Annotated in this window: 66 protein-coding genes (1 of these 66 cut by a window edge); 49 read left to right on the top strand and 17 right to left on the bottom strand. The window is 35.6% G+C overall.

The window, feature by feature from the left end:
• From ACTJJ9_RS11620 to ACTJJ9_RS11585, 8 genes are all read left to right on the top strand, one after another.
• Positions 1-140, top strand: partial view of an extracellular solute-binding protein gene (locus tag ACTJJ9_RS11620; RefSeq protein ID WP_145580558.1) — the final stretch only. It extends 1,117 nt beyond the left edge of the window; only the last 140 of its 1,257 coding nucleotides appear in the window; the start codon falls outside the window, past its left edge; the stop codon is at positions 138-140.
• Between the two features lie 112 nt (positions 141-252).
• Positions 253-1,179, top strand: coding sequence for a carbohydrate ABC transporter permease (locus tag ACTJJ9_RS11615; RefSeq protein WP_145580557.1), 927 nt, complete (start codon positions 253-255; stop codon positions 1,177-1,179).
• A gap of 2 nt (positions 1,180-1,181) precedes the next feature.
• Positions 1,182-2,027 (top strand): carbohydrate ABC transporter permease, encoded by an 846-nt coding sequence (locus ACTJJ9_RS11610; protein ID WP_307190837.1) that lies wholly within the window; start codon positions 1,182-1,184, stop codon positions 2,025-2,027.
• Positions 2,028-2,070: 43 nt separating this feature from the next.
• The gene (locus ACTJJ9_RS11605) at positions 2,071-2,487 is read left to right on the top strand and encodes a hypothetical protein (RefSeq protein WP_145580556.1); all 417 of its coding nucleotides are present in this window, start codon (positions 2,071-2,073) and stop codon (positions 2,485-2,487) included.
• Between the two features lie 70 nt (positions 2,488-2,557).
• Entirely contained in the window at positions 2,558-6,664 is a 4,107-nt protein-coding gene (locus ACTJJ9_RS11600) for a carbohydrate-binding protein (RefSeq protein ID WP_145580555.1), read from the top strand.
• A gap of 396 nt (positions 6,665-7,060) precedes the next feature.
• On the top strand, positions 7,061-7,813 hold the full coding sequence (locus ACTJJ9_RS11595; RefSeq protein ID WP_186324098.1) for a GNAT family N-acetyltransferase: 753 nt from the start codon (positions 7,061-7,063) through the stop codon (positions 7,811-7,813).
• Between the two features lie 298 nt (positions 7,814-8,111).
• The gene (locus ACTJJ9_RS11590) at positions 8,112-8,312 is read left to right on the top strand and encodes a hypothetical protein (protein WP_186324097.1); all 201 of its coding nucleotides are present in this window, start codon (positions 8,112-8,114) and stop codon (positions 8,310-8,312) included.
• Between the two features lie 238 nt (positions 8,313-8,550).
• Positions 8,551-9,411 (top strand): radical SAM protein, encoded by an 861-nt coding sequence (locus ACTJJ9_RS11585; RefSeq protein ID WP_145580553.1) that lies wholly within the window; start codon positions 8,551-8,553, stop codon positions 9,409-9,411.
• An 85-nt stretch (positions 9,412-9,496) separates the two neighbouring features.
• Here the strand turns inward: ACTJJ9_RS11585 and ACTJJ9_RS11580 are convergent, their stop codons facing one another.
• A complete protein-coding gene (locus tag ACTJJ9_RS11580) occupies positions 9,497-10,888 on the bottom strand; it encodes an aminotransferase-like domain-containing protein (protein WP_145580552.1) in 1,392 nt (463 codons plus the stop codon).
• A 234-nt stretch (positions 10,889-11,122) separates the two neighbouring features.
• Here ACTJJ9_RS11580 and azlC point away from each other — a divergent pair, with 234 nt between their 5' ends.
• From azlC to ACTJJ9_RS11535, 9 genes are all read left to right on the top strand, one after another.
• Positions 11,123-11,836 (top strand): azaleucine resistance protein AzlC, encoded by a 714-nt coding sequence (gene azlC, locus ACTJJ9_RS11575; protein ID WP_095301198.1) that lies wholly within the window; start codon positions 11,123-11,125, stop codon positions 11,834-11,836.
• Positions 11,833-12,165, top strand: coding sequence for a branched-chain amino acid transporter permease (locus ACTJJ9_RS11570; RefSeq protein WP_145580551.1), 333 nt, complete (start codon positions 11,833-11,835; stop codon positions 12,163-12,165). The genes azlC and ACTJJ9_RS11570 overlap by 4 nt, the downstream gene beginning before the upstream one ends.
• A gap of 488 nt (positions 12,166-12,653) precedes the next feature.
• Entirely contained in the window at positions 12,654-12,860 is a 207-nt protein-coding gene (locus ACTJJ9_RS11565; protein WP_095301196.1) for a helix-turn-helix transcriptional regulator, read from the top strand.
• A 2-nt stretch (positions 12,861-12,862) separates the two neighbouring features.
• Positions 12,863-13,327, top strand: coding sequence for a hypothetical protein (locus ACTJJ9_RS11560; RefSeq protein WP_255451770.1), 465 nt, complete (start codon positions 12,863-12,865; stop codon positions 13,325-13,327).
• A gap of 608 nt (positions 13,328-13,935) precedes the next feature.
• Positions 13,936-14,808, top strand: coding sequence for an alpha/beta fold hydrolase (locus tag ACTJJ9_RS11555; RefSeq protein ID WP_145580549.1), 873 nt, complete (start codon positions 13,936-13,938; stop codon positions 14,806-14,808).
• Positions 14,809-15,082: 274 nt separating this feature from the next.
• Entirely contained in the window at positions 15,083-15,445 is a 363-nt protein-coding gene (locus ACTJJ9_RS11550) for a hypothetical protein (RefSeq protein WP_095301218.1), read from the top strand.
• 672 nt (positions 15,446-16,117) lie between these two features.
• Positions 16,118-16,636, top strand: coding sequence for a GNAT family N-acetyltransferase (locus ACTJJ9_RS11545; RefSeq protein ID WP_145580578.1), 519 nt, complete (start codon positions 16,118-16,120; stop codon positions 16,634-16,636).
• A gap of 21 nt (positions 16,637-16,657) precedes the next feature.
• Complete coding sequence (locus ACTJJ9_RS11540) at positions 16,658-17,266, top strand: FMN-binding negative transcriptional regulator (RefSeq protein WP_145580548.1); 609 nt, start codon at positions 16,658-16,660, stop codon at positions 17,264-17,266.
• A 139-nt stretch (positions 17,267-17,405) separates the two neighbouring features.
• A complete protein-coding gene (locus ACTJJ9_RS11535) occupies positions 17,406-17,705 on the top strand; it encodes a DUF3784 domain-containing protein (protein ID WP_145580547.1) in 300 nt (99 codons plus the stop codon).
• Positions 17,706-18,071: 366 nt separating this feature from the next.
• On the opposite strand, the gene hxlB is transcribed toward ACTJJ9_RS11535, so the two are convergent.
• Together hxlB and hxlA are read right to left on the bottom strand one after the other, a co-directional pair.
• Positions 18,072-18,629 carry a 6-phospho-3-hexuloisomerase gene (gene hxlB, locus ACTJJ9_RS11530; RefSeq protein ID WP_145580546.1) on the bottom strand — a complete coding sequence of 186 codons (558 nt, stop codon included), beginning with the start codon at positions 18,627-18,629 and terminating at the stop codon, positions 18,072-18,074.
• Positions 18,630-18,640: 11 nt separating this feature from the next.
• A complete protein-coding gene (hxlA, locus tag ACTJJ9_RS11525) occupies positions 18,641-19,282 on the bottom strand; it encodes a 3-hexulose-6-phosphate synthase (protein ID WP_145580545.1) in 642 nt (213 codons plus the stop codon).
• Positions 19,283-19,430: 148 nt separating this feature from the next.
• Here hxlA and ACTJJ9_RS11520 point away from each other — a divergent pair, with 148 nt between their 5' ends.
• Together ACTJJ9_RS11520 and ACTJJ9_RS11515 are read left to right on the top strand one after the other, a co-directional pair.
• Positions 19,431-19,796, top strand: coding sequence for a winged helix-turn-helix transcriptional regulator (locus tag ACTJJ9_RS11520; RefSeq protein ID WP_145580544.1), 366 nt, complete (start codon positions 19,431-19,433; stop codon positions 19,794-19,796).
• A gap of 112 nt (positions 19,797-19,908) precedes the next feature.
• Positions 19,909-20,304 carry a hypothetical protein gene (locus ACTJJ9_RS11515; RefSeq protein WP_145580543.1) on the top strand — a complete coding sequence of 132 codons (396 nt, stop codon included), beginning with the start codon at positions 19,909-19,911 and terminating at the stop codon, positions 20,302-20,304.
• Positions 20,305-20,609: 305 nt separating this feature from the next.
• Here ACTJJ9_RS11515 and ACTJJ9_RS11510 read toward each other — a convergent pair whose 3' ends face one another.
• Entirely contained in the window at positions 20,610-21,524 is a 915-nt protein-coding gene (locus tag ACTJJ9_RS11510; protein WP_145580542.1) for an NADP-dependent oxidoreductase, read from the bottom strand.
• Positions 21,525-21,778: 254 nt separating this feature from the next.
• Entirely contained in the window at positions 21,779-22,117 is a 339-nt protein-coding gene (locus ACTJJ9_RS11505; RefSeq protein ID WP_145580541.1) for a VOC family protein, read from the bottom strand.
• Positions 22,118-22,334: 217 nt separating this feature from the next.
• On the opposite strand from ACTJJ9_RS11505, the gene ACTJJ9_RS11500 reads away from it, so the two are divergent.
• Positions 22,335-23,216, top strand: coding sequence for a LysR family transcriptional regulator (locus tag ACTJJ9_RS11500; protein ID WP_145580540.1), 882 nt, complete (start codon positions 22,335-22,337; stop codon positions 23,214-23,216).
• A 345-nt stretch (positions 23,217-23,561) separates the two neighbouring features.
• Here ACTJJ9_RS11500 and ACTJJ9_RS11495 read toward each other — a convergent pair whose 3' ends face one another.
• The gene (locus ACTJJ9_RS11495; protein ID WP_145580539.1) at positions 23,562-24,524 is read right to left on the bottom strand and encodes an HTH domain-containing protein; all 963 of its coding nucleotides are present in this window, start codon (positions 24,522-24,524) and stop codon (positions 23,562-23,564) included.
• A gap of 109 nt (positions 24,525-24,633) precedes the next feature.
• On the opposite strand from ACTJJ9_RS11495, the gene ACTJJ9_RS11490 reads away from it, so the two are divergent.
• A complete protein-coding gene (locus tag ACTJJ9_RS11490) occupies positions 24,634-25,119 on the top strand; it encodes a GyrI-like domain-containing protein (protein ID WP_145580538.1) in 486 nt (161 codons plus the stop codon).
• 22 nt (positions 25,120-25,141) lie between these two features.
• Positions 25,142-25,606, top strand: coding sequence for a phage tail protein (locus tag ACTJJ9_RS11485; RefSeq protein ID WP_145580537.1), 465 nt, complete (start codon positions 25,142-25,144; stop codon positions 25,604-25,606).
• Between the two features lie 252 nt (positions 25,607-25,858).
• Here the strand turns inward: ACTJJ9_RS11485 and ACTJJ9_RS11480 are convergent, their stop codons facing one another.
• Positions 25,859-26,776, bottom strand: a complete 918-nt coding sequence (locus ACTJJ9_RS11480; RefSeq protein ID WP_095301180.1) for an AraC family transcriptional regulator — start codon at positions 26,774-26,776, stop codon at positions 25,859-25,861.
• Between the two features lie 183 nt (positions 26,777-26,959).
• Here ACTJJ9_RS11480 and ACTJJ9_RS11475 point away from each other — a divergent pair, with 183 nt between their 5' ends.
• From ACTJJ9_RS11475 to ACTJJ9_RS11445, 7 genes are all read left to right on the top strand, one after another.
• A complete protein-coding gene (locus ACTJJ9_RS11475; protein ID WP_145580536.1) occupies positions 26,960-27,238 on the top strand; it encodes an HPr family phosphocarrier protein in 279 nt (92 codons plus the stop codon).
• Positions 27,239-27,270: 32 nt separating this feature from the next.
• Complete coding sequence (locus tag ACTJJ9_RS11470) at positions 27,271-28,251, top strand: aldo/keto reductase (RefSeq protein WP_145580535.1); 981 nt, start codon at positions 27,271-27,273, stop codon at positions 28,249-28,251.
• Between the two features lie 212 nt (positions 28,252-28,463).
• Positions 28,464-28,595, top strand: coding sequence for an anti-repressor SinI family protein (locus ACTJJ9_RS11465; RefSeq protein WP_145580534.1), 132 nt, complete (start codon positions 28,464-28,466; stop codon positions 28,593-28,595).
• A gap of 271 nt (positions 28,596-28,866) precedes the next feature.
• Entirely contained in the window at positions 28,867-29,184 is a 318-nt protein-coding gene (locus ACTJJ9_RS11460) for a PadR family transcriptional regulator (RefSeq protein ID WP_145580533.1), read from the top strand.
• Positions 29,181-29,906: a DUF2812 domain-containing protein gene (locus ACTJJ9_RS11455; RefSeq protein WP_145580532.1), complete on the top strand. Its 726-nt coding sequence runs from the start codon at positions 29,181-29,183 to the stop codon at positions 29,904-29,906. Before ACTJJ9_RS11460 ends, ACTJJ9_RS11455 begins: the two co-directional genes overlap by 4 nt.
• A 267-nt stretch (positions 29,907-30,173) precedes the next feature.
• Complete coding sequence (locus ACTJJ9_RS11450; RefSeq protein ID WP_440768666.1) at positions 30,174-30,614, top strand: VOC family protein; 441 nt, start codon at positions 30,174-30,176, stop codon at positions 30,612-30,614.
• Between the two features lie 56 nt (positions 30,615-30,670).
• Positions 30,671-31,282, top strand: a complete 612-nt coding sequence (locus tag ACTJJ9_RS11445; RefSeq protein WP_145580530.1) for a TetR/AcrR family transcriptional regulator — start codon at positions 30,671-30,673, stop codon at positions 31,280-31,282.
• Positions 31,283-31,495: 213 nt separating this feature from the next.
• Here the strand turns inward: ACTJJ9_RS11445 and ACTJJ9_RS11440 are convergent, their stop codons facing one another.
• The 3 genes from ACTJJ9_RS11440 to ACTJJ9_RS11430 all read right to left on the bottom strand — a co-directional run bounded on the left by ACTJJ9_RS11440 (position 31,496) and on the right by ACTJJ9_RS11430 (position 32,816).
• On the bottom strand, positions 31,496-31,978 hold the full coding sequence (locus ACTJJ9_RS11440) for a DMT family transporter (protein WP_145580529.1): 483 nt from the start codon (positions 31,976-31,978) through the stop codon (positions 31,496-31,498).
• 12 nt (positions 31,979-31,990) lie between these two features.
• Entirely contained in the window at positions 31,991-32,419 is a 429-nt protein-coding gene (locus ACTJJ9_RS11435; protein WP_145580528.1) for a DMT family transporter, read from the bottom strand.
• Positions 32,420-32,501: 82 nt separating this feature from the next.
• On the bottom strand, positions 32,502-32,816 hold the full coding sequence (locus tag ACTJJ9_RS11430) for an ArsR/SmtB family transcription factor (RefSeq protein WP_145580577.1): 315 nt from the start codon (positions 32,814-32,816) through the stop codon (positions 32,502-32,504).
• Between the two features lie 590 nt (positions 32,817-33,406).
• On the opposite strand from ACTJJ9_RS11430, the gene ACTJJ9_RS11425 reads away from it, so the two are divergent.
• From ACTJJ9_RS11425 to ACTJJ9_RS11415, 3 genes are all read left to right on the top strand, one after another.
• A complete protein-coding gene (locus ACTJJ9_RS11425) occupies positions 33,407-33,685 on the top strand; it encodes a metalloregulator ArsR/SmtB family transcription factor (protein ID WP_145580576.1) in 279 nt (92 codons plus the stop codon).
• A 91-nt stretch (positions 33,686-33,776) separates the two neighbouring features.
• The gene (locus ACTJJ9_RS11420; RefSeq protein ID WP_145580575.1) at positions 33,777-34,160 is read left to right on the top strand and encodes a VOC family protein; all 384 of its coding nucleotides are present in this window, start codon (positions 33,777-33,779) and stop codon (positions 34,158-34,160) included.
• Positions 34,161-34,466: 306 nt separating this feature from the next.
• On the top strand, positions 34,467-34,955 hold the full coding sequence (locus tag ACTJJ9_RS11415) for an alpha/beta fold hydrolase (RefSeq protein WP_440768665.1): 489 nt from the start codon (positions 34,467-34,469) through the stop codon (positions 34,953-34,955).
• Between the two features lie 437 nt (positions 34,956-35,392).
• Here ACTJJ9_RS11415 and ACTJJ9_RS11410 read toward each other — a convergent pair whose 3' ends face one another.
• Both ACTJJ9_RS11410 and ACTJJ9_RS11405 read right to left on the bottom strand, forming a co-directional pair.
• A complete protein-coding gene (locus tag ACTJJ9_RS11410; protein WP_145580527.1) occupies positions 35,393-36,025 on the bottom strand; it encodes a type 1 glutamine amidotransferase family protein in 633 nt (210 codons plus the stop codon).
• A gap of 75 nt (positions 36,026-36,100) precedes the next feature.
• Entirely contained in the window at positions 36,101-37,063 is a 963-nt protein-coding gene (locus tag ACTJJ9_RS11405; RefSeq protein WP_145580526.1) for a helix-turn-helix transcriptional regulator, read from the bottom strand.
• A gap of 252 nt (positions 37,064-37,315) precedes the next feature.
• On the opposite strand from ACTJJ9_RS11405, the gene ACTJJ9_RS11400 reads away from it, so the two are divergent.
• The gene (locus ACTJJ9_RS11400; protein ID WP_145580525.1) at positions 37,316-37,864 is read left to right on the top strand and encodes an NUDIX hydrolase; all 549 of its coding nucleotides are present in this window, start codon (positions 37,316-37,318) and stop codon (positions 37,862-37,864) included.
• 365 nt (positions 37,865-38,229) lie between these two features.
• The gene (locus tag ACTJJ9_RS11395; protein ID WP_186324096.1) at positions 38,230-39,057 is read left to right on the top strand and encodes a histidine phosphatase family protein; all 828 of its coding nucleotides are present in this window, start codon (positions 38,230-38,232) and stop codon (positions 39,055-39,057) included.
• Between the two features lie 195 nt (positions 39,058-39,252).
• Here ACTJJ9_RS11395 and catA read toward each other — a convergent pair whose 3' ends face one another.
• Positions 39,253-39,903, bottom strand: a complete 651-nt coding sequence (catA, locus tag ACTJJ9_RS11390) for a type A chloramphenicol O-acetyltransferase (protein ID WP_145580523.1) — start codon at positions 39,901-39,903, stop codon at positions 39,253-39,255.
• A 239-nt stretch (positions 39,904-40,142) separates the two neighbouring features.
• Here catA and ACTJJ9_RS11385 point away from each other — a divergent pair, with 239 nt between their 5' ends.
• Together ACTJJ9_RS11385 and ACTJJ9_RS11380 are read left to right on the top strand one after the other, a co-directional pair.
• Positions 40,143-41,531: an aminotransferase-like domain-containing protein gene (locus tag ACTJJ9_RS11385; protein WP_145580522.1), complete on the top strand. Its 1,389-nt coding sequence runs from the start codon at positions 40,143-40,145 to the stop codon at positions 41,529-41,531.
• 106 nt (positions 41,532-41,637) lie between these two features.
• The gene (locus tag ACTJJ9_RS11380; protein WP_145580521.1) at positions 41,638-42,945 is read left to right on the top strand and encodes an MFS transporter; all 1,308 of its coding nucleotides are present in this window, start codon (positions 41,638-41,640) and stop codon (positions 42,943-42,945) included.
• 175 nt (positions 42,946-43,120) lie between these two features.
• Here ACTJJ9_RS11380 and trmL read toward each other — a convergent pair whose 3' ends face one another.
• The gene (gene trmL, locus ACTJJ9_RS11375; protein ID WP_145580520.1) at positions 43,121-43,591 is read right to left on the bottom strand and encodes a tRNA (uridine(34)/cytosine(34)/5-carboxymethylaminomethyluridine(34)-2'-O)-methyltransferase TrmL; all 471 of its coding nucleotides are present in this window, start codon (positions 43,589-43,591) and stop codon (positions 43,121-43,123) included.
• Positions 43,592-43,943: 352 nt separating this feature from the next.
• On the opposite strand from trmL, the gene ACTJJ9_RS11370 reads away from it, so the two are divergent.
• The gene (locus tag ACTJJ9_RS11370; protein WP_145580519.1) at positions 43,944-44,825 is read left to right on the top strand and encodes a LysR family transcriptional regulator; all 882 of its coding nucleotides are present in this window, start codon (positions 43,944-43,946) and stop codon (positions 44,823-44,825) included.
• A gap of 132 nt (positions 44,826-44,957) precedes the next feature.
• Positions 44,958-46,022 carry a branched-chain amino acid aminotransferase gene (locus tag ACTJJ9_RS11365; protein WP_145580518.1) on the top strand — a complete coding sequence of 355 codons (1,065 nt, stop codon included), beginning with the start codon at positions 44,958-44,960 and terminating at the stop codon, positions 46,020-46,022.
• Between the two features lie 103 nt (positions 46,023-46,125).
• Here the strand turns inward: ACTJJ9_RS11365 and ACTJJ9_RS11360 are convergent, their stop codons facing one another.
• From ACTJJ9_RS11360 to ACTJJ9_RS11350, 3 genes are read right to left on the bottom strand one after another with little or no spacing between them, the layout of a single operon-like run.
• Positions 46,126-47,040 carry an iron-hydroxamate ABC transporter substrate-binding protein gene (locus tag ACTJJ9_RS11360; protein ID WP_095301161.1) on the bottom strand — a complete coding sequence of 305 codons (915 nt, stop codon included), beginning with the start codon at positions 47,038-47,040 and terminating at the stop codon, positions 46,126-46,128.
• A 24-nt stretch (positions 47,041-47,064) separates the two neighbouring features.
• Positions 47,065-48,081: a FecCD family ABC transporter permease gene (locus ACTJJ9_RS11355; protein ID WP_095301160.1), complete on the bottom strand. Its 1,017-nt coding sequence runs from the start codon at positions 48,079-48,081 to the stop codon at positions 47,065-47,067.
• Positions 48,082-49,116: a FecCD family ABC transporter permease gene (locus tag ACTJJ9_RS11350; RefSeq protein WP_095301159.1), complete on the bottom strand. Its 1,035-nt coding sequence runs from the start codon at positions 49,114-49,116 to the stop codon at positions 48,082-48,084.
• Between the two features lie 327 nt (positions 49,117-49,443).
• Here ACTJJ9_RS11350 and ACTJJ9_RS11345 point away from each other — a divergent pair, with 327 nt between their 5' ends.
• From ACTJJ9_RS11345 to ACTJJ9_RS11295, 11 genes are all read left to right on the top strand, one after another.
• Positions 49,444-49,677 carry a DUF3953 domain-containing protein gene (locus ACTJJ9_RS11345; RefSeq protein WP_170944387.1) on the top strand — a complete coding sequence of 78 codons (234 nt, stop codon included), beginning with the start codon at positions 49,444-49,446 and terminating at the stop codon, positions 49,675-49,677.
• Between the two features lie 160 nt (positions 49,678-49,837).
• Complete coding sequence (locus ACTJJ9_RS11340) at positions 49,838-50,101, top strand: DUF4190 domain-containing protein (RefSeq protein WP_095301157.1); 264 nt, start codon at positions 49,838-49,840, stop codon at positions 50,099-50,101.
• A 35-nt stretch (positions 50,102-50,136) separates the two neighbouring features.
• A complete protein-coding gene (locus tag ACTJJ9_RS11335; protein WP_145580517.1) occupies positions 50,137-50,646 on the top strand; it encodes a hypothetical protein in 510 nt (169 codons plus the stop codon).
• An 87-nt stretch (positions 50,647-50,733) separates the two neighbouring features.
• Positions 50,734-51,216 carry a hypothetical protein gene (locus ACTJJ9_RS11330; RefSeq protein WP_145580516.1) on the top strand — a complete coding sequence of 161 codons (483 nt, stop codon included), beginning with the start codon at positions 50,734-50,736 and terminating at the stop codon, positions 51,214-51,216.
• 310 nt (positions 51,217-51,526) lie between these two features.
• A complete protein-coding gene (locus ACTJJ9_RS11325) occupies positions 51,527-51,826 on the top strand; it encodes a nucleoside triphosphate pyrophosphohydrolase (protein ID WP_145580515.1) in 300 nt (99 codons plus the stop codon).
• A gap of 83 nt (positions 51,827-51,909) precedes the next feature.
• Positions 51,910-52,374: a hypothetical protein gene (locus ACTJJ9_RS11320; protein ID WP_145580514.1), complete on the top strand. Its 465-nt coding sequence runs from the start codon at positions 51,910-51,912 to the stop codon at positions 52,372-52,374.
• A gap of 137 nt (positions 52,375-52,511) precedes the next feature.
• Positions 52,512-52,643, top strand: a complete 132-nt coding sequence (locus tag ACTJJ9_RS11315) for a hypothetical protein (RefSeq protein WP_255451769.1) — start codon at positions 52,512-52,514, stop codon at positions 52,641-52,643.
• 166 nt (positions 52,644-52,809) lie between these two features.
• Complete coding sequence (locus tag ACTJJ9_RS11310; RefSeq protein WP_440768664.1) at positions 52,810-53,448, top strand: DUF1349 domain-containing protein; 639 nt, start codon at positions 52,810-52,812, stop codon at positions 53,446-53,448.
• 22 nt (positions 53,449-53,470) lie between these two features.
• Positions 53,471-53,833, top strand: coding sequence for a YrdB family protein (locus ACTJJ9_RS11305; protein WP_145580512.1), 363 nt, complete (start codon positions 53,471-53,473; stop codon positions 53,831-53,833).
• A gap of 110 nt (positions 53,834-53,943) precedes the next feature.
• On the top strand, positions 53,944-54,405 hold the full coding sequence (locus ACTJJ9_RS11300) for a hypothetical protein (protein WP_095303597.1): 462 nt from the start codon (positions 53,944-53,946) through the stop codon (positions 54,403-54,405).
• A gap of 206 nt (positions 54,406-54,611) precedes the next feature.
• Positions 54,612-56,702, top strand: coding sequence for a sensor domain-containing protein (locus ACTJJ9_RS11295; protein ID WP_440768663.1), 2,091 nt, complete (start codon positions 54,612-54,614; stop codon positions 56,700-56,702).
• The last annotated feature ends 218 nt before the right edge of the window (positions 56,703-56,920 follow it).

The raw sequence follows: 56,920 nt of genomic DNA, 5'->3' as shown, positions 1-56,920 counted from the left end.
TTGATTATAAGTACAATGGCTTTGTAGTAGAAGAGGTGGATAAATTAGTAGGCGATGCAGCATTTGGTAAGCTTGACATCACTGAAGGACTGGAAAAGGCTCAAAAGGCTGTAGAGGATAAAATAAAATCTAATAAATAATCGCTTTCTTGAAGCTAGATTAACGGAGCATTATTTGAGAATGGCCCGCGAGGCATTCCTCCTGGGTCATCCTCTCTCTATTCGATAACTATTAGAATAGGAGTTAAAAACTATGATAAATACTGAAGAGAAAGTAAATATGTCCTCAGTAATCGTGAGAAATTCAAACAAAAAAAGGTTGAATCTATCGCCATATCTATACATTGGACCCCATCTCATTTTATTTGCAGTTTTTTTTCTATTGCCAACCTTATATGGTATTTATATTTCGTTTACCAATTGGGATTTGGTGAGTGATCCTGAATTTGTTGGACTGGCAAATTATACAGAAATTTTATTAAATCAAGATTCCACATTTTATGAACAACTCCGAGTCGGATTAGGGAATACATTCAAATTTGTGCTTTTTACAGTTCCATTTTGTATTATCATCCCATTGCTCTTAGCTGCTGCACTTAATACGAAACCAAAAGGTATGAAATTTTTCCAAGCGTTATTTTATATGCCATCATTATTTTCTGTATCTGCTGTCATGATTATTTTTGCTATGCTCTTTAGTGTTTCTTTTGGTCCTATTAACCATTATTTAAATGTTGATACGAATTGGCTTTCTACACAGCCATATGCCTGGATTGTATTAGTGATTGTAACAGTATGGTGGACAATTGGGGCAAATATGATCATTTATCAGGCAGCCCTTAACGGTATTTCCAAAGACTTGTATGAAGCCGCTGCTATAGATGGTGCGAATAATATTCAAAAATTCTTTAAAATTACCCTTCCTAGTATAAGAGCGCAAATCTTATATACCGTTGTTATTACGACAATTGCCCAATTTAATGTTTATGGGCAGCCGCTTATGTTAACAAAAGGGGGACCAACGAGCTCAACAACCGTATTGCTAATGTATATACAAGAGAATGCATTTGGTTCTGGTATTTCGATAGCTGGAATTGGCTCAGCAATGGCAGTCGTTCTTGGTTTATGTATTATGGTAGTTTCGGCAATCCAATTTTTCTTTTTAAGACAACGTGATTAGGGGTGTTTTCCTTGAAGAAAAAACCAGTTTCTAAAATCATTTCATTACTCTTTTTGCTATTCATGGCGTTTATTTGGCTAAGTCCATTATTGTACACATTCCTAACTACATTTAAAAGTGAAGCAGATATTCAATCAAATGCTTTTACAATTCTACCAATTCATTGGGTTATTGGTAACTATCAGGATGTTTTGTTTGAAAACACAAGTGTACCTGTTGCGAAGTGGTTTATGAACTCACTCATTATATCGGTATCACAAACACTATTAGTTTTAGTGATTGTTTCTTTAGCAGGTTATGGTTATTCAAGAATGAAATTTAAAGGGAGAGATTCGATCTTTGTCTTTTTAATGGCAACGATGATGTTCCCAGCAGTTGTAAACCTTATCCCGCTTTATAAAATTATTGATACATTAGGATGGGTTAATCACTATATGGCTGCGATTGTTCCTGGCGCTGCTGGAGTATTTAATATTTTTCTCGTAAGACAATTTATGCAAGGAATTCCAAAAGATTTTGATGAATCTGCTAGAGTTGATGGTGCCTCAGATTTTCAAATTTTTACTAAGTTAATCTTGCCGCTTATTAGACCAGTATTAACAGTTGTCGCGTTGTTTACCTTTACAGGCTCTTGGAATGACTTCCTATGGCCATCGATTGTGTTTAATGATATTGAAAACATGCCAATTACACCAGGATTACAATTGCTTCAAGGGATGTATGCACTTGATGTTGCCCACGCCTTGACAGGAGCATTGATTGCGATTGTTCCAACCTTTATTCTTTATCTATTTACACAAAAATACTTTATGGAATCACTATCTTTGTCATCAGGTGTTAAAGGTTAAGAAAAATGGTCGATGTTTACTCGTAAGATAAGGAGGTTAAAAGATGAATAGAAAGCTAGAGAGAAGACTCGTTTTGATCGGTTCTATATGGCAAATTGTCTCAGGTCTCCTAACAATCTTTGTTTATGCTTCTTTTATAAAAAATGAGGGTATGCATTCTTCGTATAATACGCTAGCTAAGCTTGAAGCGGCTCAGTCTGTTTTTGGTAGCTTGTATATGTTTTCTGTTTCCTTTGGGATGTTGTTTGTTATATTAGGTATTTTAAACCTCGTGTTAGGAAAGTCGCTGAAGGATGATAAAGCCGAAAGAAGGAAACCTATTTGGTTTATCCTCTTAGGGTTATCGTCCTATATTGTGATGGATATTATAGGTTCATTTATGTTTTTATCTGCAGGCATTCTCGCGTTAGCGAAAAATAAATCTGTAAAAAGGATGCAAGCCTATCATGTACAAAATTAATCTTCGAAATGTCAACGCTTACATCCGAAATAATAATTAGGAGGAGATTTTCCTGAAAAAGCTCATATCAATGGCATTGATGGTTAGTTTTATTGCCGCTATTCCTATCTCTTCTTCAGCTTATAGCAACCCATTTAAATTGCCTAACTCGTGGAAATGGGATACAGGTGTATTTTATGGGGAAGGGGATCCATACATTTTAAAGCATAACGGCATGTATTATCTATACGTTAGTACAGTAGATGATAAAAGTGGGATAAAGGCATGGCAGTCAGAAGACTTGGTTAATTGGGAATATTATGGCTTGGTAACAGAGGACCCTAGTACGAAGGCTGCTTATGCACCAGAGGTTGTGTATTGGAATGGTAGCTTCTATATGTACACATCACCTGGTGGAAATGGACATTATGTTTATAAAAGCTTAAGTCCACTAGGTCCTTTTGTTAGGGAAACAGATAACTTAGGTATGGGCATAGATGGACATGTGTTTATTGATGATGATGGAAAATGGTATTTTTACAGTACTGGAGACCAAAGGATTGATGCTCGGCCAATGGCAGATCCCTTTACATTCGGTGAAGCATCAAACACTGGGGCGGAAATGAATGGTTGGACAGAAGGACCAACTATTTTGAAAAGAAATGATAAATATTATATGACGTATACAGGAAATCACGTTTGGAATAAGGCCTATCGTGTTGATTATGCAAGTAGTGATAACCCGATTTCACATTTTTCTCCTAGCATTGAACAAAATCCAATTCTCCTAAATACGGAAGGCGCAAATGTTGGACTAGGTCATAATTCTGTAGTACGTGGACCTGATCTTGACTCTGAATATATAGTATATCATAGTCATGCAAACCCAGGGAGATATTTGAATCTTGATCGGATTGCTTGGAACGGAGATAAAATGCTTGTTCTTGGTCCAACGACTGCAAAACAACCAAACCCTGATTTGCCTGACTTCAGTGAAAGGTTCTCCGCGTCTTCATTTGAAAAGAATTGGGACAATATTAGTGGAAGCTGGAGCGTCTCATCAGCTATGGATGGATGGCTTCAGCAAACAAAAATCGATCAAGCAAATCACTATAAAATCATCACGAAACGTTCGACTGCATCAAACTATACAGCTGAATTTAATATGAAATCAATCGAACAAGGGGCAAGCAATGATTCACGCTTTGGAGCGATTTTTTCCTATAAGGATGAAGATAACTATGGCATAGCGGTATTGAATCCTAACAAAAATCAATTAGAAACAGCTTTTAAAGTAAATGGAGTTGAGCAAGCTCGAAAAACAACAGCTTTACCTGATGGCTATGACTATTCAAAGCTTCACCAAATTCGGGTAGAAAAATCATCTTCAACAGTTAAAATCTTTGTAGATGGAATGCATAAACAAACACATGAAATTGCTGGGCTAAATGGTGGAAAGGTTGGATACACAACATCTGATGTTCATGCAGCTTTTGGCTATACAGCTTTTAGCAATAAAGTAAATGGGAGTAACGTGTTTGATGCATCCAAGCCGATCCCAGGGGAAATTGAAGCTGTTCATTACAATACAGGCGGTGAGGGAAAGGGTTATCACGATACGACAAAGGGAAATAACCATGGGGTATACAGACAAGATGACGTTGATATGAAAGCAACTACCGATGGGGGATACATTGTAAGCCTTAATGGTAATAAAGAATGGCTAAACTATAATGTGAATGTTGCGAAAGCTGGCACCTATAATATCGATTTACGAGTATCCTCCTCTAGTAAGAATGCACAAGTAAAGCTGATCTTAGATGACAGCTTGGATTTAACAGGTGAAATAAATATCCCACAAACAGACGAGTGGAAAACACTTTCGATAGAGGGGATCGACTTACCAGAAGGGCAGCACACAATAAAAGTAGTTAGTGAGAAGGGAACATTTGATTTAGCTACGATGAATTTCCAAGAATATAAGGATGTTGAGAACATCGTTTATGACTTTAATAATGGAACAAGTGATGGCTGGGAAGAAATAGAAGGATTTTGGACGGTAAATACAAATAAACAAAGTGCCTTTGATGCTTACAAGCCAATTCCAGGCACGATAGGAGCTGCCTATTATATAACTGGAGGAGAAGGGGTTGCATACCATGATACAACAGCTGAAAATATTGGTGGGGTATTAAGAGGGGACTCTGTAGATATACGTGACAATCCAAAAGGTGGTACTGCAGTTGGCTGGAATCAAACAGGAGAATGGTTTAAATACAATGTATCTGTCAAAGAAACAGGTCTCTATAATGTTCAAATAAATACGGCTACAACATTTAATACAGCAAAGGTTCGTTTATTGCTAGACGATGACATCGATTTGACAGGTGTGTTAGATGTTCCAAACACTGGTGATTGGAATAATTGGCGGCCTGTATTGAAAAAAGGAATTACCTTACCTGAGGGAGAGCACACGATTAAAGTGGAAATAGTAGAAGGAGAATTTGATTTTACTAGCCTAGATTTTACATCGTTTGATATTCATAAGCCAGTGCCAGGAATCATTGAAGCAGAAGACTATAATCTTGGCGGTGAAGGAGTAGGATATCATGATAACACTGAAGAAAATATCGGTGGAAAATACCGTGAAGATTCAGTAGATATTCGGGAAAATCCTGAAGGCGGGTACGCTATTACCTCAAATGAAACCGGAGAATGGCTAGCATATGACGTAGACATTGAAGCAGAAGGCACTTATGGTTTAGACATTGTTGCGTCAGCGATCAAAGATGGAGGTAAAGTTAAGCTCCTGTTAGATGATAAGATTGATTTAACAGGTGAAATTGATATACCAAATACAGATGGTTGGAATAAATGGCAAAACATTTCATTGCAGAATATTTCATTACCGGCCGGGAAACATACGTTAAAGCTTGTAACGGTACAAGGAGAGTTTGATTTATCAAGGTTAACACTGCATCGATTTGATTTCCATAAGAAGCTTCCAGGAGAAATCATGGCTGCTGAATATATCACCGGTGGAGAAGGTGTTGCCTATCATGATAATTCTTCCGCAAACATTGGTGGTCAATATAGAAGAGATTCGGTAGATATTCGAATCAATCCAGAGGGTGGCTATAATGTAGGCTGGAATCAGGCTGGAGAATGGTTAAAATATAATGTCGACATTGAAAAAGCCGATCATTATCAATTGGATATTAAGGTTGCTACTGAATTTGAGGGAAGTCAAATTAGACTTTGGCTTGATGATACCGTTGATCTCACTGGGATTATTGATGTTCCAAGAACAGGTGGCTGGGATAACTGGGAAAGTGTCATAAAAGAAAATATCTCTCTACCCGCTGGAAAGCATACGATTAAGGTTGAGATGGTAAAGGGAGAATTTGACTTTAGAAGTATTGCTTTAACAAATGCTGGAGAGAATGAACAACCAGCTACTGAAGGGGAATATCATACAGCACAAGGGACTTTTGCGAAATCGGTAATTGGAGATAGCAAGTGGAAGGATTATTCGGTTGAAGCGGATATAAATATTGGTAAAGGAATAGGTGACGGTGGGATCATTTTTAGAGTGAATAATCCAGCTAATGGTATTGAGCTTAATCAAAACAATCCTGACTTTTTGCAAGGGTATATTGCATATATTAACAAGGACGGCGTTCATTTAGGAAAATTTAATTACAATTTCGCCTACTTATCAGGAGCAAAAATAAGTGAACCATTAAATACATGGCACCATGTGAAGGTAGTTGCGAAAGGAACGAATATCAAGATATTTGTTGGAGATATGGATACGCCTAAAATAGACTATACAGATAATAGCAGCACAGCATTTACCTATGGAAAAGTAGGACTAAGATCAAATAAAAATCACACGATCTTTGATAATTTTGTTTTGAAACCTCTCGAAACAAATCATTCATCGATTAAAAGCGACCTTGATAGATTGAAAGAAGCTAGTGAAATTAGTCAAAGTGCATATAAGCAATTAACAAATAAGCTTGAACAATCAAAGCAGCATGCAGAGAAAGGGAAGGTGAACCAAGCGGTGAAGCACCTTCATGACTTTCGAAGACTTTTAGAAAACGGAAAAGAAAGTGAAGTACCTGAAAGTTTAAAACAAGTTCTTGAAGCTGACTCACTAAGGCTAATTAGAAAAATAGAGAATAGTAAGTAGAGAGAGTATTTACAAAAGATAATAATAACGTTAAATTGTAAGGCACAGAAAGAAACCTAGCTAAACTTCTTCATAGAAGGGTAGCTGGGTTTTATTTTTAATAGAGAATTGATGTTCATCAATTTTTTGTTGTAGGACCATCCCGAAATATCCGAATAAAGGAAGGAATTAAGAATGTGGAAATATACCAAATTACTTTGCAGCGATAATATCAATAGTTGCAATTATTTGGTTTTTTGTATTTATTCAATAGCAGTTCCATTGTATATTTTAGGTAATCCTAGGAAAGGAATTAAAAACTTTAAGTAATCAACTATTGCTGTTCCATTATTTACGACAACTTTGAAAGCGGGCACTGTAAAAGGCAATAAAGTAACGAAGATGGGGGAATTCACATTGGAGATTCGAAAACTTACAAAATTTAACGAAAAAGTCATCAAAGAAATAAGGGAAGTTGAAGGAATATGTAAGAACCATGATGGGGTAAATGGAAATCTATTTCTTGATACATCGATGAATTTTCATCAAGACATAAATAGCATATTCTTACTTTACAAGGATAATAGGTTAGTGAGCTTACTAACGATGTTTATTCCGATGAACGAGGAAGCAGAAATATCGGCATATACATTGCCTGAATATCGAAGAAAAGGGTATTTTAACAGATTGCTTGAAGAAGCTATAGAAGAAGTTAAAAAATATCATATACCACATTTAATGTTTATCTGTGAACCAGAATCTGATGATGGATTAGAAACAATAAAAAAGTTAAATGCAGAGCTAGACTTCACAGAGTATTCTTTAAGATACAATAATCCTTCAAGTGAAATGAAGATAGAAAATGTTCCGAATATCAGTTTACAAAGGGCAGAACAAAATGATCTGGATGGAATCATTCACCTAAGTCAGGAAATATTTAATGATGACTATGAGGTTGCTAAAAGCATAATAACGAAAACATTTGAAGCGAATAATCGAGTCCAATATGTCGCAAAGTTAGAGGGAAAACGGATTGGTATCGGTTCTGTTAGTTTTGAAAATAATGAAGCCTCCATATTTGGAATTGGTGTATCACAAAAATACCAAGGAAAAGGTTTTGGGAGAGAGTTAATAATGTTGATCATAAACGAATTAAAAAGAAAGGGATAGAAAATATAATGATTGAAGTAGACAGTCTCAATGAGAGGGCATTTAAACTATATAAAAGCTGCGGTTTTCAGGTAGAAGCTTCCTTTCATTATTTTCGAAAAAGTGTGAGTTAATGCTTTTCTAAAAATCATGTCTGTTAGCTTTAAAGATTGCTGGCTTCCGATTGTTTAATATGAAGAACAGCCCCGTAAATGGTACTCGCAAAACGCTATTTACGGGGTATTTTTATTTTGTCTTAAAAACTTTGGAAAAGAGTACTACTAGAATAAAGGTGGGAAGCCTGTCTTGGATTGATTGTATGAATTCAGGATCTATCTATAAAAAATCAGGAATGCCACCGACTATTTTGAATCCTTTTGTGACCGTGAAGAAGTTGACGATACGTCCTTGCAACGATCTACGATACGTGGGCAAAAAGAAAAATAAAAAGAAAAATAAAAAAGAAAAACAACAAAGAAAAACAACAACAACAACAACTAAAAGCTTTTCTCCCTATTAGTGAGGATGAACAAGAGCTAGCTATCAATTATTGATATAGAGATTCAACCAAAAATCAATAACTAATACGAGAAGCAAAATCCTGTTCAAGAGAGCATAGGCGGGCAAGTTAAATTGGAAAACGAGGCTAATGAATGTCAAAGGAGAAACCTCAAGTGAAACTTATATTAGCTTTTTGATTTCTCGAGTAACGATTGCTATGATAATGAAAATAGTGTTTGAAGAGAGAAGGTGAAAAGATGGGACTTGAAATAAAAAAGAATATGGCCAAAAAAATTCTAACCGAGGCAAAGGGATATTTAGATGTAGGATTTACACATTCACTAAATCCATACAGTGGTTGTGGCTTTTCTTGTTTGTATTGTTATGTAAGGGAAATGCCAATCCAAAAATTTAAAGACCTTCCTTGGGGTGAATGGGTTGATATTAAAACAAATGCAGCCGACATTTATCGAAATGAAATGAAGAGACTTCGTAAGAAATCAAATCCGGTTAATATTTTTATGTCTTCTGCAACTGATCCATACCAACCAATTGAGCGGAAAGCACTTATTACACGAGGGCTATTAGAGGAAATGATTGAACATCCTCCTGATTTTCTCCAAATTCAAACACGTGGACCGCTAATCAAAAGGGATATAGATTTATTAACACAATTGAAAGAAAAATGTACACTTCTTGTATCGATGACGATTGAGACGGATAGAGAAGATATAAAGAGGATCTTTGCACCTTATGCACCAGGAATCAAACTGCGGTTAAACGTTTTGAAAGAACTCCATGATGCAGGAATATCAACTCAAGCCTCGATTTCTCCTGTTTTACCATTTACCCCTAACTTTCCAAAGGCATTAGAAGGGATTGTAGACCATATTTGGATTGATACATTAAGCATTGGGGATGGTTCGATGGGGAAGCGTTCAGAACGATTAGGAATGCCAAAATTATTTGAGGATCATGGACTATCCAAATGGTATCGAAAAGATATCCATGTAGCGGTGGAAAAGTATTTTAAAAAATACGTACCTAGTGAAATGATAAGAGTTTCAAAGAATGAGGCATTTCCAAGCTATATGGCAAAGAATGATGCTAATACTTAGGAAGAAGAAGTGTATTCATTAAAAGGAACATAATCTAATATTCCTTTTAATGAATAGATTGGCGCTTTCAAGAGTTTTAAAGCGATCAATTATCAAGATACTTTTTAAGCTTTGTTAATCCTATTTCTAACTCTTGTAAAGAATTTGTTGAAGCTAATGCAATACGCAAATACTTTTCAGGTCTAGACTGCCCACTTAAAAAACGTACGGAATGAAATACACGTACACCGTGTCTTTGTAAGTCTGCTTCTAGTGCTTGTGCATCAATTTCTTTTTCGATTGGGAGCCAGCGAAAGAAGCTAAGAGGATGTTCATGATTCTTTTTAATCGGGAAATAATCAAAATACAACTCATTGGTTGTTTTTGCAAGCTGTTTCTTTTGTGAAACGATTTGATGAGCCTTCCCGGAAAGGATTAGCTCTGTGATCACTTCTGCATCAAAGGAGGATGTTTTTACATTGATATTAAAAATACCCTTCAGTATTTTCTCGCGTAATGCATCGCCAAATACCATATACGCAACTCTTAATCCAGAGCATATTGATTTGGAAGTGCCACAAATATAAACGCTCTGTTCAGGAAGCAATTGATACATCGGTTGCCTATAATCCTCAATAACACCTGCAGTTAAAAAGGCATAAATGTCATCCTCAATTAAAATTAACCGATATTTGCGAATCACGTCAGCTAATTCCCGCTTGCGAAAATCTGGAATCATCACAGTAGTAGGATTGCTGCATGAAGGCATGAGAAAAATCCCATGAATATTCAATTGACTACATTGTTTTTCTAGATCATCTGGCAGCATCCCATATTCATCTCCTACGATAGGGATCAATTGGATGTGTAATATTTTTGCCAATTCAATAAAATTTGAATAGGTGTATAGGTCTGTTGCGATGCGATTACCAGGTTCAAAAAGGGAAGCCAATGTAACCGCCAATGCATTCTGAGCACCAGAAACAATTGCTACATGCTCTTGGTCAGCGTGAATCCCGAACGGTTCCATCCAGTTGAGTGCAGCTGTTTTTTGATGGGGAATACCAGTCGGGTCGTTGTAAGTAAGCAGTTGCTCGACATATTTTTTTTCGCTTACTCTCTGAATACTATCTTTAATAAGCGTGTTCGTTTCCTCAAAGGATTCGACAAAGCCTAGTTCAATGAGGTTTGCTTGCTTTTCGGCGGAAATCGTAATCGAGCGAGCAGCATTAGGTGCAACAAACGTTCCGCTACCGGTAACTGCATAGATTAACCCCTTTACTTCACACACTTTGTAGGCACGAGTAATCGTCGTGAAATTCAAGTCGAGAAAATCTGCTAACTCTCGTTGCGGGGGCAGCTTTGTCCCAGGGGCTAAAAAGCCATTAACGATATCACGTTCAAGATATAATGCAAGAGATTGATAAAAGGGACGCTTCAAAGTGGCTTTATCAGGCTTCCAAGACATTGGATAATGTTCAAATGAATTAACTGGCATACTCCACCTCTAATTATTTACTAGGTACTCTCATCATATCATTTATTGTATGTATTTATAAAATCACATTGTATGATTTTGATTGGCTGATATTTAGCATTTAGTAGCTCCTATTTTATCAAGTTGGAGCATTTTCGAATATAAGGAGAATTGTAATCCATACAATTAATTTATTTATTGTATGGATTTTGTATGTTAAAAATTATATAAAGAAAACTGCAGGATGTGAATTATATGAAAAATAGAAATCAAATATGGATGGCTTGTCGTTCCGCTTTTCCATATACAGTACCGATATTAACGGGATTTGTCTTCCTAGGAATTGCTTATGGCATTTTTATGAATTCATTGGGGTTTAGCGCAATTTATCCGATTCTAATGAGTTTGCTCATATTTGCGGGATCTATGGAGTTTGTCGCAGCTAATTTATTGCTTGTCGCCTTCAATCCGATTAACGCTCTTTTCTTAACGTTAATGGTAAATGCAAGACATTTGTTTTATGGCATTTCGATGCTAGATAAGTTTAGGGAAGTCGGAAAGAAGAAGCTGTATCTCATTTTTGGGCTTTGTGATGAGTCTTTTTCAATCAATTGTACCGTTGATATTCCGAAGAGTGTAGACAAGGGCTGGTTTATGTTTTTTGTCACTTTATTCAATCATTCGTATTGGGTTATAGGGGCAACGATCGGGGGCATTTTAGGTTCACATGTCAAGTTCAACACCGAGGGACTCGAATTTGTTATGACAGCTCTCTTCATTGTCATTTTCATCGAACAATGGATGAAAGAGAAAAAGCACCATAGTGCCCTTGCAGGTTTGGGGCTTTCAGCTTTATGCTTAATCGCTTTTGGTGGAGACTATTTCATTATCCCAGCTATGATTGCCATTCTTGGGGTACTTACTCTTCTTAGAAAGCCATTAGAGAAAGAGGAGGTAAGAGCTGCATGACAATGACGATAACACAGCAAATAATAACGATTGCAATGGTCGTTTTCGGTACAATGCTTACAAGGTTTCTTCCCTTTATCATTTTCCCAGCAGGTAAGCCTACCCCGAAGTATATCCAATATCTCGGAAAAGTGCTACCATCCGCGGTCATTGCCCTCTTAGTGATTTATTGTTTTAAGGATGTAAATGTACTATCAGGAAGTCATGGTATCCCAGAATTTCTTGCAGTGGCAGCAGTTGCCTTGCTACATATTTGGAAGAAAAATATGCTTCTTTCAATTGCCGGGGGTACATTATTTTATATGGTTTTGGTGCAACTGGTTTTTTAATTCTATAGCATTCGTTAGGTGAAAGGATATCCTTATAAATTAGGGATGTCCTTTAAGAATGGTTTGAATATATAAAGTCTAGGCACGGAGGACGTTTATCTATATATCAATTATTATTGGAATATTTAAATCCTCTAGGCACCACAGCATTATTCAATTTTCCTGGAGTATCTAATTTTCTTTTCAAATTATCCTTCGTTTTTGCTTTCCCTTAGGCACACTCGTAAATGGGCTATTTCTTTTTAGATTGAAGGAGTATTCAGTAGGGAGACTTTTAAGAGTCATCATGTAGCATTTTCATTCTTTTTCTCATTAGGAGTGTAAAGTTGACTTTACAAAATGTAAAATTAAGTATACAATGTGTTTATCATAATTGAAGGATAAGGAAGGAGGTACTAAATTTTTTTATCTGTAATGTATAGTAAACTTTACAAAATGTAAAGCAGAGTATACAAATTTTAGCTGAGAATAGTTGGAAGGTGAGAGCAGTGGAACTAACAAATCGTGTAAAAGAATTGAGGGCGAAGCATGGTTATACGCAAAATGATCTAGCTCTGGCAGTTGATGTGACAAGACAAACGATTGTTGCCTTGGAAAAGGGAAGCTATATTCCATCCTTGTTACTAGCCATGAAAATTTCGCGTACGTTTCAGTTGCCAATTGAAGAAATATTTTTTATGGAGGGGGAAAAATAAAGATGGTTCAAAAATTTCTTCTATCTGTCGGAATATTGGTTTTGTTTGGGTGGGCGATGATAGCCTTTTATCATGTACAAATGGATTTTGCCGAAGTTATTAAAAATCCAGATCCACCTTGGACGGTAACATTAAATGCTACCCCTGTTGCTGCTGCCCTAGTAATAGGTGGAATTATTACAGTAATTTTGATTATGAAAAGTAAAAAGAAACATAAATCATTAGCAAAGGCATTTTTCTTGCCACCTAATTTTGAAGAAAGTGATGAGAGAGAGCGTGAGATTACTGCCAAAGCGTGCAGAGCTTCATTCGTAACAATGTGGTACACATTTCCGATTATAACTGCACTGTTTCTTATCTACCCGTTTATTTCAGAAAAGCTTCCGTATTATCCAATTATTCTTATTTTGCTGCTACCACTTATCCAATCTCTCGCATACTTTCTCTCATGGAAAAAACATTATTAAACGGGTTAATGATTCTTGATAATTCAAAATGAAAAGCGTGGAAATGATGGAACAGTGTATATAGTAAAGTTGGAGCAAAAGGCTTAAGTTAAAGAGGAAGCTGTCTATTGCGACAGCTTTTTTTATTATGTTTTAAAGTTATTTCTAGACTAAATAAGTTGTTGAAATAATAACCGCTAGTATTAAGTAACTTTTTCCATGTTTATTCGTATAGTTATTATACATTGACTAAAAGGGGATTATGATGGAAATAAATCCACAAACGTCGAAAAATATTGAAATAGCTAAAAAAAGAATCACCATAAGAACGGTGTTAAATATATATGGGAGTTTCACTTTTTTTGCTTTAATGTTAATCAATATTTACTAATCCTATTTCTATGAATGAAAATATGGAATTTATTTATCATAAAGAATTAATAATGGAAGAGAAAAAGATGAAGGAATTCATATCATTTATGTGTTGTTCTGCAGTAGCATATTTTTCATTAGTAAATCTTTATTACAAGTTCAAAGAGATATAGACAATTCAGCTACTAATCAATGTGGAGTTTAAAATGAATGGAAAGTATGGTTAAACAATGGTGTAGGTAACGGGGGATGCGTGTATGGAAAGAATTATTCGAAAATATTCCACAGGAGGAGTTACAATCGAATATTCAATTATTGGGAAAGGTGAACCTATTTTTGTATTTCATGGTGGACACTCAAACTGTCATGAAGAATTTGGCTATAAACCATTAGTAGAGAACGGTTACTCAATTATTACCCCTTCAAGAGCAGGATATGGAAGAACATCGAAGGAAATAGGAGAAAGTTTAACGAAAGCATGTGAGTATTATGGGAAACTATTGGAGCATCTTCAAATTGAAAAAGTCCATGTTATTGCAATTTCAGCTGGAGGGCCAACGGGGTTGCGCTTCGCAGCTTTATTTCCAGAGAGAGTGAGGAGTCTCACCTTAGAAAGTGCTGTATCAAGGGAATGGTTGACGAAAAAAGATTTAGAGTATAAAGCAGCACATATTATCTTTCGACCATTTATTGAAGGTTTTACTTGGAAGATGCTTCGTTTTTTAAGCCATCTATTTCCGAATGCTATGTTTAAAATGATGGCAGCTCAGTTTAGTTCCCTTACTAAAAAGGATTTAAAATTAAAATTTGAAGAGACTGATGCTGAAGAATTTAAAAAGATGAATTCTCGTCAGCGATCTGGTCATGGCTTTCTTATTGACATCAAACAATCCAAGGAAATAACAGACCAAGATTTAAAATCAATTATTAGTCCAACCCTTGTTCTTCATAGTAAAAATGACGGTTTTATTTCCCTTGATCATCCTCATAATGCTGTTGAAAAAATAACCAATGCAGAGCTCTATCTACTTGATTCATGGGGACATTTAATTTGGATTGGACAATCATCTGAAAAGGCTGATGAAAAACTGATTTCGTTTCTGAAATCACAAAGTAACTTAAAGGTCTGATACCTAAAAATTTATTTTGGAAGCTTAAGAGTTTGTTTTGGGATCGATGCTTAAATTTACTTAAAATAGATTTAATATCTCTAAATTCTCCATTTTGCATAATCACAATATAACGAAATTAATATATATTTTCTTAACATAGAGTTGAGTTTGGCGATAGGATGGGGAAATCGATATCTATTTTTCTTCTTTCGTATATGGATAAAATAGGATAATATATAATGGATTACAACTAGTAGGAGTTGAATATATGTTTAATCGTATTCGAGAAAAAATGGTTCCAACACAGGGAACAGAAGTTGAAGTAGATAATATCTACGCAATCTTACCTCCACCAGGAACGATTATTGGTGAGGCAACCGAGGAAGAAATGGAAAAGGCTGCAGAGCTTGAAATTAGACATATGGCTTTCATGCGATTACAAGAAATGAATGTACAATTTGACGGTACTTCTTATAAAGAACTACTAAAAGATTTCCAAGACTTTGAAACCGAATCTAGTAATTTTTGGAGAGCTGTTGCGAAACGCCTAGCAGTTCCATATGAATGGCCTATTAGAATTGACCATGCAAACGGGCCTATTTATTTAGGTGAGCATGAGGTATATTTGGAAGAAGTAGACGAAGAGAAAGATTGATATAAAAAGGGCTAACCTTTGGGTTAACGCTTTTTCATTTAGCTACCATCAAGATCTTATAAGAATAACTAGTTAATCTACAATCCTGATTAGATATTGTTTTATGAGTGGTTCTGGAACTGATTAGTATTGATCTAGTCAGACAAATCACAACATATTTTAGAACATGCAAAAGACTGACGTTGTTTTTAAAGGTCAATCTTTGCATGTTTTTCTTTATTATTTTTGAATATTTTTTCGAAAATTATATAGGTAATACCAATTAAAACTGCTAAAAGGATTCGTTTTAAAAAGTAATTAAGTCCGTAATTTTCACTTAAATAATCTAATATAGATGAATAAATTAAAGCGGCGATACCAATTGAAATGTACTTTAATCTAACTCCCTCCTAATTTTAATATTATACATTTTTATCGTTTATATGTATTTTATGATTCAATGCTTTAGTATCGAAATGTTATTTTTGTTGCAAATACAACAAAAATCCGTTAAATTAAACCTATGTTATTTTTGTTGCATTTACAACAAAGTTCATACTGCTAAGTAGTTAACAAAAATGGAAGTTGTCCTTGAAATTGGAATGATAAGCAAGGATTTTACTATTTTTTATAGGAATTTGAAAAAGGAAAATAAGAGAAATGATTGATGATATAAAGGAGCGACATTTTGAAATGACAATAAAGATAAAAAAGTGCACGCTTAAGGATTTACACAAGCTACAGGAAATTAGTTATGAAACATTTAATGAGACATTTAAGCATCAGAATACACCGGAAAATATGAATGCCTATTTGCAAAGAGCATTTCACTTAAACCAATTAGAAAAAGAATTATCCAATCTGTCTTCACATTTCTTTTTTGTTTATTTCGATCATGAAGTTGCTGGCTATTTAAAGGTCAATACGAATGATGCCCAGTCTGAAGAAATGGGAGATGAATCACTTGAAATCGAAAGGATTTATATTAGGAACAAATTTCAAAAACACGGGCTTGGCAAATATTTGTTAAATAAAGCGATCAAAATAGCATTGGAGGAGAATAAAAGGAAAATCTGGTTAGGTGTATGGGAAAAGAATGAAAATGCTATTGTTTTTTATAAGAAAATGGGGTTTATTCAAACAGGAGCCCACTCCTTTCATATGGGAGATGAAGAACAAATTGATTTTATAATGATCAAAACACTTATTTAACATTTTGAAAGGTGGACAATTATGTATATACCTAAACATTTTAAAATTGATGATGAAGAAGTAATATTTGATTTTATCGAAAACTATAGCTTTGCAACTCTATTTTCCCAGCATAAAGGAGAACCATATGCTACACATCTACCACTAATGTTAAATAAGTCTGAAAATGCTTTATACGGTCATTTTGCACGTCCGAACGAACAATGGAAGGATGCAGAGAACCAACAAGTTCTTGCTGTTTTCCAAGGGCCACACTGTTATATTTCACCTTCATGGTACGAAACAATGAAAGCAGTACCTACTTGGAATTATGTATCTGTCCATATATATGGAAAGCTTGAAGTAATTGAAGATAAAAAGATGATATTAGATTCTTTAAATGACTTAGTAATTAAATATGAAAGCCCTGATAGTCCATACAATTTAAACGATGTTGAACCTAGGTTTATTGAAGGATTGAGTAGAGGGATTGTAGCGTTCAAAATAAATATGACAAAAATAGAAGCAAAAGCTAAACTAAGTCAAAACCATTCTGTAGAACGACAAGAAAGAGTTATAAAGCATCTAGAGAACACTTCACAGCATGATAATATACAGGTAGCATCTCTTATGAAGAAAAACCTACAATAACGTAAATAAAACCACTAAACTAAAGATGGCGATACTTTAATAATCGAAGCTTCGCATTTTCTTATTAACTAAATTGAAACCTTTTTCCACTTCCAATCGTATAAAAAATTACAGAAATAAACAATGGTGGTGTGGTTTTATGGGCACTTTAATAACTATAGGTATAGGAATCATTATCATTTATTTTGGTTATCTAATAAGAGTTAAAAAGATGTTATCATTAATTATAGGCTATGACGATAATACTTTTTATGGAGATAAAGACAAGTATGCCAAGAGAATGGGATTAACTACAATCATACTAGGATTGATAGTCATCACAATTCCTTTCATTATCCTACTTTTCGATGAAGCTGTTATACAGGTTTTCAAAATTATGATCGGTGTATATGTCTTTATTATGATTGGTATCGCTAATTATTGGCGAATACGATTTTAGTGCAAAGATTCATATTATCTAATTATCAATTTGTTGAAAAGGGGGGATAACCCCCATCGTAGTATTATCCATCTACAAACAATTAAAGGACTGTTTATCATTAATAAAAGTGAGTTACCGATGCTCATTGTTTATCAAATTTATTGTATTTAAAGAAATATGCACCAAACCCTTCATTTTTCACAATCCATTTAAAATTAACCAATGTTGATTCTTTCCTTCGGGTAAGATATTTTGAATAAAATAGGTTAAGAAGGATCGTACTTTTAATTTAGCAAATCAATTACTACTCGTGCTAATGGGAAACATAAAGGGAAGTAAAAGCAGAAAGGTAAAAAATCCCTCTCTGCTTAAGTATAAAATCCGTTATTCCAGGTTAGCGTGCCTACTAAACATGGAATCAGAATTCAATCCCTCTAATTCCATATATCTCAAAATGATTGAATCAAAAAATAGTAACAGGGTTTGTTCAAAAAGCGATGCCATTGGTTGAATGGTTTGATACTTACTAGTTTCTTGGTCTTTAGGTGAACCAGGCATTTTTACAACAATATCAGCTAGATTTCCAATTGTCGATTCAGGATTAATTGTTACAACAGCCACTTTAGCTCCATAACTTTTTGCTTTCTCAGACATTGAAACTAAGCTTTTTGTTTCTCCAGATCCTGAAGCAATAATAAGTAAATCATTTTCGGTGATATTAGCGGTAACTGTTTCACCGACAACATATGAATCTATTCCCATATGCATCATTCTCATGGCAAATGACTTACCCATAAATCCTGAACGCCCCGCACCTGCAACAAATACTTTTTTCGAGGATCTTATTGCTTTCACTAGATTCTCAGCATCAGCATCGGTTATAAATTGAGCAGAATGATTTAATTCTTCCAGTACTTTTGATAGATAATAAGATGTTTCCATATGCTAGCCCTTTATACTAAAGTAGCTTCTTTTACTAATTTTTGCATTTCTGCTGCGACTGCTTTTTTATCTTCTTTACCTGTAATTCCACCACCAACAATAACTAAATCAGGCCCGGCTGCAATGACTTCTGGTAATGTTTCTAACTTAATACCACCGGCTACAGCAGTTTTTGCGTTTGAAACAACACCCTTGATTGTACGTAATTGCTCAAAGGAATTTTCTCCAACTGCTTGAAGATCGTATCCTGTATGTACACAAATATAGTCAACACCAAGAGCATCGATTTCTTTGGCACGTTTTTCAATATCTTTTACATTAATCATATCTACTAAGATTTTTGTTCCATGTTTTTTCGCTTCTTCTACAGCACCTTTAATTGTTGCATCATCTGTTGCTCCAAGAATTGTTACAATTCCAGCACCTGCTTCAGAAGCCTTCATGACTTCATAACCACCAGCATCCATAACTTTCAGGTCTGCTAAAACAGTAAGGGAAGGGAATGCTTCTTTTATTTCTTTTACAGCTCTAAGTCCTTCGTTAATAATGACAGGAGTACCAATTTCAACAATATCAATGTAGTCCTGAACTTCACCTACTATTTGTTTTGCTTCTTCAATATTCACTAAATCTAATGCTAATTGTAATTCCATTATGATTCCTCCTTATATTTTAGTTGTTTGTATTTTCTTGCAGTTTCAATTATATTTGAATTGTTCAAGAATAAAAGTACGCACTTTTAAATCATATAGTGTCTAAAAAGATACTAAGTGTAAAAGTAGTAAGTAAAGGAGGAATTTAATGAGCCGTTTTGATGAGAAGGTATTTAATTGCGAAAAAGAACTAACATTAAATGTCATTGGTGGAAAATGGAAGATGTTGATCATGTGGCATTTAGGAAAGGATGGAATACTTCGCTTTAACCAAATAAAATCATTAATTCCAGGAATTACTCAACGTATGTTAGTCAATCAGTTAAGAGAACTTGAAGCTGATTTAATTGTCCACCGAGAAGTATACCCAGTTGTACCACCGAAAGTAGAATACTCGCTTACAGACCAGGGGAAAACATTAATGCCTATCTTAGAGTCGATGTATGAATGGGGAAAGAATTATCGGAAAAAATACTTAGAGCACACTACCTTCATTGAGGATGCTATTGAATAATTTGTCCATAAAAGTACTAAGTAATGAGATTTACATTACTTAGTTTTTTTAGATTTGACATTATGCTGCTCAAGAAGTTAGAGTTTTAGTTTTTTGCACTTAATAAAAAGAAATGTCGTATTTAGAAAAAAATGTCATATTAGTTAACAAATTCATTCAAGGACTTGCAGATTTATATATTGACCAAAAATACCACGGTTATTGGTATTTTTCAAAAGGGATTGAATGGGAATCATTGCTTACCCTTACATTGATTATTCCACCCGTAAATATGATGTTTTTAAATTGGTATCCTTTTGGCACTACATTGTTTAAACATGCTATGTATTATTTTTATTGGGTACTATTCATGATTGTTTATGAAATGATTGCTTTGCTGCCAGAGCCATGGGGCTATTTTAACTATGGATGGTGGACGATATGGTATTCAGTACTAGCAAATCCTTTTTTACTAATGCTTGTCTTGAATTTTTATAAATGGGTAATAAAGATTGAGAAAATTAAATAACGAGTAGCAGTAAATCCTTAACTAAAGCTGTACTAGGAATCACTCATCTTGCATTCTCCCAGACATAGAATAAGATGTGATGCAATAAACGAAAGAAACCATGAATCCTAAAAAGAAAGTAAAGGTTCACAGTAGAAGTTTCTTAAAAAAATAGGTGGAGAGGACCTATGAACCGGAAGTGCAGTTCAGATTTCAACAATTCCATCTTTGTTAAGAGAGTAATAAAAAAGTGATAAAAAGGAGACTTATCGCTTAATTGTGAGAAGCCTCTCCAAAATGCCCCTAAATCCGTTATTGCATTATTTTTATCCAATTGTAAGAACCACTTTTCCTCGGCCATGGCCACTCTCAATCTCTCGATGGGCATCTGCGGCCTTGTGTAGGGGGAATGTCTTCCTAATATGGATCTGTAATTTTCCTTGTGAGTATAGGTCCACTAGTTCAGTAAGCCGAGTTACTGACCTCTTGCTCCGTATAGGGCGAACACAAAGCTCCTCTGCAAGATTGAATGCAACAATCGTGCCGATCCGTTCTTTGTTTTCGACAAGTTCCAGCGATTCGAGAAGAGCATCGTCCCCAGCAGCATCAAAGGCTACGTCAACACCATTAGGTGCTAACGCACGGACTCTGTTGGCAAGATCATCTCCATAAGTGACTGGGATCGCACCTAGCTTTCGAAGGTATTCGTGGTTGCGTTTACTTGCGGTGCCGATGACAGTTGCTCCCCATGCCTTAGCCAGTTGTACTGCAAATGTACCAACTCCACCAGCTGCAGCGTGAATTAATATAGTGTCCCCCTTGTTAACGCCAAGTTCCTGTAAAGCGGTATGTGCGGTTTGACCAGAGGCTGTTAGTGCACCTGCCTCCTCCCAAGACATGTTCTTTGGCTTATGCACAATCTGGTCAACGTTAACCACCACATATTCTGCATAGCATGCTAGTAAAGCCCATCCAAGGACTTCATTGCCGATAGAGAAGTCAGTAACCATCTCTCCGACTTGATCAATAATTCCAGCGAACTCGTTCCCGAGAATCTGTGGATACCTTATCTCCATACCTGGTGGTACCCAGCCACTACTACGAACGGCTAAGTCGAATGGCTGGATTCCAGCAGCTTTGACCTTGACCCGAATCTGTCCTGCACCAGCATGAGGTTTATCAAAATCCATTACTTGCAAAACATTTGGAGGACCAAAAGTAGAAATTGCAGCGGCTTTCATGCTAATGACCTCCTTACAGATGAAGGGTTACAGAGAATGGGGAAAAACGATTGAATATCAATTGAATTAAGGATTTTATTTTCATCAAGTTGTTTGAAATATAAAATGTCTATTTCTCGATTAAACAGGTTAAGCGAAAGAATCGTCTGAACTTTATTCATAAATATTTTGTCCCTTCATAATGATATTAAATTTAAATAGAATCCTAGGATTACGAATGAACATCTTTTGCTATTGTGTGATAATTGAATGTCTTAATAAAAAACCTCGATGGTGAACCCACCTGGTGCTTTAACATAGAAAGTCCAGCGATGAGCTCTTTTTGGTGGTTTTACATCAAATCCATCATTCTTCAAGTGTTGATAGATCTCGTTCACCCGTTCTTCGCTCTCCTGTGAAAAACCTATATGAAAGGACTTTGGATAATTGACTTGGGTACCTTTCATCAAAGCGAGCAATAATCCATCTTCGTCTAACAGAACTGCGAATGAATCACCATGGATACTCTTTGTTTGTAGGTTAAAATATTTCTCTAAAAACTCCCGGGCAGCACTAACATCAGTGACCGTTAGATTGATATGATTTAGTTTCAAAGGTTACTACACTCCCTTTCTTTGATTTATATTCATAATACTTAATTCACTTTAAATAAATGCTCTCCCAATACATCCAAAAAGGATAACCAACTAAAAACTTTGAAAGCATTTTATTACTTACATGTTATATTCTATAATTGATTATTAATAAATAAAAAGACATATTAATATATGAATCTATATACTTGAGTATATGAATGGAGGAATGAGGTACTTGGAACTACTGCAACTGCATTATTTTCTAAAAGTCGCTAAGTTGGAACATATGACAAAGGCAGCACAAGAGCTTCGCATCGCTCAGCCTGCCCTCAGCAAAACTATCGCAAGGTTAGAAGAGGATTTAGGTGTACCATTATTTGAGCGTAAAGGAAGAAACATTCGACTTAGCTCATTTGGAAAAGTGTATTTGAAGAAAGTGGAAATGGCACTTATGTTGCTTGAAGAGGGACGAAGAGAGGTTGAAGATCTTGCGAAAATTGAAAGAGGGCGTGTTTTTTTAGCGACAACAACTCATAAATGCTTTTCTGATGTAATAGGTTCTTTTATATCCTCACACCCTGATGTCAAACTTCAAATCACACAAGCTTCAGAGAGGGAAAAGGTACAACAGCTTCGAAATGGTGAAATCGATTTTTGTATCACATTCCCTCCCATTGAGCAGTCGGGAATAGAGGGATTGTCCTTTCTCACAGAAGAAATATTTTTAGCTGTTCCTCAAACTCATCGATTTGCTAATTTGAGAAGCATAGACTTGAGTGAATTGGCTGATGATCCTTTTATATGTATAAAGAAAGGGAACCCATTTAGAGAAATGACGGATGAATTTTGTCAAAAAGCAGGATTTACTCCGAATATAATTTGTGAGGTTGACGAACATTCTGCAGTAGGTCATTTCATCCGGATGGGAATTGGCGTTGCTTTTATGCCGGGAACTTTAATTGAAAAAATAGACAATTCATTTCATTTACTACACATCAATAACCCTACTTGTGAGCGTACATACCAAATCGCATGGCTTGAAGGGAAATATATGTCAGAGGCTGAACGTAAGTTTCGGGAGTTTTTTGTCCAGAGCTTTACTGATTTACCGATGTAATATCCTTAAATTCGATTCGAACCTTATGAACCTAAAGCTCTAATATGTGGAACCAGAAGAAAAGGATTAATGTGGCTGTTTTCCTTATTAACTTCCATGCCTATCTAATAGATATACGATAAAAAATAAGTGATTTTCTCAAAATCGTCAATATATTTAAATTTGATGTAAACAAATCACAACAATTGGTCAGTAGTAGCAAAGTGATGTTGTAGTAATCTTTATATTAATGCTTGTACAACGTAGGCGATACATCGATAACAAAGTATCGCCATTTTATTTTATAGGTGTTTTTAGTGATATGTTTTCTAAAAATGAAATCAACTTCATTATGCTAACCATTACTTATGGGCCATATATGCAAATTCTCTCTTTTAAACCTTCTAAAACTTCTTCTGGAACTTCTCTGACCTTGATGTCCTCACCTAGGAAAAGTAGCCAATTTGTCATTTCGCTCAATTCTTCAGGCTTATTTATATTAATAAAAGTTTTTAAAAGGGCTGTTGTTTGGTAAGGATTAGTATAGGAAATAGATACTTTAAAAGGATGGTACTTTTTGAACTGGGCAATCGCTTTTGGACCAAGTTCAAGTACAAGGTTGATTCTTTCTTCCTGCTTACTAAGCTTTTCTAAAATCTTTTTCTTACTTAATCTTTCTTTTGTCTTGTAGGGTTTGACACTTGTGAGATTGTCGACAGGAAAAATCCGCTTTTTTTCTTCCTTTAAGTCAAAGCCTTCAATCAGCCAAAGGCTTTTTTCATGATAGAGGTGCAGAAGATAGATCGGATAAGACTTTAATATCTTCTCTTCTTCAATGGTAATCAATAAATAGCTGTCTAAGAGAAGGATTTGGATGAGTTTTTCTAACATCGGATGTGGCAGGTCTGATAAATCAAGGAGGTCGGGATTATTTGGGTTAGTTCCTTCAAATAGTAAGAGTTGATTTAAAAGAACAAGGTCATCCTGCTGGTTTTCTGAGATCATGCCTAATAATTTTTCAGCTAAAGAATGTCGACTCTTTAAAAAGGGGAGCTGTTGATTTCTTGTGGCCATAAAGGCAATAAAAAGAGCCTTGACCTCATTATCAGTAAAGCGAACCTCTGGAAGGACAGAGTTGTGCATGACAGAATAACCCCCATCCCTTCCGACTTCAGCGACAAGTGGCATCCCCATGGCCTCAATCTCTCTAATATCTCTTATTGCTGTCGAACGAGAGATATTAAATTCTTGCATGATTTCGGAAATTGTAAAGTGGGAGCGGTTGTTGATATAACGCATAATCGTATTAATCCGTTCAACTTTTTTCATTTGGCCTCCTAAACAGTATCATTTTTTGACATGATTTAAGTTTATGATAGAGCTATCAAGTGATGAATACAAGTCATTTGAACATTAAAAGAAGAGGAAGGTTTTAAATATGACAAATTATACTTTAGTAGAAAAAGACAGCTTTATCGTTTTAGGTTTTGGAATTGAGCTTAAGAGTGACTACACAGACTATGCTGGGATTAACAAGGAAAAGGCAGACTTTTGGAAGGCCTTCACCAAAGATGGAAGACTTGATGCTTTAAAAGCGAAAGCGACAAATGACTATGTTTTTGCTGTGAATGAAGCAGTGAATAACAAAATGATGCATTATGCTGGAGTTATGACAGAGGTATCTGAACCAGCACCAGAGGAAGCAAGAGTTATCCAATTTCCTAAAGGAGAATACTTAATTGTTAAAGGTGAAGGGAACACGGCTGAAGAATTAAATAATATCCTTACAGGTATTGCCTTTGGGCAAGTCTTGCCAGAAGCAAAGGATTTTGCCTATGTTGGTGGACCAAATGCAATAGTTGAGATGGGACAGCGAAACGGCTTAGTTTTTGGCGAAATCTGGATTCCTGTTGTTAGGAAATAAAGAGTTAATTGGAGGGATGGGAATGTCATATATCGTAGATTTTAAAAATGTGTCCACAGTTGGTTTAGAATCTTCACCTGTAGTAGAAGCACTTGCTGGTTTACGTGCGAATGAAGCCCGTTACTTTATGAACAAATACAAGCATGAATTTACGGTTGTACCAGCTAGCGAAAGTCAAGAGACACTTGATTATGTGAACCGAATTTTGAAGGAAGAACGTGATATTGAGTTTGCGGCCAAACCTTTAGAAACGTCGCGTTTTCAAGTGGAAAATATCAAATTTGCCTACGTCTTTTATGAGGATGGTCTTGCAGTCAATGTCATGTATACGGTTGATGATCCTAAGAAGCGGGCCGTTGGTTTTAAGCTTTCTGAAGGGATGGACGTACCAAAGGAGTTAGAAGAGAAATTTAAGTTTGCTAGGCAGAGATCTAAACTAGCTGGAACAATTCGGGGCTCATTTTTTGTCATTAAAGGAGAATATTGAAATAATTAAAAGCCAACCAATTTTATATGAGTGAAAGCTATTTTCTCTCTTAGGAATAAAATAGCTTTCACTTTGATATTAAAACCGATTGGATAGAGCTATTTTCTTTGGGAATCTTCACCAATGTTCATTGGAGCAGTGGAGATAAGGCAAGCGTCTTTAATCAAATGGCGTTACTGCAGTAAGTGGTGACGCTTTTTTAAATTCAACGATAAATTTGTAAAATCACCAGAAAAATCATTGCTCTACGAATCAAGCATTCATTCTTTTCTCATATTTGTTTCTCAGACGGGTGATATCCTCCTTAGGTGGGAAACCAAACATCCGGGAATATTCGCGACTGAATTGTGATGGGCTTTCGTAGCCTACCCGAAAGGCAACATCAGCAGCATCTGTTGCTTCAGATAACAATATTCTACGTGCTTCCTGTAATTTTATATGTTTTTGAAATTGTATCGGGCTCATGGCAGTGATTTCTTTAAAATGCCGATGAAGTGTGGAGACGCTCATATTAGCTATTTCGGCAAGTTCTTCGATACGAATTGTTTCGTTATAATTTTTTTTGATGAACTCAATTACTTCTCTAATATGATACGTATAGCTTCCCTCTATGGCCATTTGTTCTACTATTCTCCCATATGGCCCCTGTAAAACCCGATAAAGTATTTCCTTCGTAAAGATCGGAGCAAGGACAGGGATATCGTTCGGATTGTCGAGCAAGCGGGCTAATCGAATGACTGCATCTAGTAGAGATGTTTCTACCTGACTAACAAACATAGCGCGATTTGTACGTTTTTCTGGCCCAACCTGAATCGTAGCATCATCTAAAATCTCTAGGATTTGACTTGGTGTAAATTCTAGCTTAAGCGCCAAATACGGAGCGTTTGAAGACGCGTTAATCACTTGTCCAGTCACTGGTAAATCAAGGGATGCTACAAGATAATCCCCTGGACCATATTTAAAGCTTTCCTTCGCAAGTAAAACCTCCTTCTCCCCTTGAACAATCAAACAAAAGGATGGTTTGTATACACTATAAACTGGCTCAGTAACATGTGATTCACTAATGACAAATAGTGATGGAATGCAAGTTGCATGACAACCGTCTTCACTCGAATACCGCTTAATCAGCTGGACTAGCTCGTTTTGCTGTTCATCTCTTCTCTCTGACATGTCGATTCTCCTTATTTCCGTCAATCTATTGTTATTTTCATTATAATCTATCCATTTTAATTGAGTAAGGAGTGTGAGAGGATTAGGCAATCATTTGAGAGGATTTTGATAACGGTTCCTATCTTTTTTCATTCATAATTTACAATAGATAGAAATAAACACCCATTGAAGGTAGCGAAGCATATGATCGAGAAAAAGTATACACTAAAAAACAATATTCATTTTGCTCGTACAGCAACCCTATTAGTCAAAGGCGCTTGTAAAATCACATCAAAGGTAATGCTGGAATATGAAGAGAAGTCCATTGACTTAAAAAACACCCCAGATTCAATAATTGATGTGATGTCACTTGGAATGAATCCAGGCTCTGAAATCACAATAAAGGTTGAGGGAGATGATGAGGATCAAGCACTTAAAAAAATTGAATATTGGTTGAGTGAAAATGAGATAGCTGAGCAATGAAGCCATATTGATTTGAAATGGAGGAGCTTAAAATGGAATATGTAAAACTCGGTAATACAGGTTTAGATGTTTCCCGGATATGTTTAGGCTGTATGGGCTTTGGTGACGCAACACGTTGGGTTCATCCATGGGTACTTGATGAGGAAAACACACGTCCAATCATTAAAAAGGCTCTTGATTTAGGGATTAATTTCTTTGATACAGCAAATGTCTATTCTGACGGTACAAGTGAAGAATTTGTTGGCAGAGCCTTAAAGGACTATGCAAATCGAGATGAAATTGTTCTCGCCACAAAGGTATATTTTCCAATGCAGCAAGGTCCGAACGGTGGAGGCCTTTCCCGTAAAGCGATAATGACTGAAATTGATAAAAGCCTTAAAAGATTAGGAACAGATTATGTCGATCTTTATCAAATTCATCGCTGGGATTACAATACACCAATTGAAGAAACGATGGAAGCGTTGCATGATGTAGTCAAAGCAGGAAAGGCAAGATATATAGGTGCTTCTGCTATGCATTCTTGGCAATTTTTAAAGGCTTTACATGTAGCAGAGAAAAACGGGTGGACTCGTTTTGTTTCAATGCAAAATCACCTAAATCTAATTTACCGTGAAGAGGAAAGGGAAATGCTCCCGCTCTGTAAAGAGGAAAAAATCGGCGTTATTCCTTATAGCCCACTCGCTTCAGGAAGGCTGACTCGTGATTGGTCAGAATCAACTCATCGTTCTGAAACTGACCAAGTGCAAAAATCTAAATATGATGCCACTGCAGATGCGGATCACGTAATTGTTGAACGTGTTGCAGAAATTGCAGAAAAGCATGGTGTTCCGCGTGTTCAAATCGCCATTGCCTGGTTATTGCAAAAAGAACCAGTAACCGCTCCTATTATCGGGGCAACAAAAAAATCTCATCTCGAAGACGCTGTTGCTGCGCTTTCTGTTCGTTTAACACCTGAAGAGGTTACATATTTAGAAGAGCCATATATCCCACACCAAATTGTCGGATTTCAATAATAAGATAAGGGAGCGGTACATCACTATCGAAGTATCGCTTTACTTTGACTTTAAATAATATTACGAATTACGACATTTCATCTGTACGATTTTCTAAAAATCTAACGAAATACGGAATAATATTTGTCGACCAAAAATGGTTGATATTTACATTAGGATATCCGATAATTCACCTTAAAGATGTATATTAAATATATATTTAAGGGGAAAATATGAATCAAAAATCAGATGAAATAATACTACTAGACAAAGAGTGGGAGGATTTAATTTTATCTGCACTAGAGATTGGTATAACTATTGATGAAATTAAAGATTTCTTCAATCAATTTTCTAGCCCTGAATAAGGGTTTTTTTAGTTTGTTGAAATTTTATTTACCTTAGATATCGTAGATGCCAGCTAAAGAGGCCTAGTTGTAGAAAGTAAATGGAAACCATATTATTAAATTTAGCCAAAGCTTATACTGCAGTCCCTCCTAATTCTTACAAGAATTTTTCACATATAAATGTATCATTTTATGATATAGCTGTAGACAGATATATCATAAAGTGATATATTGAATTTAAACAAATGTATCATAAAGTGATATATCATAAAAAGATATAGGAGGTGTTTCGTTGAAAACAACTGAGCAATTAACAGATTCAATGTTTTATATTATGGCTACGTTAACTAAGCCTAGGCATGGTTACGCGATTATGAGCCTGATTGAAGAGCGAACAAAAGGAGCAATAACAATAGGCCCTGCTTCAATGTATACGATTATTAAGAAGTTATTAAAACAAGAGTGGATTTATCTGTATGATGAATCTGATCCTAGACGAAAAACCTATCTGCTTACGGAGAAAGGGAAAGCAGTATTGGAAGAAAATGTGAAGCTAAGAAAGCTGATGATTAATTTTGCGGAAATGGGATTAAGGGAGGTTGAAGAATGAGGCAAACAAAGTATGTTATATCAGGTGGGTTAGCTTTTTCTGAGAAGAAGGATATGGAAAAATTACGAAGACTTTCTTTAAAAGGCTGGCATGTCAGTGACTTTAAATTTATGGGGTATATTCTTGAAAAAGGAAAAAGCATGGATTTTATCTATAGTGTCGATTATCGTTCAATAAACGAGAAGGAAGCAGAAGAGTATTTTGACTTTTTTTCTTCCTCTGGGTGGACGCATATTGCATCTGAAGGAGATGTTCACTTATTTCGTGCATTGCCTGGTACAAAGCCTATTTATAGTGATCGTGAGACACTGGTTGAAAAGCATGATAACTCAGGAAGAGCGATAAAATGGTTCGCATTAACTCTAATATTTATAACAGCACTTGCATGGCTTGGAACATTTATAAGCATAGGCTCTTTACAAATGACACTTACTATCATAGCTGGCATTCTTAGTGTCATTGCCATTCCGACCTCTTGGACTATGCTTGCAATATACAATAATAAATGGAAAGCAGAGGGGAAAAAGGGCTTAACCACACTTATAAAAAGTTTAGCAATATTATTCCTTTTTTTCGTTGCTTTTCTAATTTTCTTTGTTGTTGATGACTCAAGCAGTTCAGTTTTCATCTTAGCATATATGATACTTGGAGCAGTGGCATTTCCAACTGCTATTTGGAGCATAATGTCCCTTTATCAAAAGTTGAGTGGAAAAAATGCGTAGTATATGAGTAAGACTCAAATATGCAAAATGATCTAAAGAGATATTGATTAATAATAGTCTATCGAACTGTACTTATTAATCTACTAAGGGCGTGTATCTTCCATTGGGAGAGAATACGCTCTTTTTTTTATCTATATTTATATCTAATACGACAAACAAATGAATAACCTCATGCCATTTTTAACACTTATGTAAACGAAAGGAAGATGAATAGTTATTTACATACATACTGTATGTATGTTAAAATGAATCAAACGAAAAAAGGAGATGGTTGTGTTGCTTAATAGCTTTTATCCAGTTATTTTATCCGAAAAATTAGAAGAGACTACCGAATTTTATGAAATGAATTTTGGATTTACACCTGTTTTCAAATCAGATTGGTATGTAAGCTTAAAAATAAATGAAAATCCAATTCCTTACGAGCTCGCTATTATTGATAGTCACCATCATACGATTCCAGAAAATTACCGTAAAGCAGCACAGGGAATGATATTTAACTTTGAGGTTGATAATGTTGATGACGAGTATAAAAGACTAATTCTTAGTGAAAACTTGCCCATCATCCAGGAGATGAAAGACGAAGATTTTGGTCAAAGACATTTCATCACGTGTGACCCGAATGGCATTTTAATCGATGTGATTCAAATCATACCGCCTAATGAGACGTATCGTTCTCAATTTAATGAGGAAATATGGTCTGAGAAATAATTTCTGAATTCAATCAAGCAATTAATAAATAACTCACAATATAGGTAGGCATAATTATGAGAAAAAATAAAATAGAAACAGATGCAACCGTACAAAAATTACTTTCAACTGCAAGAAAGCATTTTGCAGAAAAAGGATTTGCTAACACAGCTTTAGAAGAAATCGTTACAGAGACAAATTTAACTAGAGGTGCTCTCTATCATCATTTTAAAAATAAAAAAGGACTATTTTTAGCGATTTTTGAACTAGTACAAAAGGAAGTGGGGGAGCGGGTTGAACAAGAGGCATTAAAAAGTGAAGACCCGTGGGAGCAGTTATTAATTGGATGTAAAGCCTTTTTATCAGCTGCAGTTGAAGAACAAAACCTAAAAATCCTTCTTATTGATGGTCCAGCAGTTCTAGGATGGGAGATCTTTAGGTTAATGGATGAACAAAATTCAATGAGGCATTTACGCGAGCAATTACAGGATATGAAAAATCAAGGATATTTGAAGCCGTTCCTGTCTGTTGATGCGATGACTCACTGTCTGTCGGGAGCAATGAATGAAGCAGCCCTTTGGATAGCAGATAATCCAGATGATAAAAACTCCTTAGAAGACACAATTTCTACAATCACGAATCTATTGGAAGGGTTAAAAAGCTCAGAAAAAAAAAGTAACAAACCTTAAAACCAAAGTTCAGACCCCTCAAACATAATATATAGACTATGATGTGGTTAGTTTACTATATATCAGTGGTTTTTGGAGGGGTCAGACCTTTTTGAGTCACCCTCAATTAGTTATATTACTTATAACATTTTCTTCAAAGATTTCCTTTTCATCATAAAGCCTATTTCAAATTGGAAACCTAGTATTTTCTCTATATCTTTTTTGTGTACCATATTAGGTTATTGAAACATTCTCTGCTTTTGTTTCCTCTCTTGAGCGTTTATTTCCTTTATAAATAAAATAAAGCGAAATTATCATAAAGAGTAACGCGAAAACCCGTTTAACATCTAATTCAATAACTAGACTATTGAACCATCCAAAATGATCAATGATGACACCAATTATAAGTTGACCAGCTATAGCAGCAATATTGGCTGCAATAACCCCAATTTTTGGTACTGCCATGACAGTTAGAAGTAAATACGCAGTTCCTAAAAATGCTGCACTTAATTGCCATTTAGGTGCTTCTAGTAATGCGAACACATTTCCACTGCCAAAAAATAAAATGAAAATCGTAAGAAACATCGTTCCGGTGAGGAAGGTTAAAAATGTTGTTTCTATTGTTCCTGCCTTTCGACTAAATGTACCATTAATAGATGATTGTGCGCTTAATGTAATACCGCCAAGCAATGTGAATAAAATCATGAATAAACCCAAAGTTATAACCTCCTAGTTAATTAATATAAGTGCGATAATCATTGAGATGACGGCAAATATTTTTTCTTTATTAATCCTCGTTTTCATGCTACCAAGCCATCCAAAATGCTCTATAACCATACTCATTACCAATTGCCCGATGATAACAGCAACCATGGATATCCCAACACCAACGAATGGAACACTTACAACAATAGAGGTTAAATAAACAACACCTAAAAGACCCCCAAGTAATGACCATTTAGGTGCTTCAAATGTATAGGAAAGCTTTCCTTTTCCAAAAAAGAGCCACAATAGCCCCATAATGATAGTGCCCATAAAGAAGTTATAAAAACTTGTTTCTATTTGTCCGATTGTTTTTCCAAGTTCAGCATAGATAGCTCCTTCAAAGCTAAGCGCTGCACCAGCCAATAAGGCCAGAAAATATGCTATAAAACGCATTGAGTAATATCCCCTTTTTCATATAATTATATATCTAGAATAATAGATATAAAGTAATAAAAAAAACAGAAATCAACAAAGATTAGATCTCTGTTTTAAAATATTTAGCAAACTGTTCAATAAATTCTTCGTTACGTCTGTAATAGGTCCATTGACCATGACGAACTGATTCAAGTAGACCTGCTTTTTGCATCATGTTTAAGTAGCTAGAAACGGTAGATTGAGAAACATTTGCTTTTTCCTGAATATCCCCAACACATACTCCGCCTTTATAGCTTACCTCCTTAGGTAGATGAGCGCCTTGTTTTGGGAAATGCTTCTCCGGTTCCTTTAACCACTTTAAAATATTTAATCGTGTTTCGTTAGATAAGGCCTTGAATACATCAATAGGTTCCATGGGCATAATTGTATATCTAGATTTCTAGATATGTCAAGTTGAGAAGAAAAATAAAAATGATAGCAGCATTTCTATATTAAAGGAAGTGGAGTTTAGTATATAAGATTGTTATAACATATAAATTCTTTCTCAGCATAAGCAGCCCTACTTTTTAACAAAAATCGGTGGAACATCCTTCGACAAAATGTTAAAATAGATTTGACTTCTTATACAAGAAATTCTCAAAGGCCTCTCAAAAAAAAGTGGGGGCCTCCTTTTTTTAGTACGCCTTCTAATACCCCGAAAATACATGAGCTTACCTTCATAATTTGAAAAATTCAATATAACAGAGCAGCTGAAATTCAGGAATAAATCCTTATTAGTGTGCGAAGAAAATAGTAGAAACCTTTACCGGTAGACGATATCTGGACTGTAAATGGCAATCAACAGTAATTTCAAGTTAATATGTCAGTTTAGTTGCAGAAGAAAGTGTTCAGAATTTATTTTCCTTAAATGGTTCAAACTACTTTTATGTAATTTTAAAGTTTATCATGCAACTAAAAAGTTACTTACGGTTGACAAGCAACCAAATAGTTGCATATAATCGACTTATGGATTTGGATAAAGACGCTATTTTCAAAGCACTTGGCGACTCAACTCGACGGCTTATTTTAGATGAACTTTCTGAACGCAACGAGCTGACGTTGTATGAGCTCACAGCACGTCTCGTTATGAAGCATAACCTTTCGATTACGCGCCAAGCTATAACGAAGCATCTTAATATGTTGGAGGATGCAGGGCTCGTCATCTCAAAAAGAAAAGGAAAATATCGAGTACTTATGTTTAACAAAGAACCACTTAAAAATTTGCTGAAAGGATGGGTAGAGTAATTTAATAACGAATGTATGAGTTTTTCTACTTGTACTCAAGATCATTAGAGGAGAACTATATATCGCAAAAATCAAAGGAGGCAAACATATGATGAAAATTATTATTACTAGTATATTCGTTCAAGATCAAGACAAAGCATTGGAGTTTTATACAAAAACACTTGGCTTTGTAAAAAAGCATGATGTTCCAAGTGGGGCATATAGATGGATAACACTCGTTTCTTCTGACGAACAAGAAGGTACCGAGCTTTTACTAGAACCTAATGAACACCCTGCTGCCAAGGAATATCAACAGAAGCTATTTGCTGATGGGATTCCAGTAACAATGTTTGGGGTCGCAGATATTCAGAAAGAATACGAGCAATTAGTGGAAAAAGGCGTAAAGTTTACGATGAAGCCAACAAAAATGGGTAATGTTACAATCGCTGTCTTCGATGATACATGCGGAAACCTTATTCAGATGATAGAGCAGTAGGAACGTTATGATAAAGGAATTAGTTTCTAAGCGACACTATTTGTAAGCTTTAGATTGGTTAAGTGTTATTTGAAAAATGAATCAATTTTATGTTAACCCTGTCCTAATTTTAGATAGGGTTTTTATTTTTACGAAAAAATAAACGATTGTCTTTAAGTCGCTACTATTTTGGTGGCTTTTTTTATTCAATCCTAGGTGGGAATTTGGAATAAAATAGAGGTTATTTTCACTTTTTTCATTGACTAACCGTTCAGTCGATAATAAAATGTATTTGAATTATCAAACATTAGGGGATGAGGTGCTCGAGTGGATTTATATTATGAAGTTAAAGGAAGCGGAAAACCTTTGATTCTTATTCATAGTGGTGGTTCTGATATCCGTGACTGGACTTATATTGCGACAGTTTTGTCAAAGCATTTCTTGGTGATTACTTATGACGGCCGAGGTGCCGGAAAGTCTCCTTCTCTCTTAAAGCCTGCTAATTATGTTGAGGATTTAAGACTTCTCTTGGAACACCTTCAGATAGAGAATGCAGTAATTATTGGTCATTCGATGGGAGGTCAAATAGCAACCGATTTTTTATTAACTTACCCGGATAAAGTATCTGAGCTTATTTTAATAGCTCCTGGACTAACAGGATTTAATTACTCCAAAGAATTACTAGATAGCATGAAGAGAGTTAGTGAGGCAGCACCAAATGTTGAGAAGATGGTTCAATTAGCGCTTGCTGTACCGACAAATCGGATTGTGATGAATAGCCCACATCGTGAATTAATGATTGATATGATGCGTTAGCATATATTAAAAACATTTGAGTGGAAAACCTTTGAGATTATTTGGTCTGATCCACCTTCTATTGAAAGGCTTGGAGCTATTAAAGCAAATACGCTTTTTATAATTGGAACAGAGGATATTCCGGATAATTATGCAGTTGCTGAATCATTCAAGCGGGTTCCTAACATAGAATTTATTGAAATTGAAGGAGCTGATCATATGGTGACATTAACACATCCGGAACAAGTGTCTCAATCTATAATAAAATTTTTAAAGAGTTGAAGTAGCGTATTTTTCATTTATCTAAGTAGAAATCCTGAAAAGTTCAAATAAGGTTATCAGGCAACTTTAATAAGTAAAGTTGCCTTACGTGCTGTTGTTTCTAGGGTATTTTTAAGAAAATCTGCCCTTTCTGTGATAATGATATTTCTACTAAGCTAAACTTTTTAGTCGATAACTTATCTATCAACCGATTCCATTAACTGAAAGAAGTATTCGGGCTTATACGTTTTATTTAGGTTATACCACGATTCCAATGTATCTGGGGCAAATACGTCCAACTTTTTTAGTACTTCCATTGTAAATTCAAGCGGAGCTACTCCTGATGCAGTAATCAAATTTTCATCAGATACTGCCGGTCCTATCTCATAAAATGTTTCTCCTTTATAATTAGGGCAGACCATTTTAATATACTCTAAGTCATTGCTAGTATGCTTTCTAGTATCAAGGTATCCATTATTCGCGAGGCCCTCTGTTGCACCGCAAATAGCAGCTACAATCGTGCCAAGCTTTAAAGCCTCGCCAATTTTTTTCAAGATAGGCTGATGAATTGCTTCTCCCCAAGTCGTTCCTCCAGGTAAAATGATCAGATCCTTCCTTTCAAGAGTACATTCATCAAGGGAAATATCTGGCTTTATGTGCAGTCCACCCATCGTAGTGATCATTTCTTTAGTAGCTCCAACAGTAACAACGTTTAAAGGTTCTATATCGTTTTTGAAATATCTCCCTGACGTTAGTTCAGCTATTAAGTATCCATATTCCCAGTCTGACATTGTATGAAATACATAAAGATAAGCCTTTTTAGTTTCCATCAAATAACACTCCAATCTCAATTGATATGGACTATTATAAGATGACTTCGCTGACAGCTAGCGTCAGCGAAGTTATCAGCCTTGATAAAATTTTATTAATTCCGATAGAACGTCAATAAGCTTTTTCTTAAGGCTTATTGGCTCAACCACTTGAATGGACTTACCATATGGCAAAAGTAAATTAGGTACAAAAGTATCGAGCATACTTTTCTCAAGAAGAAATACTGCTTTGTTTGAAGTTCGTTCCTGTAAATAATGGCTTAAAAACCAATGCTCACAAAGATCACCTAGCGCCGTTGTACTTCCACTGACAACTAAAGAAATCATCTCTTCCGTATCTTCTATAGCTGGAAGGATGTTTCTCATAAAAAAATCACGTGCTGAAAAATTTTCTGGCACGGTAAACGTATTTTCAGTTCTCATTATATTTTCAATTCTTCCTACTCTAAAACTACGGATATCCTTCCTAAGATGACAAAATCCAATCACATACCACCTATTATTCCAATAAATTAATCTGTACGGATCAATTAATCGATACGTTGATTGATCTTCGTTATTTTTATGGTATAGCATTTTGATAGAATATCGATCAGCTACAGCCTCCTCCAAATCCTTTAAAAAAGGTTCAACAGTGAGGGAGCGTAATCGATGTATTACTTCAAGACTAGTTAAATGCTGGTTTATCTTCGTTTCCTGCTCTTCATTTGAATAGTTGCTTAGCTTTGAAATAGCTCTGCTTAGTGCTTCGCCTCCATAATATCCTGCTTCCTCAGCAAAAACAGCAGCATGAAATAAAGCGGTTTGCTCCTCGCTATCAAAAAAAAGAGGAGCTTCAATAAAATTATTCAATAACGTATAACCACCGTTATGTCCTGCATCTGAGATGATCGGTACACCACTTGTTGAAAGTGTATCAATATAACGATACACAGTCCTTATATGAATCTCTAACTTTTCTGAAATTTGTTTTGCAGTCACTTTTTTATTTGAACTAAGCATCCATAGAATTGCCAGCATATTATCAATTTTAGGCATGTAAACCCACCTTTATCGGAAGTTATTATTCATTATATGGGTTTATTTTCCTTAATACAATTGACCTCCATTTACGGGGAGGGGTAACTTGTTTACAAAGAGTATAAGAAATGCAAGGGAACGTCGACTATCTATAGGTTATAAATCCCAGATAGAAATTAAAGTTACTAGAAGGAAATTAACTACTTTTAGTGAAACCTATACAAAGTAAGTTTCATTGAACAATCAAGTATAAAGAAATGAGAGAATGAGATGAAAAAATGGACGAAGTTAGAATCAACGTATTTATATAAAACTCCCTTTGGTAATTTGAGAAGTGATAAGTGCAAACTTCCAAATGGAAATATAATAGAGAATTACTATGTAAGTGAATTTTCTAATTGGGTAAATGCAGTAGTTTTAACAGATGATATGAAGGTCGTTCTTGTTAAGCAATATCGCCATGCAGGAGATGACTTCTTTTTAGAGATACCTGCGGGAATAATCGAAGCGGATGAGACGCCTGAAGAAGGGATTCTTAGGGAGGTAAGGGAGGAAACTGGGTACATTTCCAATACTGTCCCAATAAAATTAGGAGAGTTTTATGTTAATCCTTCGACGCAAAACAATAAAGTGATTACTTATTTGATTAAGAATGCAATTAAAGGATATGACCAAGACTTAGATGAAAATGAAGACATAGAAATTGTTTTAATGGATTTTATTGAAATGGGAAAGGCGATAAAAAATAATAAAATCAAAACACAGCTATTTACTGCATCTGCCTATTATATGGTTAAAGATTTTTTATCTACTAAATAGAATATAAGTGTGATTTGTACTAAAAAAGGAAAGGATTTATATTTTATTAGTATCTTTGAATAATATGTTTAGCTACCAGTTAACATATTTACAAGGAGTATAGAAAAGATTCATTCAAAGAAAACTAAAAATGAAAGCGTTGACATTTATTGTTGAGCATGATAAATTATTAACTATAAATTATATATCTAGTACAGGAATGTTACCTTAATAGGGCATAACCTGATCTGATTTGAAGCACGGCAAACTTGTGCCTTCATTTCAGATCAGGTTTTTTTTGTTAGAAAGGAGGTGGTGCCTTCCATAATTTTCTTGAAATAATTTGCTAGAAACGAAAACATAATTGGATGGGGGAAACACGGAAAATGAAAAGAAAAATTTTTTTAGTCTTCATAATGATGATGATTGTTAATTTAGTAGCTTGTGGAAGTTTAAACCAAAATGTAACCGAGAACTCTAATGGAGATAAAAATAAAGGATCAGAAGAGCAAAAAGAACCAGGGAAAGTGACGATTTATCTTGTTCGTCATGGTAAAACAATATTAAATAACACAGATCGTGCTCAAGGTTGGGCAGATGGACCACTTATTTCTGAGGGGGAAGAGTTAATTCATAATGTTGGGAAAGGATTAGCCGATATACCATTTACTGCCGCTTATTCAAGTGACAGTGGTAGAGCAATCCAAACAGCAAATATGATTTTAGAAGAAAATCAAACTGATGCAAAAGACTTAGAGTTAGTTCAAAAACAAGGAATTCGTGAAGGGTATTTTGGAATTTATGAAGGAGAAAAAAATGAAGTTATGTGGGGGGATGCTGCTAAACACTTAGGTTATAAAAGCCAAGAAGAGCTTTTAGCTAGCGGTGGCAATCCTATTGAAAAGATAATGAATGCCGTTTCGGAAATTGATCCATCTAAAGAAGCAGAAAGTTATGAAGAGCTTAAGGATCGGGCTTTTACAGAATTTAAGGCAATAGCAGATGAAGCATATCAAAATGGCGGAGGGAATGTTTTAGTCGTTTCGCACGGAATAACAATGGGAACTATCCTTGCTCAAATTGATATTAGTAAATTACCAGCTGGAAGCTTCGAAAATGGCAGTGTAACAAAGCTAGAATATGATGGAAGTGGATGGAACGTTTTAGAAGTAAATGAAATGAAATATGCAGAAGTGGGAAAGGGCAAAAAATAGTCCAAGTAGCAGTGGCATATGAATAGGTGCATTAACAGGAAAAGAGTTGCTCACTACTCTTTTCGTTCGTAAACAAAGCAAGTTGAAATTTTTAGTTCGATTACACTCCAGAAATGATGAGCGTTTTATTGAAGGTATTATTAGACACATGAGGAAAACCGACTGTATAGAGTACAGTCGGTTTGTTTGTTAACATTATTTAAGCCAGTCACTAGAACGATGTGCTAATTCCTGTAATGTATTCATAAACAATCCTGCATGATAACCGTCACAAACAGAATGATGGACCTGTAAAGATACTGGTAAGTAAATGGAATCACCTTTTTTAATGAATTTCCCTGCCGTTATAATAGGAAGTAAGTGATTACCGTTATGTTGAATATTCAAGTTAAATCCAGTAAATGAAGTCCATGGAATCATAGAGACAGAAACGGTATTTTCAGGAATGGGTGTTTTCGGAAACAGCTTGCCTAAACCATTATACGTTTCTACGTCAGAAAGGTAATCATGATAAAATTGTTTGAAGTCTTTTTCTGCTTGAGTCCAAATACCTGAAAATTCTTTTGATTGATCATCAAAAATAGTGTATACAGGGTTTAATCTATCCCAATAGCCTAATTCACCCTCACTGTTGTAACTCGTTCTAAAAGCTGTGTTTGTATTTACTACGCTTGTGACTAAAAAAATAAATGCAGGATAAAATCTATATCCGTTTTGTTTGATATTTTGGTATAAAACCGTTATATCAAGCTCTGTAGTTATGCTAAAAGTCGTTTGTTGGTTCAAAAAATGTTGAAAGATCTCTTTTCTCTTCCAAGTGTCTAAATCAATTTTATGAAAGTTCAATTTATACGCCTCCTAAAGTTAATATTTATTAAAATTTAGGAGGCTAACTTGTCTGCTTTCTTCATAAAATCCATTCCTTTCAAGGAGCTAATCATATAGTATCACAGATAAGGGATTATGAAATAAAACGATTTCTAAAGAAGCGGTACACCAATTCCGCGAATAGATGTTATTAAATTAAAGTTGTTTTATAAACAGTCCCCATCATATAATTGTGTGAAAAAAGGATGCGTATCATCATGCCAATTAATTCTTTTGAAAACTATCCGATGAGCTGGAAGCCATCGATTGATAAAACGAAAAGGCCTATTTATCAAGCACTTGCGGGGCAATTGGAACAGGATATCGTAAGCGGAGTTTTATTGCCTGGAACAAAGCTTCCGCCACAGAGAGAACTGGCTGATTATTTAGATTTAAATGTAAGTACCATCTCTAAAGCTTTTAAAGTGTGTGAGTTAAAGGGATTGTTAAGTGCAACCGTTGGAAGTGGCACCTTTGTATCATATGATGCGTTATCGAATGCGTATTTGCTTGAAGATAAAAAGCCGAAGCACTTAATTGAAATGGGAGCAACTCTGCCAGATAATGATTCTTTTGAACCACTGCTATATCAATTAAAAAGCATGCTGCAGGAGGCAAATTATGAAAAATGGTTTGGATACGGTCGAGCAGGTGAAAGTCTTTGGCAAAAGGATGCTGCTATTAAGCTGATTCGAAGAGGTGGGTTTGAACCGACAGTTGATCGCATTTTATTTGCAAATGGTGGCCAGAATGCGATTGCTGCAACACTAGCAGGGCTTTGTAAACCAGGAGATCGCATCGGTGTTGATCATCATACATACCCTGGTTTGAAAACTGTTGCAGCAATGCTTAGTGTGCAATTAGTACCGATAAAATCAGTGAACGATGAAATGAGTCCAGCGGCCTTTGAATATGCTTGTAAAAATGACAACATCAAAGGCATTTACTTGATTCCAGACTATCATAATCCTACAGCTACCTTTATGTCTGTTGAAAATCGTAAAATGATTGCAGCAATTGCCAAAACATATAATCAGTTTGTTATTGAAGATGCTTCATACCATCTTCTCAGCAAACAACCACTACCAGCAATCGCATCATTTGCACCAGAACAGGTTATTTATATTGCGAGCTTATCAAAGTCATTAGCACCAGGATTACGACTAGCCTATGTTTCAGTGCCTAGTCAATTTAAGGAGCCCATTTCAAAGGCACTTTATAATTTAAATATAACCGTTTCACCATTATTAGCAGAACTAACAGCACGTACGATTGTATCGAACCAATTTGAAGTCTTAATCGAGAGTCACCAGGAACAAACAATTCGCAGAAACCAAGTCGTTGATCGCTATTTGGCAGACTATACTTGTCTAGGTGTTGAGACAGGCATCTTTCGGTGGCTGCTTTTACCAGGAAATCTTTCAGGTGCTGAATTTGAAGCATTAGCTGCCAAGCAGGGAGTACAAGTGTATGCTGCTGAACGTTTTGTGGTGGGAAATAGTTGTCCAGATCGGGCTGTAAGAGTTTCTGTTTGTGCACCAAAAACCATCGATGAGCTTGAACAAGGCTTGAGTATTCTTAAACGTTTACTAGATGAAATTGCTTAATATATTGTTCGCCATACAATTATTATATTGTATGGCTTTTTTGTGCATGTTATGATGATTCAAATCAAGTTACAGATGAGTAGAAATTTGAGAAGGGTAGGGGGAAATTATGCTGCAGAAAGAACGTGTAAAAGCAATGGACCTTCAAACAGCTTGGTTGCAAAGCTATACTAGTTCTCCAGAGAAACAAAAAGCATTATACAACCGCACATTATTCATTGTGAGTATTTCACAAATTTTTGGTGGGGCAGGGTTAGCGGCAGGAGTGACTGTCGGAGCACTGTTAGCCCAGCAAATGCTCGGTACAGATGCGTTTGCTGGACTTCCTTCTGCATTATTCACTTTAGGATCTGCAGGAGCTGCCTTATTTATTGGAAGACTTTCTCAACGTTACGGTCGTCGTACTGGTTTAACAGTCGGTTTTATGATCGGTGGACTTGGTGCAATAGGAGTCATACTTGCAGCAATTATAAATAGCGTATTCCTCTTATTTGCTTCACTCCTTATTTATGGTGCAGGAACAGCGACAAACCTACAAGCTCGATATGCGGGGACGGATCTAGCTAACAATAAACAGCGGGCAACAGCTGTTAGTATGACAATGGTTTTTACAACATTTGGTGCAGTGGCAGGACCGAATCTAGTTAATGTGATGGGGGATTTTGCCGTTTCTATCGGTGTTCCATCATTAGCTGGTCCTTTCATTTTATCAGCAGCAGCATATATTTTAGCTGGTCTTGTACTTTTTGTGATGCTTCGTCCAGATCCATTAGTTATTGCCAAAGCAATTGAAGCTTCTAACCAAGAACGTATTAGTAATGACCATTCAACTGATATGGAACAAAACGGGGACAAAAGAGGTGTTATCGTTGGCGCGACAATTATGGTTCTTACGCAAATTGTTATGATTGCCATCATGACGATGACACCAGTTCATATGAGACATCACGGTCATGGTTTGGGTGAAGTAGGTGTTGTCATTGGGTTTCATATAGGGGCGATGTATCTCCCTTCATTGGTTACAGGTGTATTAGTTGATAAGCTTGGACGTACTGCAATGGCCATTGCCTCTGGAGCTACATTGCTTCTAGCAGGTTTAGTATCAGCATTCGCACCAGGTGATTCGATGGTTCTTCTAGTAATTGCTCTTTGTTTACTAGGATTAGGATGGAATTTTGGCCTAATAAGTGGGACTGCGCTTATTGTTGATTCAACTGAAACATCTTCGCGGGCTAAAACGCAAGGAACAGTGGATGTTTTAATTGCATTGTCAGGGGCTGCTGGAGGAGTATTGTCTGGAATGGTTGTGGCGGGTTCAAGTTATGCAACATTATCCTTTATTGGAGGAATCTTATCTCTATTATTGATACCAGTCGTAATATGGTCTATAAAAAATAAAAATAAGGTAAGATGATAGATTATTTTTAATAGAGTTCATTTTATTTATTATGTTTTCTAAAGGAGATTGTGAAGTATTGCTAAAATTATATGAAGCAATACCACAATTAAACGGTATCACGTTTTCTTACCTAATTAGACAATATCTGCATGGAAAACCAAACAAAAAATCTTCCAAGACGGAAGATTTTTTAAGTTAAATCGGGAAATCCTTGTTGGCGCATCGCCTCATAGACTAATATTGCCGCTGTATTCGAAAGGTTCAATGAACGAACCTTATCATTCATTGGTATCTTTAAAAAATGACCTTTATTTTTTTCATGTATATCCTTTGGTAAACCAGTTGTTTCTTTACCAAACATAAAATAATGCTCCTTTAACCTATCACTGAAATCAAAGGATGAATGTGTTTTTGTACCATATGTTTCAATATAGTAAAACTCACCTTGATTTTTCGCGAAAAAGTCTTCTAATGAGTCATAGTACGTTATGTTTACAGACTTCCAGTAATCTAAACCTGCTCGTTCGATCATTTTTTCATCTGTTGAAAAGCCAAGTGGTCTAATTAAATGCAAGGCAGTTTTCGTTGCGGCACAAGTAAGTGCAATATTTGCAGTATTAGCCGGAATTTCTGGTTGATATAATACAACATGTATTGGCAAGAATGTCACCTCTATTTTTTATTTCGCCCTATAAATTATAGCATATAGTTTGTCGTGATATGTACTTAAGCAACACCAATTAAAGTTGAAGGTTTCATTTTTAGAAAAGTGCATTCTCAATAAAAGAGGCTATTCAACGCATGCTTTTTCGCTATTCATTTAGATTATTGGATAAGGTAAAAGGAGCGAATTAAATGTTCTTGAATCATAAAGTCATTTAAAATAGAATAAAGTTCTTTTTTTGTTATTTCCAAAAGAAAACAGCTAAATACAGGTAGGCTTGAATATCAACATGACTAAAGTTTTTTTATAAAAATAGAAAAGTAGAAAAATAGATTGAAGGGATGAATAAATGGATCTTCAACAGCTTAAGTATTTTGTAGAGGTAGCTAGACAAAAAAGCTTTACAAAAGCATCGCATATTTTGCTTGTTTCTCAGCCATCGATAAGCAAGTTGATTAAAAATCTTGAGGATGAGCTGAAGGTGACTTTATTAGATCGCTCAGAGAGGAAAATTGAGCTTACTGATGTAGGAAGGATTGTTTATGAGCAGGCTTTGAAAATTATACAGTCGGTAGAGGATGTTTATTCTTCTGTTGATGAGCTGGTTCATATGGAAAAAGGAACGATACATATGGGATTAATGCCTTCAATAGGTGTATTACTATTTCCTAAAATACTTGCTGGATTTAAAAGCAAATATCCGCAAATTGATATTGATATGGTTCAATATAGTGCAAAACAATTAACACGTAAGGTAAAACAAGGAGAGATTGATTTAGGAGTTACCGTAATGCCGGTTGACACTGAGCTATTTGAAATCATCCCTTTGTTATCTGAGGAATTAGTCGTCATCGTCGATAATGAACATTGGCTCGTTGAAAAAGAATCAGTACATCTAGCTGAATTAAAACATGAATCATTTATTCTATTAACAGAGGATTATGTCCTCCATGATGTAGTGAAGAGAGCATGTGTTCAGTCTGGGTTTGAACCGAAGATTGCCTTTAAAAGCTCCTTATGGGACATCATGGGTGAGATGGTGGCAACACAGGTGGGGATTTCAATTATTCCGAGGTCGATGGTGAGTCGATTTAATAATGAAAACGTACATGCGATTTCGATATCCTATCCATCTATTGATTGGGAAGTAGTGCTTATTTACAAGAAGAATAAATATCTTTCTTTTGCAGCAAGGGCATTTATTAAATATGTTCAAGCGAATAAGCCGTAAGTCTTTATAACTTTTTCGCATAGTTTTGATAGTTTATATGTATTTTACGAATGGAAAAACTCAGGGTAAAATCATTTATAATTCCTTATTTTCGGAATATTCATTAAACTATGATGTATTGGAGACTATGAGATGATAGAAATTAAAACAGAGCTAACAACAAACAAAAAACAGAAACCTGATCTTAACAATCTTGGCTTTGGTAGGTTTTTTACTGACCATATGTTTGTCTTAGATTATAAAGAAGACAAGGGCTGGCATGATCCACGGATTATCCCGTATCAACCAATTTCCTTAGATCCAGCTGCAAAGGTTTTTCACTATAGTCAAACGGTATTTGAAGGACTAAAGGCATATTTAACAGTAGATAAAAGAGTGTTACTATTCCGGCCAGAAAGTAATTTCAAAAGATTAAATGTGTCTAATGAACGTTTATGTATCCCTGCCATCAATGAAGAGCTTGCATTAGAAGCACTGAAGCAATTGGTAGCAGTTGATCGGGATTGGATTCCAAGTACTCCTGGGACATCTTTATATATTCGTCCATTTATTATTGCGACAGATCCGTGTTTAGGTGTGTCTTCTGCAAAGCAATTCCAATTCATCATGATTTTGTCTCCTGTAGGCTCTTACTACAAAGACGGTATAAAACCAGTAAGAATTCTAGTTGAGGATTACTATGTGCGGGCTGCTCCGGGTGGAACAGGTGCAGCAAAAACGGGTGGTAATTATGCGAGTAGTCTTAAAGGACAGGAAATGGCCAGCAAAGATGGATATGAGCAAACATTATGGTTAGACGGAAAAGAAAAGCATTATGTTGAAGAGGTAGGAAGTATGAACATCTTCTTCAAAATAAATGGGACCGTTATAACACCTGCGTTAAACGGTAGTATTCTTCCAGGTATTACACGTGATTCTATGATTCAGTTATTAAAGGCAAAAGAGATTGCTGTTGAAGAACGCAGAATATCAATTAATGAAATTGTCGAAGCCTACCATAATGGAGCATTAGAAGAGGCATTTGGTACCGGAACAGCGGCAGTTATTTCACCAATTGGGGAATTAAAATGGTTAGATGAAAAAATCATCATTAACAATGGCGAAATTGGAGAAGTAACACAAATGCTTTATGATACATTAATTGGTATCCAAAATGGCTCACTTAAGGATGAGTTTAGTTGGACAATAAAGCTATAAAATTGTTTAAAAAGCCTGTGAAATCGTTGTTTCACAGGCTTAATATCGCGAATTCTCGTATGGTAGCATATTCGATAAAAATCAAAGGATAGATTTCTATAAGCTATTTTGAGAAAATTTCTTTTGTATGATCCAACGCCATTTTATTTCCTAATGCTGAATAATCAAGCCAAGGTTGATCTGGAACTTTGTAGACATGATTGGCTTTTACTGCTTTTAAACCTTGCCAAATAGGGGACTCCTGTAACTGTTTGTAAGCTGTTTGAGCTTCGTCATCTCGATTGACAACAACAAATATAGCATCAGCATCAAAGTCTGAAAGAACCTCCTGGGAAATGACTTCATATGGCTGATTTGAATCAAGCTCCTCAATCCCGTTAGCAGGCTTTAATTGTAAATCCTCAAATAAAATCGGACCCATCGGACGTTTTGTCGTAAAGACGCGTAATTCTTTTGCGGTAACACGAATGGCCATCACTTTACTATCTTCACCAAGCTCATTTTTAATTAAAGTGCGTACCTCTTTTGCTTGGTTTTCGTAATCTGCAATAAATTGTTCAGCCTTCTCCTCTCGGTTTACAAGCTTACCAATCGATCTTAAATGATCTCTCCACGTTCCTTCATCAAGATTAAATACTTCTGTAGGGGCAATCTTTTCATATTTGGCTACATCCTGACCGCCAAATTCTTTGTCTAAATAGATGACAGAAGGGTTCAATTCGAGCAATGCTTCCATGTCTGGATCTTTAGCAGGTCCAAGCTGTTTCGTATCCTTCAACTGATCCTTCACATGGGGAAGAAAATCCTTTAACTCTCCGCCAACGACCGAACCAACAGGTGTAATTCCTAACGCAAGCAAATCATTTGTTAAGTGAATAGAGAGGGAGGCAATTCTCGTTTCATTATCAGCTGCCTTCTCTTCATTCGATGATTGAGTCGCATTTGAAGCATTTTGTCCGCATGCTGACATTAATAGTAACAGCATTGCACTAAATAAAAGGATAAGTTTCTTTTTCATCAATGTATCTCCTTGTAGTTGAATTTATTTTGTTTTTGCCAATAAATAAAGAAAATATGGGGCTCCAATTGCTGCAACAATGACACCTGCAGGAATTGCATTTGGCTGAAAGATAGAACGTCCCACCGTATCTGCAATCACTAAAATGACCATCCCAATGAGCCCTGCGACAGGAAGACTATGCTGATACATGGGGCCAACAAGACGACGTGCAAGGTGGGGGGCAACGAGACCGATAAAACCAATCCCGCCTACCATTGCAACACTCGCGCACGATAGACCAACAGCCGTTGCCAGCATAAGCAAGCGTTGCCTTTGAACTGAGGTACCGAGCCCTGCTGCGACGTCATCCCCTAAAGCTAGGACATTTAATGTTCTAAACTGGGACCAAGCAAAAGGTGCTAGGATCAGAATCCAAGGAAAAAGGGCGAGTACATGAATCCAATCTCTACCCCAAACATTTCCTACAAGCCATCTTGAAGCAAATGTATATGTCTCTTCATCAAGACGAAGGGAAAGGAAAAGTGTAGCGGCACTAAAGCCTGCTGAAACGGCAATTCCTGTGAGAATCAGTCTGATAGGCAGCAATCCTTTCGCCCGGTCATAAGCAAGAATAATAATTATAAAAGCAGTTAAAAATCCACCTAAAAAAGTAAATAACGGAATAAGAATCGCTGCATGACCATCAAACGAATGATAATAAGTAACAAAAAGAATAAGACCAAAGGAGGCCCCTGCATGTAGTCCTAAAATTCCTGGGTCTGCCAAAGGGTTACGGGATAATCCTTGTAGAATTGCACCAGAAATACCTAAGCCAATTCCGCCTAACATGGTGATTAAAATTCTTGGCATCCTGTATTCAACCAGGACTAATGAGCTTTTATAGTCACCATATCCAAATAGGGTTTGGACCACTTTTAACGGAGTAATTTTCAAGGATCCTGTATTCAAACTAATTAATACAATACTGATGCTGATTAAGATTAATACGAAAGCAACAGTATAGGCTCTTTTGTTGTCGACGTTAGCTTGGAATTTCATTTATAAATCACTTCCAGTTTTACGAGCAATATAAAGAAAAAACGGGACTCCGACTAAGGCAACTAATATACCAATGGCCAATTCACGAGGTGGATTGATCGTTCTCGCACCTAAATCAGCTATAATCAGTAAGATTGAACCCAATAAAGCTGACATCGGGATGATAAGCTTATAATCTACTCCAACTAACTTTCGAGAAATATGGGGGATGACTAATCCGATAAAACCTATTGAACCAACAGCTGAAACAGAAACTCCTGCCAAAATAACAGCTATAATTATAGATAGAACCTTTATGAAGGCTACGTTCATCCCAAGATTCTTTGCTATATCATCCCCTAAGGAAATAAGAGAAACAGAACGCCCCATCATCATTGCCCAAATAATGGTGATCAGAATGACAGGAGCTAACACCTTTAAATGATCCCACTTAATTCCTGCTACACCACCTGCGAACCAAAAGGCTAAATCTTGATTCAAATCAAAGTAAATGGCAATACCTGTACTAAGTGAATGTAACAGTGCTGCAATTACTGCACCTGAAATTGTCAGACGCATAGGTGTTAGCCCACCTGGGACAGAAGAGCCGATGATAAAAATGAACAATGTACTAAGCACTGCACCAATAAATGAAAAAATCATTAACAAAGAGTATGGAATACCTGGAAAAAAAGCAAAGCAAAGAGTAACAATAAACATCGCTCCAGCGTTAATGCCAAGAATCCCTGCATCAGCTAATGGATTGCGGGTAACCCCCTGCATTAAACACCCAGCAACTGCAAAGCCTGCCCCGACAATTGCTGCACCAATCACCCGAGGAAGCCGCAGTTCAAAAATAATCTGTTGCTCAGTCAGTGTAGGATTATAATGGAAAATTGCTGACAACACTGTATGAAACGTAACCTCTTTTGCCCCAAGAGAAATAGCCAAAATCATGCTGGTGATTACTCCAAGAATCGCTAAAATAAATAAAAGCAATAACAGATAAGTGTTTGAACGATTTTTGTTGAATTTTTGAGGAGAGGTATGTAACATTTGAACGCACCCTTAATTTATTAATAATGATAATCATTATCATTTTGTTATTATATTTTATAACTATCTTTTAAAGCAATCTATTTTTTTGAAAAGATCTGAGAATTTTAATAAACGCCCTATTTATTTCTTTATATTGAGAAAGTACCTAATCATAGGGTGGTTTTATAGTGAATTATAAGGTGATTTACTATATTACGTGATGACGGTTGTCTCATACAATAAAAAGCATAGTTTCATAAAAAACAATCAAAATAATCTTGAAACTTTTTCCAATAATAAAACGTAATAATGATAAAAGAAGCGACAAGTAAAGGGAGGGATTATATGTTAAACCTATTACAAATTATTTTTTCATTCATTGGTGTGGTAATTGCCGTCTATGATTTAAACGTGAATTCGGTTGATTTAAGCTCGTATGTCTATCTCTTTTTAGGGGCATCGTTTTTGACATTAGCAGTATCTCAACTAAAGGAAAAGAAAAAACGAATAGGAATGCTAACGATCCTTGTTACTTTATTGATGTTCTATGTCTCATTTCAGGGAATTTTTTTCGCTTAACAGATAGCGTTACCACAATAGGTGGTGGCGCATTTTTTATTCAAAGAATCAACTTGTATTTTTTACCAAAAAGGAACGATTCAATGGTATGATGAAACAAGGAAATGCCTAAACTTTACTAGTTGAAATGCTCGTATTTTTATTTTTAGGGGGCTAAAATTTGAGGGAGACAAATAATAAATCTATCGTTTCTTTAACTTTAGGGATATTATCAATCATCTTGCCTTATATTGGCTTAATTCTTGGTATTATTGGGTTTGTTCTATCCTTCAAAAGCATTGGTGAAATCAACCGTTTAAAGCAAAAAGGCAAGGGGTTAGCTATTTCTGGAAGGGTTTGTAGTCTTATAGGAATATGCATGCAAATCGTGATCATTTTACTTGGAGTTTTAGCATACGAGTCACTTTTAATTATAGGAAGCTAGTAGAAATCTAAATTACGGTTTAAAAGGGGTCAAAGATGAGAGAAGAAATAAAGTCTGAAGTTGGAAAAATAGTAGGTTCAAAATTACAGTATGCAGGAAGGGCGTCTAACCTCTTATGGTTAGGCTTTGGGGATATCGTTCAAATAATCCGAAGAGGCAGAACCGAAGAAGCTGCAGAATACGCTTTACATATCCAATGTTCGTGGAGAATTACATTAGGAAGCAAAATTGTTGTTGCTTCAAGGGATTTTTATTCTCCTCACTCACAATGGGATGAAGATTATGAGGATTTCGATTGGGATATACATGGTAACAACAGGTTTGATGAACGTATGAAAGCTTTTATAAAAGACAACCGACAAATAAAAGTAATACAAATTGATTCTGATGAAGTCGGTGGATTAACAATCCTTTTATCGGGTGGCTATAAGTTAGACGTATTTCCAGACAGTTCAGAAGACGATGAATATAGTGAGCACTGGAGATTATTTAAGCCGAAAGATAACAGCCCTCATTTTATTGTTACAGGGAACGGAATTAGATAATGCTTGAGCTTAAAAACTAAAAGGCGTACTGAAATGAGTAGTGATGGATTAATTTAAGGCAATAGGTAATATAAAGAGGTGTTCTTTGTGAAACGAGGGCTAAAGAGATTTTTACCTTTTATGATTGTTTTAGGAGGATTAATCATATTATTTCTGTTTTATGTGTTCGTTGGCCAGGAATACCTTTACGCTAAGAAAAATGCAAATAGACTTTTAGAATTAGAGTTACCTAGAAAATCAGAAGTGATTGAACAAGATTTTGATTATGGGGTTATCTATGGAGGAGGTCCTTGGGGCAATGGCGGTTATCCAACACTTGTTGCGTATAAAAGGATACGAACCGAATTGAGTGAAAAAGAGATATTTGAATATTACAATACAGATAACTTTGAAATATACTTCGATGGTTCAGTGGAGCTAAAGAAAAACAATAAAGGGCAAATCTGGTACGAAGGGTTGATGAAGGATGAAGATGCCTTGAGTACAGAGAAGAATGATGAGGAACCTATGGAGGTTATGATTCAATATAGGACCGAATTTAGTTATCCATTTTTCATAGATTTTTATTGAATAGCGGGGGATACATCTGTTTTGGATTTATAAAAGCTGAAAAGGGAGAATCATTAATGCCATTATATAATAAACTCGTTCGTGATAAAATTCCTGAAATAATAAGACTCTTTTCTATAAGATTGTTTTTTTAGCACTAACTATATAAGGGTTGATTGGAGCGGAAGTGCGAGACTCCTGCGGGATGCGTGGGAGAGGTGAGACCCCGCAGGTGTTTACACTGAGGAGGCTCACCACCCACCCCGCGGAAAGCGAGTACTGTAGCGGAAATCAACGCCGAACGACAACACTGTAAAAAGGTAACAAAGTTTTGAGACAGCCATTTATTAAAAGAAAGACAGATCAATACACTGTAAAAAAACTTGATGACAATAATTATATTCAAGAATTAAGGAGAAAGCTTCAAGAAGAATTAAATGAGTATTTAGAAGCAACGAGTAATGAAGAAGCGCTAGAAGAACTAGCTGATCTTGTAGAGATTATTCATGCATTATCGTTCATTCACAATGGGAATTTTGAAAAAGTGGAAGCTATTAGACAGAGGAAACTTAAAGAACGTGGTGGGTTTACAGAAAAAATCTACTTAATAGATGTGGATGATTCTGTATAGAATGCTTAATTAAGATATAGATAGTTATGTTATAGAAATAGAGATTGGTAAGTTTCCGTTCCATGTATTAGGAGGAATAGTTTTTGAAGAAATTTCGTGGGAAGAATAGATATTTCCGCAATTTATGGAAAGAAGTAGAGACTTTTGATTTGCAACTTGATGAAGAGTCGTGGTTTGATTTTTGGCATATTCATCTCGACTTTTTCGGTGTCGGTAAATATAGCTTAAAAATAAGAAGAGAACATATTAAAGCACATGTAGCTTTGTATAATCATTTATTAAAACAGCTAGAAGCATTTGAGAAGCCATATCAATCTTGGATATGTATTCATGAGGAAGACCCTGGTTCTGATGCTGTATATATTCATACGCCAAACCCAAATGATGATTATTTTCCTCATAGGGTTACCGAAATAAATTGGAATTGTAAAATACCTAATACGTATAGGGATTTAATAGATCTTGAGAAATTTAATGTAGGTTATTATAAGTCTGAATTCGAAGAAATGTATTATATACAAGTGAAGGAACAAGGTGTTAGTTTGTAAATTGTTACAACTAACAGTGAGAAATTCTCATTAAATGTGCATTTTTATCGAACAAAGGAACAGGAAAAATATAGGTTTACCTATACATCCTTGGTAAACTCGTACACGTTAGCAAAAACGTAGGGAGAGTGGGATCAATGCTTGAACTAATAAATGAAATACACTCACCAAGTAAGGAATACAAAGTTGAAATTAATAAACGTTTGAGTGATAAGCTTTTAGAAATTGACGTTTACTGTTGGGATAGTGAATGGGAAACATGGATTTAAAAGTCTACGGGCTTCTCACTCACAGACAGCTTAGAAAATGCATTGGAGATTGCTAAGGAAAAACTTAAGGCTTTTTCAGGCGAGACAATGGAGTAAGTTGGGAATTATGAATGTTTTTAAATGGTTATAAGTGAGTAAAACACTATATCTATCAGGAGGGAAGCGTATGAAAAACAATTGGATCCTCAACGAGAAATTTGCAGGTGGCGGCTTAAGTGAAATGCTTGAGTGGCGTTGTGAGCCTGAAAAATGGTTCTTGGACAAAGCCTCCTCACAACTTGTTTTAGAAACGGATAAGGAAACAGATTATTGGCAAAAGACACATTATGGGTTTCAGGCTGATAATGGGCATTTTCTCTATACAAAAACAAGCAAGAATTTTAGGATGACAACAAAGGTTAAAGCTTCACCTAAATCAAAGTACGATCAAGCAGGGCTGATGATTAGATTTTCTGAAAATGTCTGGGTGAAAACGTCTTTGGAGTACATACCAGATGGAATAAGCAAGCTAGGAGCAGTTGTTACTAATAGAGGGTATTCTGATTGGTCTACACAATATGCAGACTACAACGGTGGACACATCTATTATCGAATCTCTAAAATTGAGCAAAATTGCTATGTTGACTTTTCCTGGGATGGTGAGAACTGGAGCCAAATTCGAATAGCTCACCTAGACATTCCGGAACATGCAACGATTCTAGCAGGATTGTATGCTTGTAGTCCTCAAGGGGAAGACCAAGAGGTTCGCTTTGATTTTCTTAAGATAGAAGAGCTTGGGGATGATCCAGCTGTTGCTTATATATAACAATTTGTGGGGGAGTTGCTAAATGGGAATGAGATCGATAAAGGGTAGCATCCTCACTGTATTATTTCTGCTAGAGATCGGTGCGCTGGTTGCGTTTAGCTATTGGGGATATCAAATCAATGCTGGGGGAGCAGTCAAAATCATCATGGCGGTCGCGACACCGTTGGTGATTGCTATCTTATGGGGAGTGTTTCTTGCGCCAAAGGCTTCGCTCCCTATCATCTCCTATCCGGTACGAACTGCGCTAAAGCTAGTTGTGTTTGTTGTTGCTTCGGCAGCTTTGTATACAACTGGGAGGATCATGCTCGGGGCTTTATTCCTGATATTGTCCCTCCTTATTGTGGCAGCAGTGTTCATCTTAAAGCTATATGACGTTAAGATTTGAAGGGATTTAACGTATCACTTTTTTGATGGACAATTAGTTTTTATAGATATTAAGTTTAATAAACTCTAATCTTTCTGCTTAATAAACTGAAAGAATGGAGAAACAAAAATATGTTTTTTAAAAAGAAAATCAAAACGATAGATACAGAGTTAAATGAACTTTCACAAATTTTTTTTTTAGATCAGGAAGGTTCCTTTCCAAAACAAAAGGTTCTTATCTCGATTCCAAACGATAATTCAATAGATAGTTTAAAGCTTATCGATGATTATCTTGAAGCAATAAGGGAAGAAAACGAGCTAGAAGAGATTTATAATAGCCTTGTACTTAGACTAGGGGCATATGTCGGTGAAGTAATTAAAAGCAATTCTAAAAAAGATTATCACTGGTACGATTTTAAGACAGCGAAAAAATTACAACCGTCAATTAAAAATTGGGAAGAACAAATCGGAACAGCGGCAATCTTACATTCAGCTGAAACTGGTGAAATGACATTTCCTATCAATAGAGTTTGTAAATTTATTGATAACGGTTCTGAGGATAGCTTATATTCCTATGCTAAAATAATGATTTGATCTCTTTCATTCATAAATCTTGTACGAAGATGTTACTGCAAAAGGTGGTAACATCTTTTTATTTCCGAAATAATACTCGGACTTTATGTAAAAAGTACTTAATTAAGAAACTAATTGAACTTCAAATCATAATAAAATATAATTTGTATCAAAAGAACTAGCTAGATCAATAGCTTTTATTAAAATAATAAAGTGAGGAAGCACAGATGAATTCCACCTTAGAAGATTCGGCAACCTTATTCGCAATCTATAATTCCCTTTTCGAGCTTAATCCAGATCCATGCTATGCTTTAGATCAAAGTGGAAGGTTTATACTTATTAACAAAACAGCAAGTGACAAAACAGGATATACGAACGAGGAATTATCTGAACTTTCTTTCCTTGATATTATAAAAGAAGAATTCAAAGAATCTATGAATGAATTATTTATAGATGTATTAACAAATAAAAAAAGAAGAAGCTACGAGGTTTCTATAATACACAAGAAAGGGTTTACAATTGAATTATATGGGACCTCAGTTCCTGTTATGGTTGGGGATGAGGTAATTGGGATTGCAGGTATTGTTAAGGATATAACAAATAGTAATCATATTCAAAGAGAATTAGAGCATACAAAAACAGAAATAGAGAGCGTTTTCAATAGCATCGATGTATGCGTATGGTCAACTGATTTTCAGCATGAGGAGGTATTTCAAATCTCTTCTGCATGCTTGAAGATATACGGTTATTCTCAAGAGGATTTTATCGGAAATCCTAATTTATGGATGGAGGTTATTCATCCTGAGGATATCGCTAAAGTTGAAAAGATGCAACAAAAATTAACAACGGGTAAGCCACTAAAATTGGAATATCGAATAATTGATGCTAATCAAAATGTGAAATGGGTATCAAATTTTACTACCCCAATCTTTAATGAAACAGGTGAGTTGATTCGGCTTAATGGGGTTGTGTCAGATATTCATCAACGCCGAATTGCTGAGGAACAACTTGAATTTATGGCCTTTCATGATGAATTAACACAATTACCAAATCGGAGACGGTTTGAAAAGCTTTTAAATAAGTCAATTGTAAAGGCCAAAAAAGCTAATACGAAATTGGCGATTTTCTTCTATGATCTTGATCAATTTAAATGGATTAATGATACACTCGGACATACGGTAGGAGACAAAGTATTAAAAGTTATAGCAAAGCGTTTGAAGGATGCTGTAGGTAAAGAAGACATCGTTTCAAGAATGGGTGGAGACGAGTTTATTATCTTATTAAAAGATATAAAAGACGTTAAGCAAGCTGAAAAAATGGCGCAAAAGGTAGTTGATACGACACTTAAACCAATCTACTTAGGGAAAAGGAAGTATGTTTTTACTGCAAGTATGGGAATAAGTATGTTTCCAGACCAAGCAAATAAGGTAGAAAAGCTTATTACCTATGCGGATCAAGCACTGAATTCGGCAAAGATGGATGGAAAGAACACATTTAAATTATACCAAACTGATTATTCAGGTGAATTATCTAGAAAATTAGAAATCCACCAAGCCTTACAACAGGCATTAGGTAACAAAGAGTCAATGTCCGTAAACTATCAACCAATTATAGATATGCAAACGGAACGTATAGCAGGATTTGAAGCACTTTTACGCTGGAATGACCCAACATTAGGAACAGTTTCCCCCTCAGAATTCATACCAATTGCAGAGGAATCCGGATTAATTATGCAGCTTGGTGAGTGGGTGATCCGCACAACATGTAAACAATTTTCTGAATTATATAAGAATTGCAATGCGTCTCCTTATTTATCTATTAATGTTTCAACAAGGCAATTTGAAAACGAAAGCTTTGTTAGAAAGCTTTCGTTAATCTTAGAAGAGACGAATTTTAATCCTAAGCTGCTTAAAATTGAATTAACTGAAAGTATTATGATGAAGGATGTAGAGAAAACGATAGAACAGCTGAAAGGCTTAAATGACTTAGGAATAGAAGTTTTTCTCGATGACTTTGGGACAGGTTATTCATCACTAAATTACTTAGGCGAGCTTCCAATTAGTACGCTTAAAATTGATCGTTCATTTATACAAGGTATCGATGATTTAGGGAAAGAGGCAATTGTACGAACGATTATATCGATGGCTAATAGTTTAGAAAAGGGAATCATCGCAGAAGGTGTTGAAAAAGAATGCCAGTTGTTATATTTGTTGAATAATGGTTGTCACAATATCCAAGGTTATTTATTTAGTAAGCCGGTCCCTTTTAAGGATATTATCGACTTGATAAATAAAGGGATTCCAGGAAGAACAAGTTGAAGGAGAAATTCACTGCTTCTTCTATAATTTTTAAATACACTTAACGGTTCAAAACCCTTCTTTAAAAGAGCAAGAAGGGTTTTTAGTCATTCAATAGGTGGGCTTGTCAAGAAAAGTGTGTAAGTTATTCTAGATATTTCTTCACACGTTCCTTTAGGTGGTCATGAACTAATAGTTGATTCATGACCATAGCCCATTGCTGGATGCGTCCACCATCC

The sequence above is a fragment of the Metabacillus sp. 22489 genome, from assembly GCF_052044855.1.
GTDB lineage: Bacteria > Bacillota > Bacilli > Bacillales > Bacillaceae > Metabacillus > Metabacillus niabensis.
This window is presented reverse-complemented; position numbering and strand designations above follow the sequence as displayed.

What these genes read in the sequence shown, in the direction of transcription:
- ACTJJ9_RS11345 (WP_170944387.1), top strand. Translation starts at nt 49,444, where the DNA reads ATGTTAAACCTATTACAAATTATTTTTTCATTCATTGGTGTGGTAATT.
- ACTJJ9_RS11420 (WP_145580575.1), top strand. Translation starts at nt 33,777, where the DNA reads ATGAAAATTATTATTACTAGTATATTCGTTCAAGATCAAGACAAAGCA.
- ACTJJ9_RS11470 (WP_145580535.1), top strand. Translation starts at nt 27,271, where the DNA reads ATGGAATATGTAAAACTCGGTAATACAGGTTTAGATGTTTCCCGGATA.
- ACTJJ9_RS11475 (WP_145580536.1), top strand. Translation starts at nt 26,960, where the DNA reads ATGATCGAGAAAAAGTATACACTAAAAAACAATATTCATTTTGCTCGT.
- ACTJJ9_RS11300 (WP_095303597.1), top strand. Translation starts at nt 53,944, where the DNA reads ATGTTTTTTAAAAAGAAAATCAAAACGATAGATACAGAGTTAAATGAA.
- ACTJJ9_RS11555 (WP_145580549.1), top strand. Translation starts at nt 13,936, where the DNA reads ATGGAAAGAATTATTCGAAAATATTCCACAGGAGGAGTTACAATCGAA.
- ACTJJ9_RS11540 (WP_145580548.1), top strand. Translation starts at nt 16,658, where the DNA reads ATGTATATACCTAAACATTTTAAAATTGATGATGAAGAAGTAATATTT.
- ACTJJ9_RS11315 (WP_255451769.1), top strand. Translation starts at nt 52,512, where the DNA reads ATGCTTGAACTAATAAATGAAATACACTCACCAAGTAAGGAATACAAA.
- ACTJJ9_RS11465 (WP_145580534.1), top strand. Translation starts at nt 28,464, where the DNA reads ATGAATCAAAAATCAGATGAAATAATACTACTAGACAAAGAGTGGGAG.
- ACTJJ9_RS11355 (WP_095301160.1), bottom strand. Translation starts at nt 48,081, where the DNA reads ATGAAATTCCAAGCTAACGTCGACAACAAAAGAGCCTATACTGTTGCT.
- ACTJJ9_RS11615 (WP_145580557.1), top strand. Translation starts at nt 253, where the DNA reads ATGATAAATACTGAAGAGAAAGTAAATATGTCCTCAGTAATCGTGAGA.
- ACTJJ9_RS11515 (WP_145580543.1), top strand. Translation starts at nt 19,909, where the DNA reads ATGTCGTATTTAGAAAAAAATGTCATATTAGTTAACAAATTCATTCAA.
- ACTJJ9_RS11605 (WP_145580556.1), top strand. Translation starts at nt 2,071, where the DNA reads ATGAATAGAAAGCTAGAGAGAAGACTCGTTTTGATCGGTTCTATATGG.
- ACTJJ9_RS11535 (WP_145580547.1), top strand. Translation starts at nt 17,406, where the DNA reads ATGGGCACTTTAATAACTATAGGTATAGGAATCATTATCATTTATTTT.
- azlC (WP_095301198.1), top strand. Translation starts at nt 11,123, where the DNA reads ATGAAAAATAGAAATCAAATATGGATGGCTTGTCGTTCCGCTTTTCCA.
- ACTJJ9_RS11450 (WP_440768666.1), top strand. Translation starts at nt 30,174, where the DNA reads ATGGTTGTGTTGCTTAATAGCTTTTATCCAGTTATTTTATCCGAAAAA.
- ACTJJ9_RS11445 (WP_145580530.1), top strand. Translation starts at nt 30,671, where the DNA reads ATGAGAAAAAATAAAATAGAAACAGATGCAACCGTACAAAAATTACTT.
- ACTJJ9_RS11580 (WP_145580552.1), bottom strand. Translation starts at nt 10,888, where the DNA reads ATGCCAGTTAATTCATTTGAACATTATCCAATGTCTTGGAAGCCTGAT.
- ACTJJ9_RS11485 (WP_145580537.1), top strand. Translation starts at nt 25,142, where the DNA reads ATGTCATATATCGTAGATTTTAAAAATGTGTCCACAGTTGGTTTAGAA.
- ACTJJ9_RS11520 (WP_145580544.1), top strand. Translation starts at nt 19,431, where the DNA reads ATGAGCCGTTTTGATGAGAAGGTATTTAATTGCGAAAAAGAACTAACA.
- ACTJJ9_RS11430 (WP_145580577.1), bottom strand. Translation starts at nt 32,816, where the DNA reads ATGGAACCTATTGATGTATTCAAGGCCTTATCTAACGAAACACGATTA.
- ACTJJ9_RS11395 (WP_186324096.1), top strand. Translation starts at nt 38,230, where the DNA reads ATGAAAAGAAAAATTTTTTTAGTCTTCATAATGATGATGATTGTTAAT.
- ACTJJ9_RS11480 (WP_095301180.1), bottom strand. Translation starts at nt 26,776, where the DNA reads ATGTCAGAGAGAAGAGATGAACAGCAAAACGAGCTAGTCCAGCTGATT.
- ACTJJ9_RS11295 (WP_440768663.1), top strand. Translation starts at nt 54,612, where the DNA reads ATGAATTCCACCTTAGAAGATTCGGCAACCTTATTCGCAATCTATAAT.
- hxlA (WP_145580545.1), bottom strand. Translation starts at nt 19,282, where the DNA reads ATGGAATTACAATTAGCATTAGATTTAGTGAATATTGAAGAAGCAAAA.
- ACTJJ9_RS11570 (WP_145580551.1), top strand. Translation starts at nt 11,833, where the DNA reads ATGACAATGACGATAACACAGCAAATAATAACGATTGCAATGGTCGTT.
- ACTJJ9_RS11350 (WP_095301159.1), bottom strand. Translation starts at nt 49,116, where the DNA reads ATGTTACATACCTCTCCTCAAAAATTCAACAAAAATCGTTCAAACACT.
- ACTJJ9_RS11510 (WP_145580542.1), bottom strand. Translation starts at nt 21,524, where the DNA reads ATGAAAGCCGCTGCAATTTCTACTTTTGGTCCTCCAAATGTTTTGCAA.
- ACTJJ9_RS11405 (WP_145580526.1), bottom strand. Translation starts at nt 37,063, where the DNA reads ATGCCTAAAATTGATAATATGCTGGCAATTCTATGGATGCTTAGTTCA.
- ACTJJ9_RS11365 (WP_145580518.1), top strand. Translation starts at nt 44,958, where the DNA reads ATGATAGAAATTAAAACAGAGCTAACAACAAACAAAAAACAGAAACCT.
- hxlB (WP_145580546.1), bottom strand. Translation starts at nt 18,629, where the DNA reads ATGGAAACATCTTATTATCTATCAAAAGTACTGGAAGAATTAAATCAT.
- ACTJJ9_RS11600 (WP_145580555.1), top strand. Translation starts at nt 2,558, where the DNA reads ATGGCATTGATGGTTAGTTTTATTGCCGCTATTCCTATCTCTTCTTCA.
- ACTJJ9_RS11590 (WP_186324097.1), top strand. Translation starts at nt 8,112, where the DNA reads ATGAATTCAGGATCTATCTATAAAAAATCAGGAATGCCACCGACTATT.
- ACTJJ9_RS11435 (WP_145580528.1), bottom strand. Translation starts at nt 32,419, where the DNA reads ATGCGTTTTATAGCATATTTTCTGGCCTTATTGGCTGGTGCAGCGCTT.
- ACTJJ9_RS11425 (WP_145580576.1), top strand. Translation starts at nt 33,407, where the DNA reads ATGGATTTGGATAAAGACGCTATTTTCAAAGCACTTGGCGACTCAACT.
- ACTJJ9_RS11305 (WP_145580512.1), top strand. Translation starts at nt 53,471, where the DNA reads ATGGGAATGAGATCGATAAAGGGTAGCATCCTCACTGTATTATTTCTG.
- ACTJJ9_RS11400 (WP_145580525.1), top strand. Translation starts at nt 37,316, where the DNA reads ATGAAAAAATGGACGAAGTTAGAATCAACGTATTTATATAAAACTCCC.
- ACTJJ9_RS11550 (WP_095301218.1), top strand. Translation starts at nt 15,083, where the DNA reads ATGGTTCCAACACAGGGAACAGAAGTTGAAGTAGATAATATCTACGCA.
- ACTJJ9_RS11335 (WP_145580517.1), top strand. Translation starts at nt 50,137, where the DNA reads ATGAGAGAAGAAATAAAGTCTGAAGTTGGAAAAATAGTAGGTTCAAAA.
- ACTJJ9_RS11490 (WP_145580538.1), top strand. Translation starts at nt 24,634, where the DNA reads ATGACAAATTATACTTTAGTAGAAAAAGACAGCTTTATCGTTTTAGGT.
- ACTJJ9_RS11585 (WP_145580553.1), top strand. Translation starts at nt 8,551, where the DNA reads ATGGGACTTGAAATAAAAAAGAATATGGCCAAAAAAATTCTAACCGAG.
- ACTJJ9_RS11385 (WP_145580522.1), top strand. Translation starts at nt 40,143, where the DNA reads ATGCCAATTAATTCTTTTGAAAACTATCCGATGAGCTGGAAGCCATCG.
- ACTJJ9_RS11310 (WP_440768664.1), top strand. Translation starts at nt 52,810, where the DNA reads ATGAAAAACAATTGGATCCTCAACGAGAAATTTGCAGGTGGCGGCTTA.
- ACTJJ9_RS11370 (WP_145580519.1), top strand. Translation starts at nt 43,944, where the DNA reads ATGGATCTTCAACAGCTTAAGTATTTTGTAGAGGTAGCTAGACAAAAA.
- ACTJJ9_RS11545 (WP_145580578.1), top strand. Translation starts at nt 16,118, where the DNA reads ATGACAATAAAGATAAAAAAGTGCACGCTTAAGGATTTACACAAGCTA.
- ACTJJ9_RS11495 (WP_145580539.1), bottom strand. Translation starts at nt 24,524, where the DNA reads ATGAAAAAAGTTGAACGGATTAATACGATTATGCGTTATATCAACAAC.
- ACTJJ9_RS11360 (WP_095301161.1), bottom strand. Translation starts at nt 47,040, where the DNA reads ATGAAAAAGAAACTTATCCTTTTATTTAGTGCAATGCTGTTACTATTA.
- ACTJJ9_RS11410 (WP_145580527.1), bottom strand. Translation starts at nt 36,025, where the DNA reads ATGGAAACTAAAAAGGCTTATCTTTATGTATTTCATACAATGTCAGAC.
- ACTJJ9_RS11560 (WP_255451770.1), top strand. Translation starts at nt 12,863, where the DNA reads ATGGTTCAAAAATTTCTTCTATCTGTCGGAATATTGGTTTTGTTTGGG.
- ACTJJ9_RS11455 (WP_145580532.1), top strand. Translation starts at nt 29,181, where the DNA reads ATGAGGCAAACAAAGTATGTTATATCAGGTGGGTTAGCTTTTTCTGAG.